43 protein-coding genes and 1 pseudogene are annotated in these 57,671 nt (G+C 46.0%); 13 read left to right on the forward strand and 31 right to left on the reverse strand.

What is annotated here, in order from left to right:
- Positions 1 to 234: 234 nt before the first annotated feature.
- Both ACTO17_RS10925 and ACTO17_RS10930 read right to left on the reverse strand, forming a co-directional pair.
- Positions 235 to 756: a P-loop NTPase family protein gene (locus ACTO17_RS10925; RefSeq protein WP_172538249.1), complete on the reverse strand. Its 522-nt coding sequence runs from the start codon at positions 754 to 756 to the stop codon at positions 235 to 237.
- A 194-nt stretch (positions 757 to 950) separates the two neighbouring features.
- Positions 951 to 2,543 (reverse strand): DEAD/DEAH box helicase, encoded by a 1,593-nt coding sequence (locus ACTO17_RS10930; RefSeq protein WP_482557955.1) that lies wholly within the window; start codon positions 2,541 to 2,543, stop codon positions 951 to 953.
- Between the two features lie 248 nt (positions 2,544 to 2,791).
- Here ACTO17_RS10930 and trhA point away from each other — a divergent pair, with 248 nt between their 5' ends.
- Entirely contained in the window at positions 2,792 to 3,457 is a 666-nt protein-coding gene (gene trhA / locus ACTO17_RS10935; RefSeq protein ID WP_482557956.1) for a PAQR family membrane homeostasis protein TrhA, read from the forward strand.
- 101 nt (positions 3,458 to 3,558) lie between these two features.
- On the opposite strand, the gene ACTO17_RS10940 is transcribed toward trhA, so the two are convergent.
- From ACTO17_RS10940 to ACTO17_RS10950, 3 genes are all read right to left on the reverse strand, one after another.
- A complete protein-coding gene (locus ACTO17_RS10940) occupies positions 3,559 to 3,831 on the reverse strand; it encodes a GIY-YIG nuclease family protein (protein WP_482557957.1) in 273 nt (90 codons plus the stop codon).
- A 381-nt stretch (positions 3,832 to 4,212) separates the two neighbouring features.
- Complete coding sequence (locus ACTO17_RS10945; protein ID WP_482557958.1) at positions 4,213 to 5,004, reverse strand: peptidoglycan DD-metalloendopeptidase family protein; 792 nt, start codon at positions 5,002 to 5,004, stop codon at positions 4,213 to 4,215.
- Between the two features lie 90 nt (positions 5,005 to 5,094).
- Positions 5,095 to 6,099, reverse strand: coding sequence for a SpoIID/LytB domain-containing protein (locus ACTO17_RS10950; protein ID WP_482557959.1), 1,005 nt, complete (start codon positions 6,097 to 6,099; stop codon positions 5,095 to 5,097).
- A gap of 159 nt (positions 6,100 to 6,258) precedes the next feature.
- Between ACTO17_RS10950 and ACTO17_RS10955 the strand changes: the two genes are divergently transcribed.
- Positions 6,259 to 7,611 carry a putative DNA modification/repair radical SAM protein gene (locus tag ACTO17_RS10955; RefSeq protein ID WP_482557960.1) on the forward strand — a complete coding sequence of 451 codons (1,353 nt, stop codon included), beginning with the start codon at positions 6,259 to 6,261 and terminating at the stop codon, positions 7,609 to 7,611.
- A 74-nt stretch (positions 7,612 to 7,685) separates the two neighbouring features.
- On the forward strand, positions 7,686 to 8,480 hold the full coding sequence (locus tag ACTO17_RS10960; RefSeq protein WP_482557961.1) for a TIGR03915 family putative DNA repair protein: 795 nt from the start codon (positions 7,686 to 7,688) through the stop codon (positions 8,478 to 8,480).
- Between the two features lie 51 nt (positions 8,481 to 8,531).
- On the opposite strand, the gene rsmA is transcribed toward ACTO17_RS10960, so the two are convergent.
- On the reverse strand, positions 8,532 to 9,398 hold the full coding sequence (rsmA, locus tag ACTO17_RS10965; protein WP_482557962.1) for a 16S rRNA (adenine(1518)-N(6)/adenine(1519)-N(6))-dimethyltransferase RsmA: 867 nt from the start codon (positions 9,396 to 9,398) through the stop codon (positions 8,532 to 8,534).
- Positions 9,399 to 10,040: 642 nt separating this feature from the next.
- Between rsmA and ACTO17_RS10970 the strand changes: the two genes are divergently transcribed.
- From ACTO17_RS10970 to ACTO17_RS10985, 4 genes and pseudogenes are all read left to right on the forward strand, one after another.
- Positions 10,041 to 10,901, forward strand: coding sequence for a LysR family transcriptional regulator (locus tag ACTO17_RS10970; protein WP_482557963.1), 861 nt, complete (start codon positions 10,041 to 10,043; stop codon positions 10,899 to 10,901).
- 128 nt (positions 10,902 to 11,029) lie between these two features.
- Positions 11,030 to 12,976, forward strand: coding sequence for an oxidoreductase (locus ACTO17_RS10975; RefSeq protein ID WP_482557964.1), 1,947 nt, complete (start codon positions 11,030 to 11,032; stop codon positions 12,974 to 12,976).
- Positions 12,977 to 12,996: 20 nt separating this feature from the next.
- Positions 12,997 to 14,217, forward strand: a complete 1,221-nt coding sequence (locus ACTO17_RS10980; RefSeq protein ID WP_482557965.1) for an L-lactate MFS transporter — start codon at positions 12,997 to 12,999, stop codon at positions 14,215 to 14,217.
- A 48-nt stretch (positions 14,218 to 14,265) separates the two neighbouring features.
- Positions 14,266 to 14,539: pseudogene (locus ACTO17_RS10985) on the forward strand (hypothetical protein); the annotation flags it as partial.
- Between the two features lie 150 nt (positions 14,540 to 14,689).
- Here ACTO17_RS10985 and ACTO17_RS10990 read toward each other — a convergent pair.
- The 3 genes from ACTO17_RS10990 to ACTO17_RS11000 form a co-directional block, all read right to left on the reverse strand.
- Entirely contained in the window at positions 14,690 to 15,433 is a 744-nt protein-coding gene (locus ACTO17_RS10990) for a hypothetical protein (protein ID WP_482557966.1), read from the reverse strand.
- Between the two features lie 51 nt (positions 15,434 to 15,484).
- On the reverse strand, positions 15,485 to 16,132 hold the full coding sequence (locus ACTO17_RS10995; RefSeq protein WP_482557967.1) for a YesL family protein: 648 nt from the start codon (positions 16,130 to 16,132) through the stop codon (positions 15,485 to 15,487).
- An 85-nt stretch (positions 16,133 to 16,217) separates the two neighbouring features.
- Positions 16,218 to 17,288 (reverse strand): LacI family DNA-binding transcriptional regulator, encoded by a 1,071-nt coding sequence (locus tag ACTO17_RS11000; RefSeq protein ID WP_482557968.1) that lies wholly within the window; start codon positions 17,286 to 17,288, stop codon positions 16,218 to 16,220.
- 397 nt (positions 17,289 to 17,685) lie between these two features.
- Here ACTO17_RS11000 and ACTO17_RS11005 point away from each other — a divergent pair, with 397 nt between their 5' ends.
- From ACTO17_RS11005 to ACTO17_RS11025, 5 genes are all read left to right on the forward strand, one after another.
- A complete protein-coding gene (locus tag ACTO17_RS11005; protein WP_482557969.1) occupies positions 17,686 to 18,636 on the forward strand; it encodes an ABC transporter permease in 951 nt (316 codons plus the stop codon).
- 15 nt (positions 18,637 to 18,651) lie between these two features.
- Positions 18,652 to 19,551, forward strand: coding sequence for a carbohydrate ABC transporter permease (locus ACTO17_RS11010; RefSeq protein ID WP_016286918.1), 900 nt, complete (start codon positions 18,652 to 18,654; stop codon positions 19,549 to 19,551).
- 26 nt (positions 19,552 to 19,577) lie between these two features.
- Positions 19,578 to 21,254, forward strand: a complete 1,677-nt coding sequence (locus ACTO17_RS11015) for an extracellular solute-binding protein (protein WP_482557970.1) — start codon at positions 19,578 to 19,580, stop codon at positions 21,252 to 21,254.
- Between the two features lie 89 nt (positions 21,255 to 21,343).
- Positions 21,344 to 22,834: a glycoside hydrolase family 32 protein gene (locus ACTO17_RS11020; protein ID WP_482557971.1), complete on the forward strand. Its 1,491-nt coding sequence runs from the start codon at positions 21,344 to 21,346 to the stop codon at positions 22,832 to 22,834.
- Between the two features lie 14 nt (positions 22,835 to 22,848).
- Positions 22,849 to 23,349, forward strand: coding sequence for an ABC-2 family transporter protein (locus ACTO17_RS11025; RefSeq protein WP_482557972.1), 501 nt, complete (start codon positions 22,849 to 22,851; stop codon positions 23,347 to 23,349).
- A gap of 227 nt (positions 23,350 to 23,576) precedes the next feature.
- On the opposite strand, the gene ACTO17_RS11030 is transcribed toward ACTO17_RS11025, so the two are convergent.
- The 19 genes from ACTO17_RS11030 to ACTO17_RS11120 form a co-directional block, all read right to left on the reverse strand.
- The gene (locus ACTO17_RS11030; protein WP_482557973.1) at positions 23,577 to 24,158 is read right to left on the reverse strand and encodes a hypothetical protein; all 582 of its coding nucleotides are present in this window, start codon (positions 24,156 to 24,158) and stop codon (positions 23,577 to 23,579) included.
- A 50-nt stretch (positions 24,159 to 24,208) separates the two neighbouring features.
- A complete protein-coding gene (locus ACTO17_RS11035; protein ID WP_172537492.1) occupies positions 24,209 to 25,195 on the reverse strand; it encodes an ABC transporter ATP-binding protein in 987 nt (328 codons plus the stop codon).
- 96 nt (positions 25,196 to 25,291) lie between these two features.
- Positions 25,292 to 25,666: a GntR family transcriptional regulator gene (locus ACTO17_RS11040; protein ID WP_172537491.1), complete on the reverse strand. Its 375-nt coding sequence runs from the start codon at positions 25,664 to 25,666 to the stop codon at positions 25,292 to 25,294.
- Between the two features lie 27 nt (positions 25,667 to 25,693).
- Positions 25,694 to 26,437 carry a hypothetical protein gene (locus tag ACTO17_RS11045; protein WP_482557974.1) on the reverse strand — a complete coding sequence of 248 codons (744 nt, stop codon included), beginning with the start codon at positions 26,435 to 26,437 and terminating at the stop codon, positions 25,694 to 25,696.
- A 77-nt stretch (positions 26,438 to 26,514) separates the two neighbouring features.
- Positions 26,515 to 27,390: an ABC transporter ATP-binding protein gene (locus ACTO17_RS11050; protein WP_482557975.1), complete on the reverse strand. Its 876-nt coding sequence runs from the start codon at positions 27,388 to 27,390 to the stop codon at positions 26,515 to 26,517.
- A gap of 389 nt (positions 27,391 to 27,779) precedes the next feature.
- The gene (locus tag ACTO17_RS11055) at positions 27,780 to 28,556 is read right to left on the reverse strand and encodes a TatD family hydrolase (RefSeq protein WP_482557976.1); all 777 of its coding nucleotides are present in this window, start codon (positions 28,554 to 28,556) and stop codon (positions 27,780 to 27,782) included.
- Positions 28,553 to 30,178 (reverse strand): tetratricopeptide repeat-containing diguanylate cyclase, encoded by a 1,626-nt coding sequence (locus ACTO17_RS11060; RefSeq protein WP_482557977.1) that lies wholly within the window; start codon positions 30,176 to 30,178, stop codon positions 28,553 to 28,555. Before ACTO17_RS11060 ends, ACTO17_RS11055 begins: the two co-directional genes overlap by 4 nt.
- A 52-nt stretch (positions 30,179 to 30,230) precedes the next feature.
- The gene (gene metG, locus ACTO17_RS11065) at positions 30,231 to 32,195 is read right to left on the reverse strand and encodes a methionine--tRNA ligase (RefSeq protein ID WP_482557978.1); all 1,965 of its coding nucleotides are present in this window, start codon (positions 32,193 to 32,195) and stop codon (positions 30,231 to 30,233) included.
- Between the two features lie 65 nt (positions 32,196 to 32,260).
- Positions 32,261 to 33,607 (reverse strand): MATE family efflux transporter, encoded by a 1,347-nt coding sequence (locus ACTO17_RS11070; protein WP_172537485.1) that lies wholly within the window; start codon positions 33,605 to 33,607, stop codon positions 32,261 to 32,263.
- 75 nt (positions 33,608 to 33,682) lie between these two features.
- Positions 33,683 to 34,036: a hypothetical protein gene (locus ACTO17_RS11075; protein WP_482557979.1), complete on the reverse strand. Its 354-nt coding sequence runs from the start codon at positions 34,034 to 34,036 to the stop codon at positions 33,683 to 33,685.
- 37 nt (positions 34,037 to 34,073) lie between these two features.
- Positions 34,074 to 36,602, reverse strand: a complete 2,529-nt coding sequence (locus ACTO17_RS11080) for a hypothetical protein (RefSeq protein WP_482557980.1) — start codon at positions 36,600 to 36,602, stop codon at positions 34,074 to 34,076.
- Positions 36,595 to 37,761, reverse strand: coding sequence for a class I SAM-dependent methyltransferase (locus ACTO17_RS11085; RefSeq protein ID WP_482557981.1), 1,167 nt, complete (start codon positions 37,759 to 37,761; stop codon positions 36,595 to 36,597). Before ACTO17_RS11085 ends, ACTO17_RS11080 begins: the two co-directional genes overlap by 8 nt.
- 279 nt (positions 37,762 to 38,040) lie before the next feature.
- Entirely contained in the window at positions 38,041 to 38,739 is a 699-nt protein-coding gene (locus ACTO17_RS11090; protein WP_482557982.1) for a hypothetical protein, read from the reverse strand.
- A 96-nt stretch (positions 38,740 to 38,835) separates the two neighbouring features.
- Positions 38,836 to 40,146 (reverse strand): patatin-like phospholipase family protein, encoded by a 1,311-nt coding sequence (locus ACTO17_RS11095; RefSeq protein ID WP_482557983.1) that lies wholly within the window; start codon positions 40,144 to 40,146, stop codon positions 38,836 to 38,838.
- Positions 40,147 to 40,426: 280 nt separating this feature from the next.
- Positions 40,427 to 41,974, reverse strand: coding sequence for an MFS transporter (locus ACTO17_RS11100; protein ID WP_482557984.1), 1,548 nt, complete (start codon positions 41,972 to 41,974; stop codon positions 40,427 to 40,429).
- 23 nt (positions 41,975 to 41,997) lie between these two features.
- On the reverse strand, positions 41,998 to 44,988 hold the full coding sequence (locus ACTO17_RS11105) for a glycoside hydrolase family 3 C-terminal domain-containing protein (protein WP_482557985.1): 2,991 nt from the start codon (positions 44,986 to 44,988) through the stop codon (positions 41,998 to 42,000).
- A gap of 36 nt (positions 44,989 to 45,024) precedes the next feature.
- Positions 45,025 to 46,974 (reverse strand): glycoside hydrolase family 2 protein, encoded by a 1,950-nt coding sequence (locus tag ACTO17_RS11110; protein WP_482557986.1) that lies wholly within the window; start codon positions 46,972 to 46,974, stop codon positions 45,025 to 45,027.
- A gap of 237 nt (positions 46,975 to 47,211) precedes the next feature.
- Positions 47,212 to 48,489 carry an ATP-binding protein gene (locus ACTO17_RS11115; RefSeq protein ID WP_482557987.1) on the reverse strand — a complete coding sequence of 426 codons (1,278 nt, stop codon included), beginning with the start codon at positions 48,487 to 48,489 and terminating at the stop codon, positions 47,212 to 47,214.
- Positions 48,489 to 49,196, reverse strand: a complete 708-nt coding sequence (locus ACTO17_RS11120; RefSeq protein ID WP_482557988.1) for a LytR/AlgR family response regulator transcription factor — start codon at positions 49,194 to 49,196, stop codon at positions 48,489 to 48,491. Before ACTO17_RS11120 ends, ACTO17_RS11115 begins: the two co-directional genes overlap by 1 nt.
- 272 nt (positions 49,197 to 49,468) lie before the next feature.
- Here ACTO17_RS11120 and ACTO17_RS11125 point away from each other — a divergent pair, with 272 nt between their 5' ends.
- Positions 49,469 to 50,311 carry a sirohydrochlorin cobaltochelatase gene (locus tag ACTO17_RS11125; RefSeq protein WP_482557989.1) on the forward strand — a complete coding sequence of 281 codons (843 nt, stop codon included), beginning with the start codon at positions 49,469 to 49,471 and terminating at the stop codon, positions 50,309 to 50,311.
- A gap of 106 nt (positions 50,312 to 50,417) precedes the next feature.
- On the opposite strand, the gene glgB is transcribed toward ACTO17_RS11125, so the two are convergent.
- The 3 genes from glgB to ACTO17_RS11140 form a co-directional block, all read right to left on the reverse strand.
- A complete protein-coding gene (glgB, locus tag ACTO17_RS11130) occupies positions 50,418 to 52,310 on the reverse strand; it encodes a 1,4-alpha-glucan branching protein GlgB (RefSeq protein ID WP_482557990.1) in 1,893 nt (630 codons plus the stop codon).
- Between the two features lie 26 nt (positions 52,311 to 52,336).
- Positions 52,337 to 56,149: a hypothetical protein gene (locus tag ACTO17_RS11135; RefSeq protein WP_482557991.1), complete on the reverse strand. Its 3,813-nt coding sequence runs from the start codon at positions 56,147 to 56,149 to the stop codon at positions 52,337 to 52,339.
- 144 nt (positions 56,150 to 56,293) lie between these two features.
- Positions 56,294 to 57,652 carry an AI-2E family transporter gene (locus tag ACTO17_RS11140; protein ID WP_482557992.1) on the reverse strand — a complete coding sequence of 453 codons (1,359 nt, stop codon included), beginning with the start codon at positions 57,650 to 57,652 and terminating at the stop codon, positions 56,294 to 56,296.
- Between the last annotated feature and the right edge of the window lie 19 nt (positions 57,653 to 57,671).

Raw genomic sequence — 57,671 nt, forward strand, 5'->3', positions numbered from 1 at the left:
ATCAGTTAGCTATTTTCATTATACAGTATAAACACCGAAAAAAGGAACCTTTTACCATTCAAAATGTAAAAGATTCCTTAAGTTAATGACATTGTGAAAAATCAATATTTTTGAAGATTTGGGGGTATGTTGGAGTAATCCGGCATACCCTTTTTTTGTGTAAGCGGTTGTGTGTGATAGTGGGTTTTTATTTCTGGTTTTCATTTATTTTAGAGAAACACACTCTGATCAGCATCACAGCTTTTCCAAATCAATGCTTATGTCGTACTCATCATCAATCAGCACATAATTTACACCATGCTTTTTTGCAAGTTCAAAAAATTGTGCGTTATCTTCTAAAACACTTTCAATCGTACACCATTCATCATCCAAACGGTTTTCTATAGCATTCGCATATTTTTTTATGCTCGCAAAGTTCTGTTTTATATAAGTTTCACTCATTACAAGGCAGTAATATTTGATATCCTTAAGGTATTCCTTTTCAAAATCCTTTGACCAGTCAAAAGGAATATAGCACCCTTCCATTATAAGATTCTGCTGGTTTTCTACGGCAGTTTTAATCATTTCACGAAGAATTGGCCACAAATAATCTGTAAGCTGGTCATCATCTTCCGGTGTAAGCTTCGTATAGCCGCTGCGAATCAAACCCATTTTCAAATGGTCGATTGAAAAATACGGATATTTATATGTTTCAAGCAGCTTTTGTGCAAGTGTTGTTTTTCCTGTGTGGGAAGCCCCGGTGATCAAAACAATCATTTTTATTTTTCCTTTCCTGCAAAATTCTGTTTGTCTGAATGAAGCATACCATATTCTGTTTAATAATCACACCTAAAAGACAGCATGCTCCATAAAAATATCCCGTCAAAACAGACGCTTCCATGTGCTCTGTTTTGACGGGACAATATGCTTCAAACTGGTTGTCTTACTGTGCGTTCTGCCAAACCATTCCTCTATTTCTGGTTTGCAGGCTCAATATTAATGCTCTTTCCTTTTATTTTGGAATTGCTCATGGCCCGCAGCACTTCTTTGCCGTATTCCCGGGGCACTTCCACAAAGGTGTATTTATCGTACATATCAATGGCGCCCACCAGATCTCCTGACATTCCGGATTCTCCGGCTATGGCTCCTAAGATATCTCCGGGCCGTACATGCTGCTTTTTACCGATGTTGATAAAGAGACGCACCATGCCTTCTTCTGCGCCTGTATCGCCGAATTCAAAGTTCTCCATGCCCTTCTGAGCATTTTCCTCTTCACCCAGAAGCGCCAGTTTTAAGAATGCCGCCGCAATATCCATAGCGGTGTAATCGGATTCGTTTACCTGCTTCTCAATCATATTTACCATGGAGGTCAGATCTTCTTCTTCAATGACTGTGCCGATATGATCCATGATTTTCTCCAGTCTTACCTGCACCACATCTTCCATACTGGGGATTTTCTGGGCAAGAATCTTGGTTTTGCAGTATCTCTGGATATCTTTTAATTTGTAAACCTCTTTGCCCTTGACAAAAGTAAAGGAACGGCCGGTTCGTCCTGCTCTTCCGGTTCGTCCGATCCGGTGCACATAATATTCGTCATCCTGTGGAAGATCGAAATTAAACACCGCTTCCACGTCATCCACGTCAATTCCTCTGGCCGCCACATCGGTAGCTACCAGAATCTCTGTTTTTCCATTGCGGAAATGGTTCATAACCCGATCCCGCTGCATCTGCTTCATATCTCCGTGAAGCCCTTCTGCAAAATATCCTCTGCCCTGCAGCGCGTTGGTAAGCTCGTCCACCATGCGCTTGGTATTACAGAAAACCAGGGAAAGTCTGGGATCGTACACATCCAGAAGGCGACTCAGCACTTCTACCTTGTCCTTGCGTTTTACGTCATAATAATACTGCTCAATATTCGGAACGGTCAGCTCCTTTTTGACCACCTTAATGGTGACGGCGTCCTTCTGATATTTCTTGGTAATCTCCAGAATCGGTTTGGGCATGGTAGCAGAAAACAATACGGTCTGCCGCTCTTTTGGAATATATTCCAGCACTGTTTCAATATCTTCCCGAAATCCCATATTCAGCATTTCGTCCGCTTCGTCCAGTACGATAGTCTCTACTTCCTCACACTTAATGGTTTTTCTCCTCAGGTGATCCATCACCCGTCCCGGCGTACCGATAATAATCTGGGCGCCGCCCTTTAAGGAGCGGATCTGCTTGACAATATCCTGCCCGCCGTATACAGGAAGCACCTTCACCCCATGCATATATTTTGCAAGGCAGCGGACTTCTTCTGCCACCTGGATGGCAAGCTCCCTGGTGGGACAGAGTACAATGGCCTGGGTTTTCTTATTATGGGGATCTACCTTCATCAGCAATGGTATTCCAAACGCCGCGGTTTTCCCGGTACCGGTCTGTGCCTGTCCAATGACATCTACTCCTTCCATTACTACAGGAATGGCCTTGCTCTGAATCGGAGTAGCTTCTTCGAACCCCATTTCGCGAATGGCACGCAATATCTGGGGGTATAAATCTAATTCATCAAATCTTACTGTTTCCATATATTTCCTTTCACTCTCTATTGCAAACCTGTTGCTAATCATATCAGAGAAACTACCGGTTGTCAAACTGTTTTGAAAAACTTCTGCATTTCTATTGACATTCACTCCGACAAGGTGTAGTATTTACTTGCACTCAATGTAGTTTTAATTACTATGTGTTCATATTTCAATTACTTTTACATATACTATTAACGGCTATGAATTAGAAACCTTACTGAACTCATTTAACTGAAGGAGGAGATATTACCATGAAATTCAAATTAAAAGATCCGGGAAGTTCCATTACACATTTTATCGGCATGCTGATGGCCCTTTTTTCCGCCACGCCGCTTTTGATCCGGGCTTCCACCAATCCTGATAAAATTCATGTGATTTCCCTGGCGGTTTTTATTACAAGTATGATTTTGCTTTACGGCGCAAGCGCCACTTATCATGCTTTGGACTTGTCCGAACAGACCAACCGGATTTTAAGAAAACTTGACCATATGATGATTTTCGTTCTGATTGCGGGCACTTATACCCCGGTATGCGTAATCGTCCTTGGAGGCCGCACCGGCTACAGCCTTCTGACCCTGGTCTGGGGAATTGCCCTTGCAGGAATCCTGGTAAAAGCCTTCTGGATTACCTGTCCCAAATGGTTTTCTTCCTTATTATATATCGCCATGGGCTGGGTATGCGTTCTGGCTTTTACACAGATTATCAATTCCCTTTCGCATCAGGCTTTCGGATGGCTTTTGGCCGGCGGCATAATCTATACGGTGGGCGGTATTATTTATGCTCTGAAACTGCCTATTTTCAATTCCAGACATAAGAATTTCGGCTCCCACGAAATTTTCCATCTGTTTGTGATGGGCGGCAGCGTATGTCATTTTATTATGATGTACTGTTTCGTGGCAAATATGCCTGTTTTGTAAAATCTGCTTGTACGACCGCTTCAATAACATGCAGCTGCATATGGTTGGAGCGGTTTTCTGCGTAAAAACTTCAGCCTCTGCCTGTCCCAATATGTTAAACATTAATTTCTCTTTTCTTTTTGATAGGCTTCTATCAGTTTTTCTTTTTCTTTCCGGGTCATTTTCTTGATTTGTGCTTCCCGCTGCATGGCTTCCTGTTTCGTATCATGCTTTTCCTGATATGCCAGCTCCACCGGCCTGCGTCCTCTGGTATACCTGGCGCCCCGGCCCGCATTGTGGTCTTTGACCCGTTTGTCCAAATGATTCGTCCATCCTGTATACAGCGTCCCGTCACTGCACCGGAGGATGTAAGTAATATTCTGTTTTTCTTTCATCAGCGGCTCCCTGTTATGTAAAGAGACTGCAAGCAGTCTCCTGTATGCAAAAGCAGCACGGTAAAACTGGTATTTTTCTAAATAGGAGATAAGACGAAACATTTCAAAAACTGGTAAAAGAGCCAGTGCTGCGTACGTTCTGTTGCTTATACTCTATGTTATGAAAAATACCGGAAACTGTGCCTGTTTTCTTCGGTATTGCAATAAACTTTTATTCTTATTTTCACACATACTACTGGTAAAGTTCAAGAAAAATTTTGAGATTTGCCGCCGATTTTCTGCTATATGGCTTTTCAAACACATGCTGTAACATGGCTTTTCAAACACACGCTGCAATTTGGCGTGTGTTTGAAAATGCCTGAGCCCTGCGGCAAACTTTTATTATTCCAGATATTCCATGGGATTCACCGGCTGATTATCTTTCAGCAATTGAAAATAGAGATTGGAGCCTTCCACAGAGTAATATTTGGTGGGTTCGCTGACATAGCCGAGAATCTCTCCGCTGTCCACATAATCGCCCTGGTTTTTGGGGACTTCTTTTAACTGTCCGTAGCGGGCGCTGTATCCGTCGCCCATATCCACCGTCATGGTAAGCCCTGTTTCCTCACTGGTTTCAATGGAAACCACTTCTCCGGAAGCCACTGCGTTCACAGGAGTGTTGACAGCCGCCTGGAGAATAACCGCCGGATTATATTTGTACTGATCCAGAGTTGCAAAATATACGGTCTGATCCATGTTGTAGTTTAAGATGACATTTCCCTGCAGAGGCCAGCTTAAATCCGCCGCTGCGTCAAAATGAAGCTCCGGCTGCACAGGAGCGCTGGTTTCTGCCACCACCTCCGGCTCATCCATAAAATCATCTTCCACCGGCTCAATCATACCGGATACTTCTTCTGTCTCTTCTTCCTCTTTTTTCTTGGCTTTCATCCGGGCTTTGGCTTCTGCTGCCGCCTGTTCTCTGGCTTTTTCCACAGCCGCCTGTTCTCTCGCCGCGTCCTCTTCTTTTGCCTGCTGCACCTGCTGCTGACGCTCTTTCGCCAGCTGTTCTTCCTGTTCCCGTTCCTGTCCTGCATAATACAGGCCCAACATGCCAAATGCTGCCACTACCATAATCACCGCAGCCACAAGATAGGATTTCCGATTGAAAAATGCTGCAAATTTTTTATTTCTCATCCTGTCACCTTCCATTTCTGTTTGTTTTTTCCTTCTTATTCTTGCCGGAAAAACAAGGATTATTCAGGATAAAAAATAAAATTCAAAGATTTACTTTTTTTCGATGGAAACATCTTTATAATAATACTGCAGGATTTCCTGATAAGTTTTCCCCTCTTTGGCCAGTTCATTGGCTCCGTACTGGCTGAGCCCCAGGCCGTGTCCCAGTCCCTTTGTGACAATGCGTATTTTATTTTCTACTTCTTTCAGGTAAAAGCAGGAGGAATTCAGATTCAGGCAGTTCCGGAATTCTTCTCCCGTCACAGTTTTCTCTCCGATCGTCACCTGGACTGCATAATCTGCGCCGTCCCGCTGAGTGACAGTTACGGCATCCATTACATTGTCTTTTGGAATCTCGGGACAAAGTTCTTTTATTTTATCTGCAAATTCTTCTTGTTCCAGGAAAACAACTTTCAGAAAATCCGGAGAGGGAATATCCATTCCGCTGTCTGTGCCGGCCAGATAGGGCTCGTCCTCCCGCAAAAAAGCTTCTTTTGCATTTCTGGTCTTTCCTGCGCTGACGGCGTGAAATGCCGGCTGAATAGGCGTTCCATTGTAAAGCAGAATTTCTCCCTTTGTAGCCTGTGCCGCTTCTTCCAATTGCTGATAATTCTGTTCGAACCCCTCCTGCCCCCACAATTCCAGCATTTCTTCTCTGGACATGGATTCGGGCAGTTTCTGGCCTTCTGTTTCCAATGCCAGAATCAGCGCCGTTCTGGCAATTACCGCCTGGGCTTTCACCGCCTCCCTCTGATAATCCAGGGGAATTTGTTTTGCCAGGATACCGGTAAGATATCCTTCCACATCCTGTTTTGCATCTGTTTTCTTAAGGCCGGGGCTTTCTTTCTCATCGGATGTTTTCTGCGGATCGGAGTTTTCTTCTTCATCGGATGTTTTCTGCGGGCCGGAGTTTTCCTTTGCTGGTTCCTTCAACGCTTCCTGGATTGTCCCGGTTCCTGTGCTTGTCTCCCCGCCCTGAAACACCAGAGTGACCACATAGGGCACTGTAATTACAAGAATGCAGACTGCCAGGCATGTTTTTATTTTTTCTTTCAATAAAGCACCCCCTTCTCAGACTATATGATTGGGGATGGGGAAGTATGCATTTATTTTTTTCAAACAAATGTTCTTATTTTTCTTGCATTTTTCTCAGCCTTGTGTTATGATAATTCCAGAACATGAGTTCGCACATGTATGTAAAGGGGACGTTCATTTATGAATTTACAGAAAAACATGAGTTTACTGGAGAAATTAACAATCCTGTCTGACGCCGCCAAGTACGATGTTGCCTGTACCTCAAGCGGCGTAGACCGGAAGGGAACCGGCAGGGGAATGGGGAATGCCATTGCTCCCGGCGTCTGCCACAGCTTTTCTGCCGATGGCAGATGCATCTCGCTTCTGAAGATTTTATTTACCAATGAATGCATCTTCAACTGCGCCTACTGCCTGAATAACTGCGGCACAGATGTGGCCCGGGCCTCTTTTACGCCGGAAGAAATCTGCACCCTTACCATGGAATTCTACCGCCGCAATTACATTGAGGGATTGTTTTTAAGCTCCGGCATCCTGATCAGCCCCAACTATACCATGGATCTGATTTACCAGACCATCTATCAGCTGCGCAATGTCCATCACTTCCAGGGATATATCCATGTGAAGTCCATTCCCGGCGCCGATCCGCTGCTGATAGAAAAGACCGGCTTCCTTGTTGATCGTATGAGCGTCAACCTGGAGCTTCCTACGGCTGACGGACTGCGCCGGCTTGCCCCCTGCAAGTCCCGCAATACCATCTTGAAGCCTATGCGTCAGATTCAGAACCGGATCACGGACAATAAGCAGGAGTTGACGGTTTACCGGGAAGCTCCGCGGTTTGTGCCTGCCGGACAGTCCACCCAGATGATTATCGGCGCTACTCCGGAGAATGATTTTCAGATTATGAGCGTTGCAGAGGGACTTTACCAGAAGTTTCAGCTTAAGCGTGTTTTCTATTCCGCCTTTGTCAATGTAAACGGCAACTCTATGCTGCCTGCCCTGCCCGGAGGCCCTCCGCTGCTGAGGGAACACCGGCTGTACCAGGCGGACTGGCTGCTGCGCTACTACCATTTCCAGGTTTCAGAACTGCTGTCGGAAGATCGCCCGGACTTTAATATTTTTCTGGACCCCAAGTGCGATTGGGCGCTGCGCCATTTAGAATATTTCCCGGTGGAAATTAATAAGGCTTCCTATCAGACGCTGCTGCGGGTGCCGGGCATTGGCTACAAGTCTGCGGAACGCATTGTGAAAGCAAGAAAAAGGAATCGTCTTAACTTTGATGATCTGAAGAAAATCGGCGTAGTTCTGAAACGCGCCCTGTATTTCATTACCTGCTCCGGCAAAATGATGTACAACACCAAGCTGGAGGAAAACTATATCTGTGAGAATTTAATGCGGGATAAGACTCAGCTTCCCAAAGACATCCGAGAAAGCGGCTATCAGCAGCTCAGCTTTTTTGACAAAGATATGCGCTCTGAGTTCCAACTGACAGACGCCCGGATACTTCCGCCGGGACAGCAGATTGTTACCGTTTAGCTTGAACGTTTTATATAACTTGAAAATGAACGGAAATAAATGCGTGAATAGAAAGAAAGGAATGGAGAACTGCCATGTATGTATTCATATGTGAGAACAGCATTGACGGAATTTTTACCGGCGTCTATGACGCCTGGGCCAGTAAATACGGACATGCAAATATTTCCCTTACCGCCTGTCCGCCAGACAACCACACTTTATTTGACGAATACATCACAGTCTCCACCGATTATGAGAAAAGTGAAAAAGTCGCACGCACATTGTTTCGCCGTCTGGGAGAGGAAACATATACGGAATTGTGCCAGGCGGCCGCTGCATTAGAGGAACCCGCCGGACGAAAGAAACATCTGGACAAAGCAGACGCTCTTTACCGCACTATTGTACTGGCATTATCCCTGAAAGACGGCAGCAAGGTACTGAATTATCTGGGAGAGCCTTACGTCAACCGGGTATTTCAGCTTTCCAGAAGCACCGGCAATGAAGCCCATCATCTGCTTGGCTTCCTGCGGTTCCAGGAATTGGAAAACGGCCTGCTTTTTGCCAGAATCCATCCTAAGAATCATGTACTTCCTTTTTTGGGAGAACACTTTTCCGACCGGCTTCCCCAGGAAAACTTCATGATTTATGACGCCTCCCACAGCCTGGCTGCTCTCCATCCCCAGGGGAAAGGATTCTTTCTGACAGATACCTGCAGCCTGAACGAAGATATGCTGAACCGGTTTTCCCCGGAAGAACTGGAATATCAGAAGCTCTGGTGCGGATTTTTCGACAGCATTGCCATTGAAGCCCGAATCAATCCCAGGCTCCAGAACCAGAATATTCTGAAACGCTTCCAGAAGGATGTAATAGAATTTCAGAAAAAGCGGTAATTAATCTCCGGGCGCCGGAATCAGGTCCGTCCATAACATTGATGAACTCTATTATAGATAATGGCCCAGAACATTGCTCAATTCTGCAAATTGTTCCAAGGTTAAAGCCTCTCCCCGTATCCCCGGATTCAGTCCCAGTTTCTCCAATGCGCCTGCAATCTGCTCCTTTGAGGCTGAGATTTCCGGCGAATTATTTAATCCGTTTACCAGGGTTTTGCGCCTCTGGTTAAAAGATGCGCGAATGATACAAAACATCAGCCTTTCGTTTTCTGTCTGTACTGCTGCTTTCTCATGCCTCACTAACCGGATCACCGCACTTCCCACTTTAGGTCTGGGCATAAAGCAGTTGGGCGGTACATTGGCAATGATTTCCGGTTTGGCATAGTACTGAACCGCCAGAGACAACGCTCCGTAATCCTTGCTTCCCGGCCCTGCCTGCATACGCTCCGCCACTTCCTTCTGAACCATTATAGTGATGCTGTCTACCGGCACATGGCTTTCAAACAATCCCATAATAATCGGCGTTGTAATATAATAGGGCAAATTAGCCACTACCTTAATGGGATTGCCGCCATTCTTTTTCTGAGCCAGACCATTGATATCCACTTTGAGGATATCTTCATTGATTACCTCCACATTCTCATAATCATGCAGAGTTTCCTCCAGAATGGGAATTAAGTTCCGGTCGATTTCCACTGCCGTTACTTCTCTGGCATTTTCGCAGAGATATTGGGTCATTGTGCCGATTCCCGGCCCGATTTCCAACACAAAATCCTCCCTGGTAATTCCGGCTGCGCCGATAATTTTCTCCAGGACTCTGGGATCTATCAGAAAATTCTGGCCAAATTTCTTCTGAAAATTAAAATGATACTTCTGCAATACCGCTATGGTATTCTGCGGTTTTCCTAAATCTGCCATGGTTCCTCCATCCTGTGTGATTCTTCGTATTGTGTTTTGTTTCAGCGGAGCTGATGAAATTGTTTATGCGAAGCCCTGTATCTTCTTTTGGGCTGAATGCATATGAAACTATATTCTAACCGATTATACATGGTTTTTCAGAAGATGGCAATCTGTTTTGTAATGCTTACTTGCAAAATGTTATGGGGGATTTCAAATGTGTATTAATCTACAGCGAACTTTTGTCTTTGGATACGGACAGAACTACCGGATTGCCGTTTGCTTAGCCAAAGGGCAATCCGGTAGTTCCTGTGTATCGAAATATAGATTGTTCGCTGTATTACTAGTGCATCGAAAATTAAATAACTGCTATATTCACGCAGGATATGCTTTCGAGAGTTTAGGAAAAAAACGCAGGCGTTGAAGTGTTTGCAAGTTTGTCGACAGTAATTGCGTAACCCACTGTAAAATACCTGTCCTCAACAAAATCTTGTAAACCCTATTCAAAGATGCTAAACTTAAAGCAATGTGAATTTAAAGAAAATGTCTGTTCAACGAAAATAAAAAGATATACCTGTATATTCCGGCTCGAATATGCCGGATTCGAAAAGCATTGGCTGAGTTTAAGAGGAAAACAGATGGCTAACTAAGGAGATGTATACCATGGATACAAAGGACATTCGGTGTTTTTGCCGTGTATATGAAGAACGGGGGATCAATCAGGCAGCAAAGCAGCTTTTTATCACTCCCCAAGGGCTTAGCAGGATTATTACAAAACTGGAAGCAGAATTACAAACGACTCTCTTTGAACGTTCCGTAAGGGGGCTTTGTCCGACTGCAAGCGGGTCATATTTGTATGAAAATTGCCGGGAGCTATTAAACAGGCTGGATGATATAGAAATTGGAATTCATCGGATTGAGCGAATGGACAAAGAACTTCAGCTTGGATTTTCGTGCGGGGTATTAAATGTATTCCCATTCCATACGTTGGAACGATTTAAAACAGAAAATGCTGATATACAGATTCAGTGGGAAGAATTGGAAAACCAGGAGGTTATTGATAAAATTTTTCAGGGGATCATTGATGCGGGGTTTGTAATTGGCAGTATTGGACGAAACGGATTATATGCAAGGGAAATGTATCAACGCGGAATGGACGCTTTGGTATATGAAGGACATCCACTATATGACAGGGAGCTTCTTTCAGTTAGTGATCTACGGGATGAGCCCTTGATCATGCTTAATGAAAAATTTTCCTGCTATCATAATTTTGTGGGGCGCTGCAAAGATTTTGGATTTATTCCCCTGATCCGCGTTAAGACAATGGAAGTCCAGCTAATCTATCGGTTTTGCAGGGAAAAAATGGGAATTGGGATTGATACAAATATCCATAAACATGATATAAGCATGGACGGCATACACCGGATTAAATTGCAGGATGCATTTTCATGGAAAATATCCATAGTGTGCAAGGAAGACCGCAAAAAAGAAGCATTGATAAGAAAGTTAATAGACATTTTTTAAATTGGAAACGCGTATCAATAATTTGTTGGCAGCTGTTATCTTTTTAATGATAGATAACAGCTTTTTTTCATGCTATTCTAATATTGTTAAGAAAATAACAAATATCCATCTGAAATAGGAGGAAAACCATGGAAAGAAAATTTCCACATTTATCAAGCCCTATTACGATCGGAAGAGTGACATTTCGAAATCGTATGTTTTCTGCGCCGATGGGCGGCACAGATATCACAAATGACGGCTGCATCGGACCAAAATCAACTGCGTTTTATGAATTAAGAGGAAAAGGCGGCGCGGCTGCTGTTACTGTCAGTGAATGTATGGTGCATCCAAAGACAGACGGCTCGCATGCGTACCACCTGGATACAGCAGTGTTAAATTCTCTTGCTGCAGCAACCTATACTGCGGATGCAATACGCCGCCATGGAGCTATGCCAAGCTTGGAATTATCGCATTCTGGCATGTATGCAGGAACTTATATGACAGATAAGACAAAACAGAAATCCATGAACCAGTGGGGTGCTAGTGATATTATCCGGCCAGATGGCATAGAAGTAAAGGCGCTCACAAAAGAAATGATTGCTGAAATTGTAGAATCCTATGGTACAGTAGCAGGCCTGGCGAAACGGGCTGGCTTTGAAATGATCATGGTACATGGCGGCCACGGCTGGCTGCTGAATCAGTTCTTTTCTCCGTATTTTAATAAGCGGACGGATGAGTATGGCGGAAGTCTTGAAAACCGCTGCCGTCTGGCAATAGAAGTACTGAAATCGGTAAGGGAGGCCGTTGGGCCTGGATTTCCAATCGAATTCCGTCTGAGCGGTTCCGAACTGTTCGAAGGGGGTTATGACCTTGCAGAGGGGTGTCGGATTGCACAACAGATAGAGCCTTATATCGATCTGCTTCACGTATCTGCCGGCACGTACCAGAGAGGATTTGGCGATACGCATCCTTCCATGTTTAAAGAACATGGTTGTAATGTATATCTGGCTGCAGAGATCAAAAAACATGTATCTATACCAGTTGCTACATTAGGAGGTTTAAATGACCCTCATCAGATGGAGGAAATCATTGCCAGTGGTAAAGCCGATATTGTATATATGGCCAGAGCGCTTCTGGCTGACCCATGCCTGCCAAGAAAAGTTGTAGAAAACCGTGAGGATGAAATTGTAAAATGCCTCCGCTGCTTTACCTGTATGGCAGAAAGGGCTGCTACCTCTACCAGAAGATGCACGGTGAATCCATTGATCGGACGTGAAATGGAAGGCTGGGATGTGATCCCGGCTCCGGAGAAGAAAAAAGTGCTTGTTGCTGGCGGCGGCCCGGGCGGATTGTATGCGGCATATACAGCAGCCCGAAAGGGGCATCAAGTTATTCTGTGCGAAAAAGAATCAGATGTGGGCGGTATATTAAAAAGTGAACAGGCTCTTCCTTTTAAACACGAAATGTATGAACTGTCTGGTACATACAAACTCTTAGCAGAAAAAGCAGGTGTAGAAATCCGTCTGAACACAGAGGTTACGAAAGAATACGCAGAAAAAGAAGATGTGGATGCATTGATCATAGCCGTTGGTTCCACGCCGCTGGTTCCACCGATTCCTGGTTTGAACGGGAACAATGTAGTACTCGTCAATAACTATTATCTGGAAAAAGAAAAGGTCAGTGACGAAGTAGTCGTATTTGGCGGCGGCCTTGCCGGGTGTGAATGCGCAATACATCTTGGCATGGAAGGTAAAAAAGTCTGCCTGGTAGAAATGCGTGATGAACTTGCTCCAGATGCAAATGTACGCCATCGTCCGCTTCTTTTAAAAGAAATAGAGAAATACGCAACTGTTTATACCGGGTACAAGGGCCTGGAAGTTACAGCGGATGGAATTCTTTGTGAAGACAAGAATGGCAGCAAGCAGCTTGTTCCTGGAAAATCAGTAATTTGCGCCCTGGGACAGCGTTCACGTACAGATGCGGTTACAGAATTACAGGATGCAGCGCCTTTTGTAAGAGTGATTGGTGATGCGGCAAAAGTATCAACGATTACAAATGCCGTCTATTGGGGCTACCATGCTGCTTTAGACATTTAAGAGAAAGCGGGAAAAAGGTTATGAATTTAGATAAGAAAAGATGGATCATACTAGCGGCAGCATGTCTGATCAATTTGTGTTTAGGTTCAATTTATGCATGGAGTGTATTTGCTTCTTCCATGGCAGAACATTTTAGCAATGCCCTTGGACAGAATGTAACATCTGGTGATCTTGCAATTGTATATACAATTGCAAATGCAGTAGGGCCTGTTACGATGATTTCCGGCGGAGCAGTCAATGACAGGCTGGGACCGAAAAAGGTGATTACACTGGGTGGTATCATGTTTGGCGGCGGCATGGTGATTTCTGGTTTTGCAACCAGCGTTTCATTTCTAATCGTCAGCTATGGTTTGATAGCCGGACTGGGACTTGGAATGGCCTATGGGGCAACCATCTCTACGAGTGTGAAATATTTTCCGGATAAACGTGGTCTGATAGGCGGCATTACGACTGCTGTATATGGAATGAGTTCCGTGATTCTGCCTCCTATTGTTACGATTATTGTAAATCGCTGGAATGCTGCGGTTGCGTTCAAAGCGGTTGGAGCGGTTTTTCTGGTTATTATTCTTATAAGCACACAGTTTTTGGAGCAGTGTCCCCAGAATTATGTCCCGGCAGGTTACAAACCGCCTGCAACGCAAAAGGGCACAGCAGATCTGAACTGGAAAGAGATGCTCAGGACGCCGGTATTTTATGTCATGCTGCTTCTGCTTACAAGCGGAGCTTTCAGTGGCATGATGGTTATTTCCCAGGCATCGGCAATGGCACAGGGAATGATTGGGATGACAGCCATTGCAGCGAGTGCGGCGGTATCAATCCTTGCCCTTTTTAATGCGTTGGGACGAATTGTGGCGGGATACATATCAGATAAAATCGGCCGGATCAATACGTTGATGACAGCATGTATTTTATGTATTGCCGGAATGCTGTGCCTGTATTTTTCTGCAAATGGACAGCAGATGTTATTCTATATTGGAATCTGTATTGTTGGTGTTAGTTTTGGTTCTTTTATGGGAGTGTATCCGGGTTTTACAGCATACCAGTTCGGTGCGCGTAATAACAGTGTAAATTATGGAATTATGTTCATTGGTTTTGCACTTGCGGGATATTTTGGACCACAGATTATGCGCAGCGTTTATAATTCAACCGGAATTTACCAAAATGCTTTTTTGATTGCCTGTGGGCTGAATATAGCAGGGATCATTCTGGCCATTTTTTACCGAATTATCAGAAAGAAGTAAATCGGTTTATGGAACAATTAAAGTTTCAAAAGTGCAAGCCAACAAAATTATGTTGAAATAGACACGGTTCATTCTTCGGGAGAATCCAAGAAGACGCTCTTGACCTTCTTTTTCCCGAAAGAAAAACTCTTCCTGGCATCCCTGATGAACTGCTGTACAAAGGGTGCTGTACGCCTTGTTTTCGACCCTCTGAAACAGGAAAACACCTTATGATGCCGCATGGAAGTCATAAGGCGAAAATACCTTGAAAACGCTTCAACTTAAGCGTATTTCACCCGACGAGGTGAATCTGATGCCTAAGCTGATCCGTTTCAATCGCTAACTAACTGATAAAAATCTGCTGCCAGACTGGAAGTAAACGTTTCACATTTTTGGAATATGGCTGGTGGAATTTAGTCCTGCACTGGAATTTACTTTTTCAATTCAGCGCAGGACTTTCCAGATACTTATCAGCCGGGCATATTCCAGACAGCTATTGTTCATTTCCTGTGTATAAATAGTTGATATATTTTACAGCATTGCCGGTTCGGGGAGAATTGCCGACCACGCCAAGATATATGTCATCGTGAAACCCTGCCTGCTTCAATAACCCCTTTTGTGAAACAATAAGGCCCATTGGGTATTCTTCCGTTACTGCCTGATAAGGCAGGGAGCTGTCTGCAAGTAAATCTTCGGAATTGTCTTCCAAAATGGATGTGTTGGCAACGAGGTATGGTTTTAGCGCGTCAAAGGTATCTGGAGATAAATCCCGAAGTAAATGCTCCAGATTGCACAGGTATCCGTTTTGCGAGAATGCGTCAAATGACTCCTTGTCCATCAAAACTACATCGAGCTGTTCGCTGTCGATAGCAGCAAGGATTTTTATGCGGGAGGCATAAGTGTATTCATGATGCGGATTGTTTGGGTCGCTAGTCAGGTATAGCCCGGTGTATAACTGCACCTTTTTTTGGGAAATATTTTCATCCATAAACCCCAGAAAATCTTCGCTTAGCTGAAGATTCAGCGGTTCGCTGGAAGATATATTAATAAGGCCGGCATAGAGCACAGTATCTTTCCTGGTAAAGCGCCCATAAGCGGTATAGCCGATGATATATAGGAAGATGAAACAGACTATCATTGGGAATTTGTAATAATCCCAGATGTACTGTAGCTTCTGTTTTCCGTGGAGCCGCTTCCATTGTTCCTTTTTTGCGGTTATAGTTTTATTCGGTTTCATAAGCAAATTTCCGTGGGCTTAAAAAGTTCCCAGCATCCTTTCGTTTGGAAGTTACTGCGGTTCAGAGGCAGATTCTTGGTTAGATTCTGTTTTTTCCTGACAAAGCAGCAGGATATTGGACAGCAGGCATGAGCAGAGCAATGCGCACAGGCCTTCCCCAAAAATGATAGCCGGGGTAAAAAAGCGTACTACAACCAGCAGCATTGCAAAATAAATGGCAGCCATTGATATGGTGCAGAACAAAAACCGGATGCCCACAAACAGCGCATTTTTAAACATTGCGCTAATTGTATTTTCAAATCTTGCCATAAGAGGGAAAATATACATGAGGACAATGGCATAGGCAGCCGCGGCAATAATAAGGAACGCAGTACAAAGGGTCCAGAAAGCATTTTCGTACCGCATGTGGTATACGACATACCCGTCCACGCCAAGGATAATTCCCATACATAGAAGAATCATCCAGACGATGGTGCTCTGCTTTAAATTTACCCGGAAAGAATGGAAGAAAGCTTTCGTGATGTTGCCCTCATCATTCTTGGCTATCTTCAATGTGACATAAAAAAGCGCGGTGGTTGACGCCCCGATTGTTACAATGGGGATGCAGCAAATAAACCATAGGATATTCAGATAAACACTGTAAACGACTTTGTTGATAAGCTGCATAAGCGGTCCGTCCAGATTGAATAAATTTCTCATAGTGGTTCCTCCTTGTTTGTGTAAGCTGCCTCCCCTGGGCGCCTATGTGGTATATGGCAGGTACGGCATGGTTTACTGCTTCTGATTAATTTTCTGTAGATTCCCTGTAAATCAGGTTAGTTTCCGTGTGCACGGTACAATAATTCAAAGAAGGCTCATTGATACGGGACATCAGCAGGTTTATGGCGTAGTATCCCATGATTTGGCTATGTATATGGATAGAAGTAAGCGCAGGCGTAACAATTTTTGCATCCGGCGAATCATCAAATCCGCACAAATAGACATCCTGCGGAACGGAATACCCCAGTTTCTTCAGTACCTGCATAGCATCAATCGCCACAAAGTCATTGGCGCACAGAAATACGTCTGGCATGTGCCTTAATTTTTGCAGACATTCTGTCAGATAATCCTGATAAGCTGCGGGGTCCGGGTCAAGGCCTTCCGGCGGATTCCCTGTGATGCAGTACGCATCGGGGCAGGAAAGCCCTGACAGGTACAAGGCCTGCCGATAAGCAGTGTAGCGTTCAAAAAAGGACTGGCAATGCAGATGTTTGCCAATGAATCCGATATTTGTCTTTCCGCGCCGTATCATTTCCTGAATGAACAGATAGATGTTGGACTGATTATCCATGAGTAGGATATCTGCTTCTAAAGGCTCTTTGAAACAAGGCGCTGGAGCGTCTATCAGTAAAACGGGGAGACCCAGATTGCAAATCATTTTGTCGTAGTTATAATCAAACATCTCAATGCAGATAATACCGGCGGTCCGCTCTATGGAAAAGGACGCAGGAAGCGTCAGGGAATTGATTTCTTCCGAAAGAATCCGATGCATGGTAAGCGTGTATCCCAGCCCTGAAAGCTCTTTCTGGAATTTATCCAGCATAACTGTTGCAAAATGGGAGTTTCCCAGTAAATTCGTGATAAATAAGGCAATCTCGGCATTTTCTTTCGGCGCTGAAAGGGCAAGTACCGGCATGCCTGAATCGACTACTTTTACATATGAAAATTGCTTATAACCCATCTCTGCTGCTTTCTTTAATACTTTTTCCCGGGTTGCATCTGCCAGTATTCCGGTATTGTTGATGGCCTTGGAAACAGTATTGCGGGAAATGCCCAGTTCTTCTGCGATATCCTGAATAGTAACTCGTGTCTTCATATATGCCTCCTTGTCATTAATCCTATAATAAAAGCTGACGTACCTAAATGCTGTTATGGTTTATTTTACATTCTGTGATGCTAATTACTATTATAATGTGCAAATGATTATGTGTCAAATGTAAAAATTAAAAAAATGAAATAATTTATGGGTTAAGTTTTGCTTAATGGTATTTTTCCAAGGCGTTTTGTACATAAAAGTAAAAAAACACAAAAAATACTTGGGCAAATGAACCATCAAGTGTTGACTAAATGTAAAATTGATGGTATAAATGTAATATACAAATCTCAACACAAAATTTTACAAATGCACAAATTTTAACGTATGGAAGGGGGATAGTAAGCAATAGGAGTAGGCAAATGCAAAAATGGAGGGATTTGGAAGAAAGGAGGAAATTATGAGAACAACTACAAAAACTGTTCCAAGTGGAAAACAGGGCAACACAGGCGCCGGATTGCATAACGCGCTGTTATACATTAAGCAGCACTGGCAGCTTTATCTGATTTTCTTAATGCCGGCATTATTGCTGACACTGATTTTTAAGTATGCGCCTATGAGCGGTATCCTGATCGCATTTCAGGATTATAATCCCTTTAAAGGGGTCTTTGGCAGCGAGTGGGTAGGGCTAAAGCATTTCACAAGGTTTTTGTCTTCGCCTGATTTTATGGGTTATTTGGCAAATACATTAAAGCTGAGTGTATACAGCCTGTTGTGGGGATTCCCGGTTCCGATTATTTTGGCGCTTTTGCTGAACAGGATCCAGAGCACGGGTATTAAGAAAAAAATACAGCTGATACTTTATCTGCCGAACTTTGTATCGGTCATCGTACTTTGTGGTATCGTGCGTATCTTCCTCTCTGTGATCGGCCCGGTAAACCTTTTGTTGGGAAGTGACATCAACTTTATGACAATGCCGGAGGCATTCCGCTCTATCTATATTATCAGCGGTATCTGGCAAGGGGCAGGGTGGGCTTCTATTATGTACACCGCTTCTTTATCCAATGCCAGCCAAGAGCTGAGGGAAGCCGCAGTCATGGACGGAGCAAATATCCTGCAGCAAATCCGGGTAGTAGAGTGGCCTGCAATCAAGGATATGGTAGTGCTCCAGTTTATCCTGCAGGCAGGCAATATCATGAGTATCGGATTTGAGAAGGCATATGCGCTGCAGACAGACCTGAACCTTCCGGCTTCTGAAATCATTGCTACCTATGTATACCGAAAGGGCTTGATTGATGGGGATTACAGCTTTTCAACGGCGGTGGGCCTTTTCAATACTGTGATTAACGTGATTCTTCTGCTTGTTGTGAATAAAATTGTAGCAAAGATGAATGACGGACAGGGATTATAAGGAGGTGCATACGGGATGAAGAAGAAAAGCGTATTTTCAAGATATTCAACGCAGGATAAGCTTCTGCTGATAATTGGGTATGTGCTGCTTGGGTTATTTGTAATTGCAATTGTGGTACCGCTAATCTACATTGTCGTGGCGTCCTTCATGGATCCTATTACGCTGCAGAACAAAGGGATTACATTTGATTTTAATAAATGGACGACGACAGCTTATGAACGTGTTATGACAAATGCCCAGATTTGGATTGGATTTAAAAATGCGATTATCTATTCTATATTGTTTACAGTCGTGTCCGTAGCAGTTACCTTGCTGGCGGCTTATCCGTTGTCCAGGGCAGATTTTAAGGGAAAAGGATTTTTCAATATTATCTTCATGATTACGATGTTCTTTGGCGGCGGCCTGATTCCTACATATTTGGTCGTAAGTAACTTGGGGCTTGTGGATAGTATGTGGGCGGTAATACTTCCCGGGGCGTTCAGTGTCTGGAATATGACGATTGCAAGGACGTATTACAGGGGAATTCCCCAGGAGCTTCGTGAGGCGGCAGATGTAGACGGCGCAAGCGAGCTGACATTCTTTTTTAAGATTCTGCTTCCGGTATGTACGCCTGTGATTGCAGTGCTTACCTTATGGCAGTTCGTTGGCATGTGGAACAGCTACTTTGACGCAATGATTTACTTGAATGATTCTGCAAGGCAGCCGCTGCAGCTTGTGCTCCGTTCTATCCTGATTCAGAACCAGCCGGAATCAGGCATGATTGCAGATATGCAGAGTACGGCGGCACGTGCGCAGTTAGCAGAACTCCTGAAATATGCAACCATTATTATCTCCAGTTTACCGCTTCTGATTATGTATCCGTTCTTCCAAAAATATTTTGACAGCGGTATCATGGCTGGCGCCGTAAAAGGCTAAGCAGGAACGTAAGAAGGAGGCACAGTATGAGATTTAGATATGGAAAGCGAATCATAGCGGCGGCATTAGCGGCCTGTATGGCAGGTTCCCTTGCCGGCTGCGGTGGAAAGAAGGAAATCAATGACGGCACATTCCGTCCGGTAGACGAGGCGGAGCTTCAGTTCCCGCTGAAGGAGAAAAAAACGCTGACTGGCATGATTAGTTATCCTGCCAATACAGAGTCTGACCCGAATAACAGGACAATCTTTAAGCGGCTTGAGGAACAGACAAATGTTGAGATTGACTGGACGGCTATTCAGGCGGACCAATGGGCGGATAAGATTTCTCTGAACATGTCTGACCCGAATAAATTGACGGATTTTATTTTTACCGCTGGATTTACAGACAGTAATCTGCTAAGATATGGTGAGTACGGCGCAATCATCCCGCTGGAGAAGTATATTGACGCCTATATGCCCAACTTGAAAGCTATTTTTGACAAATATCCAGAATACCGGGTTATGAGTACGGATGTAAATGGGCATATTTGGTCGCTGCCCTGGATTGAACAGCTTGGTTCTGGAAAAAAGGCAATCCAGACGATTGATAATATGAGCTTTATCAACAAGAAGTGGCTGGATTTCCTGAATCTGGAAATACCGGAGACGGTTGATGAATTTGAAGAAGTTCTGATTCAGTTCCGGGACCATGCATCTGAGCTTCAGGAAGAGTTTGGGATTGACGGGAGCATTATCCCAATGTCCTGTATTGTAAACGACGGCGGCCAAGATCCTGCAATCCTGATAAATGGCTTTGGGGAAGGGTATGGTGATGCAGATAAGGGCAGGCATATTGCAGTTACTGACGACCAAAAGGTAATCTGCAGTGCAACGCAGGAAGGATATAAGGCAGGAATTGAGTGGCTGAATAAGCTGTACGAGGAGAAGCTGATTGATCCGGAAGCATTTACGCAGGAGTGGTCTACCTATGTATCCAAGGGGAAATCCGGACGTTACGGGGTCTGCTTTAGCTGGGATGTAGGGAATATTGACAACTTAAAAGACTGGGTTCCCCTTCCGGTGCTGACGGCAGATACAAGGAACCTGACCCCGCAAAATGGTTCTTATACCAGCGGATATGACCGCGGGCGCTGCGTCGTTACTTCAGTCGCTGAGAACCCGGCGCTGGTATGCGCATGGCTTGACCAGATGTACGCGCCGATGCAGTCCCCTCAGAATAACTGGGGAACCTATGGGGAAGATGATGATTTTGATATCTTTGAAATGGGCAAGAATGACAAGGGTGAGGATATGCTAAAGCATGCGCCTTTGGGAGATGCTTCCCCAGTAGAAGTAAGGGAGGCAGAAGCGGTAGGCGGACCCCTTGCTGTGCTGGATGAATATTATGACGTATATGTAACTTGCCCAGATGATGCGAAGTACCGCCTTGACTGGATAGAAGAGTACTATACGCCGGATATGCACACCGAAAATGTATATCCCAATATTTTCATGAGCCGTGATGATACGGAGAAGCTTTCGAACCTGCAGGCAGATATTTCAAAAGCCATCAATGCGAAGAAAGCAGACTGGATTATGAACGGGTTTACAGATGCAGATTGGGAAGATTATCTGGAGGATCTAGAGGCATATGGCTTAAGTGAATATCTGGAACTGTTCCAAGTCTATCTGGATAAGTACAACGCAGAAACGGCGGAAAATTAAACGGTTCAGTAACATGCCAGGCCGTATTTTCAGCAATATGGATGAAAATACGGCCTGTGTATATTTATTTTGGAAAGGAGATATGAATTATGACAAGTCAGACATTACGTGAAGCGCGAAAATACGAAGAGGCTTTCGGAAAATTAATAAAAGAAGATGAACGTCCGGATTTCCATCTATCTCCACGTACAGGCTGGATGAATGACCCAAATGGGTTTTCCTATTATAAAGGGCAGTACCATATGTTTTATCAGTATTATCCCTACGAATCCAAATGGGGGCCGATGCATTGGGGCCATGCGGTGAGCGATGATTTGCTGCACTGGGAATACCGCCCGGCGGCATTGGCGCCAGACGAGGCTTATGACAGGGACGGATGCTTTTCCGGGAGCGCCATAGAACTTCCGGATGGAAGGCATCTGCTGATGTATACAGGCGTGGTAAAGGAGCATCTGGGAAATGACGATTATCAGGAAGTGCAGACACAGTGCATTGCGGTAGGCGATGGGACAGATTATGAAAAATATGGGCAGAACCCTGTGCTGGATGAAAAAGATTTGCCAGAAGGCGCAAGCAGAGTTGACTTCCGCGACCCGAAAATGTGGAAAAAATCAGACGGAACTTATGCCTGTGTGGTAGGGAACCGTCCTGCGGATGGAAGCGGGCAGATCCTTTTGTATACCAGCGCAGATGGCTTTCACTGGGAGTTTCAGAGTGTCTTAGCGTCCAACAACAACCGATTTGGGAAGATGTGGGAATGTCCAGATATCTTTGAATTGGATGGAACATGGGTGCTGCTTACCAGCCCGCAGGATATGCTCCCGGAAGGGTTTGAATACCATAATGGAAATGGGACGCTCTGCCTGCTGGGTGATTTTGAGGAAGAAGCGGGCGCCTTTCATGAAACACATAATCAGTCCATTGACTATGGCATTGATTTTTACGCGCCTCAGACCGTGCTGACGCCGGATGGGCGGAGGGTCATGATTGGATGGATGCAGAACTGGGATTCCTGCAGTATCCGTTCACCGGAAGCGCCTTGGCTTGGGCAGATGAGCCTGCCAAGGGAATTGTCCATCAAGGACGGAAGGCTCTATCAGAAGCCAATCCGGGAATTGGATAAGATGCGGCGCAATAAAGTGGCTTATATGGGCGTGGAAGTTTCAGGCATTGTTAAGCTTGACGGAATCAAAGGGAGAAGAGTTGATATGGAGCTTACGCTCCGGCCCGGCGATACGCAAAACCTATACCATAAGTTTGCTGTCCGGTTTGCCCAGAATGACAAATATTATACTGCTTTGAGTTTCCGTCCCAAGGAGTCTATCCTGAAAGTAGACAGGAAGTTTTCCGGTTCCAGAAGGGCAATCATCCACCAGCGCCGCAGCCTGGTAAATTCTGTGGATGGGGAACTGAAGCTGAGGATGATCTTAGACCGATATAGCGTAGAAATTTTTGTAAATGACGGTGAACAGGTGATGACAGCGACTATGTACACGGATCAGGAGGCAGAGGGCATTTCGTTTTTTGCAGATGGGATTGTGAATATTGATGTAGTGAAATACGATTTGGCAATAGATTAGCAGGATGTGTTTTTATGAAAGCTTATTTATTTGTTACAAAAATTCGGATACAGTCGGCTCTGGCTTACCGGTTCAATGTTATCTCCACCATACTAATCCAGTGTTTGCTCATGTTTGCTATGGCATGTTTTTGGAATGCTGCTTATGGAGGGATGGGATCTGTGTCGGGAGTCAGGGAGCAGGACATGCTCACCTATACCATGGTATCCGTCATTATGGGGAACCTGCTGACCATGGGCGTGGAAGGGCGGATTGAGAGCAGCGTCAGGTCTGGCAGCGTGGCGCTTGATATGTTAAAGCCTGTGAATATCTATGGCATCTATCTGGCAGAGGATTTGGGTGATATGGCTGTCGCCCTGTTTCAGATTATTGATGATCCATGCTTTGGCGGCATCCGTAATTTCAACCGGATGCCCGCTGCGGGGTGCATCAGACAATGCCTCTTTAACTCCACCCTCAAAATATTTGCTGATACAAAGCCGTACAGTATTAATGCTGACGCCAAGTCCTTCTGAGATGTCTTTATTCTCCGTAAATGCGTTTTTTTAACAAGACTATTATAACACACATTTTAACTATCAGATACTTATTTTATATATTATACCAGGTATCAAAACACTGAGCGTTTGTTATAGGATTCATCTAATCTTATGCTGTTTACTCTGCGTAAGACGATTCGGTTTTTCCCAGTGTCAAAATATTTAATATCTGCTGCGGGATTAGAGCGTGTTTGAAAAATGCTCTAGCCCAGCAGATGCACCATAATAATCCCTGCTGCGAATGGAACTGGAAACAGGTTCAATGACCGTTCTCCCAATACCAGTAAAAGCAGAAAGGAAAGAAAATACCAGATGCCGCAGCTCAGCGTACTTAATGTGATAAATGTGATAGCTTCCATCGGAATTCCCCGGTGCATCCATCCCCTGCACAGATATGCCAACCATTGAATTCCAAGGGTCATCCCCAGCGCTGCTCCGGCAGGAAGCGCCTTGGCCAGAAGATATCTTTTCCTGTCTACTGGAAAATATTTAATTTTCTGGTACACCGGCCGCCAGTGTTCTCCTTCTCTTCTGGTGAAGCGCGCCATGGTAAAGAACATACATCCCATGACAACTGCGGCCGCCAACTCTGCCATATACACCGGCTCTTCATAATCTCCGCACAGAGCCAGAATGAAATAAATGCTGTTTCCCAAAAACAGAAGCATCCCTCGGGTGCCCATGGTTCCTTCCCCGGTAAATCTCTGATTGATATTTAAAAAGGGGGAACGCACAAAACCTCCCAGGCCATTTGGATGATCAAACTGTATAATTTTTTTCCACATATTGCCTCCTCTTTGATAAGTCAATTTTTTGCCGTGTTCCTTTTGGTAAGTCAATGTCTTATCATATAATACATCCACTTTGATAAGTCAACTTCTTCCTGCACCGTGTTTTCCATTATGTTCCGCAGATTCGGTGAAAGATTTTCCAGATCTGCCAGGGCCTCAAACCCCACTCTGCTGACCTGAATTCCCACAATTCCAGGCTCTCTGCTCAGTTTCAGCTGATTCCCGGTCTCAGGGGCGCCTTTCAGCAGGCAGTAGCGGGATTTCAGGGATTCTATGGAATCGGAATAAAGAAGTTTCCCCTGCTCTAACAGCGCCACGCCGTCTGCAATCTGTTCCAAATCTGTGGTAAGGTGGGAAGAGAACAAGACCCCGATTTGTTCCTCCTCCACCGCTTCCTGCAAAAGCTCCAGAAACTCTTTTCGAAATACAGGGTCCAGATTCCCGGTGGGTTCGTCTAAAAGAAGCGTTTTCGGGTGATGGGACAAGGCAAAGGCAAACTGAAATTTCAGCCGTTCCCCTTTCGACAGCATACCTGGCCAAGCTGATTTTTTCAGCCGGAATACAGAAAGCCATTTCTGAAAAGAATCTTGGCTGAAATCAGGATAAAAGCTGCCGAAAGCCATTCCATTATCCCACAAGCTTCTGGTTTCAAAAAACATCGGTTCATCCATCATCAGACCAATCTGCGCTCTGGCAGGAATTGGCTCGCGATCCATGTCATATCCTGCAATCCATATTTTTCCGCCGCTTTTTTTTGTATGGCCCGACAATAATTTCATCACCGTTGTCTTTCCTGCGCCGTTTCTGCCAATCAGCCCGAAAATGCTCCCTGCCGGCACTTCCAGGGATATGCCATGCAGCCGAAAATTGCGGTAGCTCCTGGAAAGCCCTTCTGCTTTTATGCAGCTTTCCCCTGTTTTTTCTTCTTTCCTGTTTACTCCATTCCGGCAGGAAGAAAATTCTTCTGCCTTTGTGCAGTTTTTATCTGTTAATTCCTCTTTCCTGTCTAATCCAACCTGATATTTTTCCATCGTCCTTTCCTCCCGCCATCTTCTTAATCCCGCAAAACTGTAACATCCGCTGTTCTTTTCAGCGGCACCTCGTTCATATCCTTCAGAGATACCTGCCTACAGCTCTTCAAACAGCACCTCGATATAATCCTGCATATCTTCTTTTGACAGCCCCGCCATCTTCCACTCTGCTGCCAGTTTTCCCAGTTCTTCTTCCAACATCTGCATCTTTTTTTCTTTCAGCATGTTGGTATTCTGCCTGGAAACGTAGAATCCTTTGCCCTTTACGGAATAGATCAGTCCTTCTTTTTCCAGTTCCTCGTATGCCCGTTTTGTGGTAATTACGCTGATCTGCAAATCCTTTGCCAGAGAACGTATGGAAGGCAGCATTTCCCCTTCCTGAATCTCTTTGGCTATCACCGCATCCTTAATCTGCCGGATGATCTGCTCATAGATCGCAAGATTACTGGTATTTGAAATTAAAATTTTCATCTGCGCCCTCTTTCTAACCCTGTTCTTTTATATTTCATCATAGTACACGTCTGCACAGCCGAATTTCCAGTAGAGATATCCCACGGTAAATATATTTATGCCATAATCTATCACCGCAATGATCCAGTCCAAAATGCTCCAGAAACCTTCAAACACAAGAAAATTCAAAAAGCAGCATACCAGTACCAGAATAATAACGGCATTTGACAACTGATAAATCTTTTTTCCAGTCTGCTGACTTTCTTTCACCGGTTTAATTGCAGCAATGGTATAAATACTCATGGCTCCGCTGAAGGGAATGGCTTTTAAAAAAAGATTTTTCCAAAACAGAGGAGCCTTCAGATTCATGCAGGCAAGAAACAAAGTCATCACCCCCAGAATCATCAGAAATATCCACATCATCCGCCGTATCTGCATAGCCGCAAATTCTTTTCTGGTGACAGGAAGCAGATACAAAAGCTTGTTATTTTCCAAAGTCACCAACATTGCAAATCCCATTGCCACCCACATCAGAGCGGCTGCCAGGATGAAAGGCTCCGGTTCTTCTCTGCCTCTGACCTCATTCAGCCCCCAGATAATTCCTGCCAGAACCAAAACAAACCCCATTCTTCCCCTGGCCGTATAGAGTGAAGCCCGTATCTCTACCAACATTTCCTGCCCGGTACTCAGGAATTTTGCCGGAGAAAAATTCTTCCACCCTGCGCACCGCCCGGCCTCGTTTCGTCTGTTGTTTTCTGTATTACTTACACTGTCTATTCTATTTTCTCTCATTTACAAAGTCCTCTCCTTTTGCTGCCGGAGTACTATCAACACATCTCTGTTTTATGAAGTGTTTTTTCCACAAAGTTTCAAAATTTTCCATCCAGATACTCCATTAACTGGGCCAGCGCAGGCCGGGACTGGCTGACCTCCGCAGGCAATTCCCCGCCTTCTGTCCGGCACAGCCCTTCTTCGTAATATTCCATCCTCCGCCTGCCAATCAGATGTTTCTTCAGACAGTCCAACTGCTCTTTGCTTCCTCTTACAATCCGGTACTGTTCCTCTATCTCCGGCATGGTGAGGGAAAATACCTGCCGCCCCTGAGACACCATGGTAACTGCGTCTGCATATTGTTCCAGTTCTTCTGTCAAATGGGTGGCGAATAAAATACTGCAGGAATCATCCAGAATATCGTAAAGCATATTCATCCATTCTCTCCGAAACACCGGGTCCAGTCCTGCTTCCGGCTCATCCATCAGAATCAGCCTGGGATGGTGGGCCAGGGCGAAAGCAAGCTGAAACTTCATATAATTCCCCTTGGACATTTTTCTGATATTCTGCCGGATATCCACTTCAAATTTCCGGCAGTAAGACAAAAAAGCTTCCCGGGAATAATTCTCATAGTATTTCCCATATACCTTTGCCGCATATTTTGCAGAAAGATCCAACCGGAAATACTCATCGTCAAAGATCATGCCCATCTTCTGCCGGCAGCGTCCCGGCTCCTGCTTCATACTGATTCCTTCTATCCGGACATCTCCCTGACTGATACGGGAAAGCCCGCAGAGCATGTGAAACAGCGTTGTCTTGCCTGCTCCGTTTCTGCCTATAACTCCCATAAAAGTTCCAGGCTCCAGTGTTAGATTTACTTCCCGCAGCCAAAACGTGTCGCCCCGTTCCGCTCCCCCATGTTCTATCTGCAGCAACGGCTGCAGGCTATTGAATTCCGTTTCTTTCCGTCCCATCTGTGCTCACCTGCCCTTTCCGGAATTTTTCATATCCCTGTATATATTCCGATTCTTTTTCACTATCCCCATCTGCGCTCACCTGTCCCTTCCATAATTTCTTTTTAACGCACAATAGACCTGTGTATATACTGTATATATTAATATATACAGTATATACACAGGTCTGTCAAGTGTTTTTCAAAAAATACTATGAAAGCCCTTGGCTTCCATAGCATGGATGGCCATGCGGCCTGTCGTACGACAAGCTAAGCAAGATGGAAGTTTATTATGAACATTTTCAAACACATACAGTACCACAACGAACAATCTATATTTCGATACACAGGAACTACCGGAGCCAAATATAATACGTTCGTTGCAGTACTAAGAGGCTGCCGGCAAAGCTGCTACTTCACCTTCCGGAACAACCTTCTGGCATTTTCTCTGGTGACTGCCTCCACTTCCTCGTGAGAAATTCCTCTGAGTTCTGCAATTTCCCGGGCCACATAGAGCAGGTTCAGAGAAGAGTTCCGCTTTCCCCGCTCCGGTTCTGGCGACAGGTAAGGGCAGTCTGTCTCCAAAAGAATCTGCTCTAACGGAAGCTTTGCAGCCACTTCTTTTAATTTTTTGGCATTTTTAAAGGTCACCACGCCGCCGATTCCAATGTAATATCCCATTCTGACATATTCTTCTGCCATTTCCAGGGAATAAGAAAAACAATGGATCACGCCGGGAATCTCCTCCCCATGGATGCCCTGCACCAGTTTTAACGTGTCCTCCGCCGCGTCTCTGGAATGTATAATCACCGGAAGGCCCTCTTCTCTGGCAAGCTCCATCTGCCTGCAGAACCAGTAACGCTGGCTGCGTTTTACCTCTTCGTCTTTATCCCAGTAATAATCCAGTCCGATTTCTCCTATGGCGGCTATTTTCGGCAGCCTGCTTGTCTGCTGCATCCATTCATAGACTTCCTCATTCAAATCACTGATATTACTGGGATGAATTCCTACGGCCCCGTAAATGAAATCATACGCATTTGCCAGAGCAACGGTCTTTTGGGTTCCTTTTAAATCAGAACCCACATTTACAATCGTCTCTATTCCCTGCTCCTGCATGGAGGACAGCAGTTTTTCTCTGTCACTGTCAAACCTTTCGTCGTCATAATGGGCATGGCTTTCAAAAATCATACTATCACGCTTTCTGCATTCTCTTCATTTCTATGTATCAGGCAGATACTGTTTTTCTTTTTCTTTTTTACGCAGTACAATGCTTTGTCTGCTGCACAGAGATAATCCCACATACGATGCTGATGTTCCGGAATACCGCTGCGGATTCCCTGGGAAATTGTCAGATATTCGGATTCCTGAGATTCTTTATGCTCCAGTTTCAAATCCAGAACCTTCTGCCGAAGCTCTTTTGACAGACTTAAAATCTCTTCGTCGGTCTTTCCGTAATAAATAACAATGAATTCATCTCCGCCGTACCGGGCGCAGAAAATATTTTGATCCCGCTGCATCAGTCCGCCCAATATTTTCCCAATCTCTTTCAGGCAGTCGTCTCCTGCCTGATGCCCATAGGTATCATTATATTGTTTAAAATAATCCACATCAAAAATTTCCACGGAAAGCATATCCTGTCTTTCTCTGGCTTTGTCAAAAATCTTTCCGGTATAATCATTCAGCTTGTAACGGTTGGCAAGGCCTGTTAAGGCATCTTTTTCAGAACGCTCCTGAAGAATCTGTTTCTCCTTCAGCAGCTCTTTTTCTTTTTTCCTGGCCCGTTCCAGGCTGAACCGAAGCTCTGTGGCCCGATGAAAAACGCTTACGCCTTCTTCTTTCAAGATTTCACTCTCTTCATAAAGCCTGGCGCATACCTCCAGATAATTTTCCCGCTCCTGCACGGCGCGGTAATATACCGCCTGACGGCGCAAAAGCTCAATTTTCAGATTTGTAATTCCGGATTCCTCCGCCATCCGATCCAGCTTTGGAAATACTTTCTCAAGTTCCTGGTATTTTTTGATTTCCAGAAGAAAATCCAGAAAATCAAAAACATCCTCATGGCTGTCTATCAGCGTTTGAAATCCTTTCAGGTTTTGGACAATATTCTCAATATACTGATCCCGCTCCTGCCAGCGGCCCTGCTCATGACGTATTTTGGCAGACAGTCCCCGGGTCATAAAATAATTAAACTCTGCTTCTTTGCCTGCCTGGTGGATTTTCTCTTCGTATTCCTCGGCCTCTTTCAGATTTTTCCGAAAAAGACTGCACCTTCCCAGGGAAGCATAGGCAGTAGCCAGATTTATTTTTCCAAAGAAATCATCCCTGTAATTCCAGAAAGTCTGCGATGCCTTTTTCAGATAATGAACCGCTGCATCGTATTCTCCGAAGGACATATACAGCCTTCCCACGTTGCTGTTTACAAGGGCTGTTTCATAAGGATATTCATATTTTTTCCCATAAGCAAGGGCTGTAATATACTGATCCAGTGCAACTGTGGCATTTCCCCTGTTTACAGCGTCAATTCCCATGGCATTGTGGGAACGCACCAACAGTCTCCACTGGGATGCTTCCCGCTGATTCACAATTCCCTCGGTTAAGCTGTTAATCATGTTCTGATAATCATTCAGGCAGAAATACCCTTCTGCCTGATAATAACAGGCAAAGCCCAGAAGATAGGAATCCCTGCTGTCTCTTCCTATCTTGATGAGCTTTTTACAATTCTCCATATACGCTCCGCCTTTTCTGCAACGGCACTCTGCAATCTCTTTTACCAGTTCTCGGATCTCTCCGCCATAACCTGTAAAATCCATTCTTTTCCTCCATTTATAATTTTGCCTGCAAATCATTTGGCTTACGGATATATCAGCAGATTTCCGCTCCGGAAGGCATATCCTTCTCCGGCGCTACCAGTGCCAGTTCACCGTTTTCATTCTCTGCGCACAGAAGCATTCCCTCAGACAATACTCCCGCCAGTTTTGCAGGCTTCAGATTTACCAGTACCATTACTTTTTTGCCCACCATTTCTTCCGGTGTGTAATATTTCCGGATACCGGACACAATCTGTTTCACCTGGCTTCCAATCTGCACCTGAGAACAGAGCAGCTTCTTGGATTTGGCAACCGCTTCACAGGCGATGATTTTACCTACCTGAAACTGCATTTTCATAAAATCATCATACTCGATTTCTGCTTTCGGCTCCAGATCAATGCCCGCCTCCTCCGGCTCCTTCTCTTCCTCCTGGTCCGGATACAGTTCCTCCACTTTTGCAAATACATCTTCTAATTTCATCCGTTCGAACAGAATTTCCGGCTGAGACGTTACTTTTGTTCCGCTTCCGTAATGGCCGAAGCTGTCCAGTTCATCAAAGGGCACCTCAAATGCATTTAACTGAGAGAGGATTTTCTCAGAGGTTTCCGGCATAAAGCTCTTTAACAGGCTTGCTCCTATGGCAATGCTTTCCACCAGGTTATACAAAACCGTTGCCAACCGGGGTTTGGATGCCTCCTCTTTGGCCAGAATCCAGGGCGTAGTCTCGTCGATATATTTATTGCAGCGTTTAAACATGTTAAATATTTCTGTCAGAGCGTCGGCTACCCGAAGCTCGTCCATCTTAGCGGTTACCGTTTTCACTGTGCCGGTTACCACACGTTTCAAGTCCTCGTCCACATCCTCCGTCACATTTTCATTGGTCACCACACCGTCAAAATACTTGTTGCTCATGGAAATGGTTCGGTTCACCAGATTTCCCAGGGTATTGGCCAAATCGGAATTGCGCCGCTCTGTCACCAGCTCCCAGGAAATCACGCCGTCATTGTCAAAAGGCATTTCATGGAGCAGGTAATAACGGATGGCGTCTACGCCAAACACCTTCGTCATATCATCTGCATAGAGCACATTTCCCTTGGATTTGCTCATCTTGCCGTCTCCCTGAAGCAGCCAGGGATGTCCGAAAATCTGTTTCGGCAGCGGCAGGTCCAGAGCCATCAGAAAAATCGGCCAGTAAATGGTATGAAACCGGATAATGTCTTTTCCAATCAAATGCAGCTCCGCCGGCCAGTTTTTCCGGAACAATTCACTGGAATCCCCTTCTGCGCTGTAGCCTATCTTGGTAATATAGTTGCTGAGCGCGTCCAGCCATACATAGATCACATGCTTCGGATCAAAATCCACCGGAATTCCCCAGCTGAAGGAAGTTCGGGATACACACAAATCCTGAAGCCCCGGCAGAAGGAAATTGTTCATCATTTCATTCTTGCGGGACACCGGCTGAATAAATTCCGGATGGGTATTGATATGCTCAATCAGACGGTCTGCATAGTTGCTCATTTTAAAGAAATAAGCCTCCTCTTTGGCCGGCTGAACCTCTCCGCCGCAGTCCGGGCACTTGCCGTCTGCCAACTGGGATTCTGTCCAGAAGGATTCGCAGGGAGTACAGTACAGCCCCTCATAGGCTCCCTTGTAAATATCTCCTTTGTCGTACAGCTTCTTGAATATTTTTGCCACCTGTTCTTCGTGATCTTTATCTGTAGTCCGGACAAAACTGTCATAAGAGGAATTCATCAAATCCCAAATGTCTTTCACAGTTCCGGCAACCTTGTCCACATACTCCTTGGGGGTGATTCCGGCTTCCTCTGCCTTGATCTGAATCTTCTGTCCATGCTCATCCGTTCCGGTCTGAAAATAGACGTCATACCCCTGCTGACGTTTAAACCGGGCAATGCTGTCTGCCAGTACTATCTCATAGGTATTTCCAATATGCGGTTTCCCTGAGGTGTAGGCAATTGCCGTGGTCATATAAAATTTACTTTTACTGCATTTTGTACACATATTCAATGCCTCCTTATTAACAAAGACTACCATAGAAACGCCGGAAAGTCAAAAAAAATGAGCTTTTACCGTTCAAATCCATGCATCCAGTCTGCTTTTAAAAAATAAATCAGGAAAATAATGGAGCTGAGGCTCCAGGTCAGCGGATAAGCCCAGAATACCGTGCGGATGACTGGCACAATTTTCACTGCTATTGTAATATAGCTGATCCGGATCACACACCAGCACACCAGCATTACCACCATAGGCACCATGGATTTCCCGGCTCCCCGGAAGATTCCCGCCAGACAGTGGGAAAAGGCCAGCAGAAAATAAAACAGCGTCACCGTTCTTGCCTGAGTGGTTCCATACAAAACCACCTCCGGATTGGTGTCAAAGGCGCGAACCAGGGAGGGAATAAAAATATAAACGAAGATTCCCACCAGTTCCGCCGTGATTATGGAGCAGATAATTCCGAATCTGGCGCCCTTTTTTACCCGCTCATATTTCTTTGCCCCCAGGTTCTGTCCGATAAAAGTAGTCATGGCAAGGGTAAAACAGGTAATGGGCAGAAAACCGAAGCCTTCGATTTTGGAATATGCTCCGCAGCCTGCAACGGCAGTCATGCCAAACACATTAATGTTGGACTGAACCACCACATTGGCCAGCGCAATAATGGAATTCTGAATGCCTGCCGGAAGGCCGTTGGAAATAATCTGGCTCATCATGCTTCGGTCAAACCGGATTTTCTTCAGTTCAAGTCTGTATTCCTCTTTCGTCCGCATCAGCCGCGCCAGACATAAGAATGCGCTGACAAACTGGGAAATAATGGTTGCAAAAGCCGCCGCCCCTACTCCCATTCCCAGTACGGCAATAAACAGCAAGTCCAAAATCACATTGGTCACAGAAGAAATAATCAGATAGTAAAGCGGATGCTTGCTGTCTCCCACTGACTGCAGGATTCCTACAAACACATTATACATAACAAATCCCATGGAACCTGCAAAATAAATTCTGAAATACAATACAGAATTAGGGAACACCGAATCCGGCGTCCCCATCCACTGCAATATCTGCGGGGTTATCATGACCCCTGCCAGGGTCAGGAATACTCCTGACGCCAGTCCCAGCGCCACAAGCGTATGTACCGCCCTGGAAATCTCATCGGAACTCCTGGCGCCGTAATAGCGGGCAATCACCACTCCGGCGCCCATGGCAATTCCGCTGAAAAATCCCACCAGCAGAAAAATCAGATTGCCGGAAGAACTGACCGCTGCCAAAGCGTCGCTGCCCACAAAATTTCCTACAATCAGAGAATCTGCCGTATTATAAAGCTGCTGAAATAAATTACCCAGAAAAATCGGCACGGCAAAGGCGATAATCTTTTTCCATATGCTTCCCTCTGTCAGCAGCGTAGATTCACTATTTGGCATAAGCAATCTCCTTTCATGGGTCCTGTTTTATTTGCCCCTCTGTCAGCAGCGGCAGATTCACTGTCCTGTAGATCGTTATACCAGCTGAATCTTGCAGGAGCCCCGCATTTTCAGCGGACATTCATAGGAGCTTTCCGTTCCGTTATTCGCTATGTAGGAAATGGGGCATTTGCGGCAGTCCCCCACGGTAAATTCCCCTAATACTTCAAATTCCAGAACCGCTTTCTTTTTCCCTTCGGGAGAGTATTTCTGATTAATGTTTTTCCAGCTCAAAATCTGGCTGCAGCCTGCGCATTTGTCCATTCCCATGGACACCGTCCTGCCGCATGTGGGACAGGAATAATACATCTGATTCATGGAGCCCTTCTGCTCCACTACCTCTGCCGGAAATTGTCTGATTAATTGCGCTTTAATGTCATCACTGTGCATAATGCTCCTCCTTTTTTCTGTGCTGTTTCTATATGTTCTATTCGATATACCCCAAAAATATGTTGCCTGCCTCCTCAAACATGGTGTTGCTGTCCTGACGGCCCATTTTGCGCACCACATTTACATCCGGCTGATACAGCAGAATGTTATGCTCATCATATCCCACAATCAGCAGCGCTTCATTGTTTACCATGGCAAATACCGGCGTATTTAAATTGAGGTAATACAATACCTGCTCCACGCTGCATCCGGTAAGATCAAGGACTTTTCTGCCGTTCAGCGCCTCGGTTAAGATTTGCTTTGGGGTTTCCCCCTGGGCAATCAAATCGTCCACATCAATGTTGATTTCCTCTGTCCGCAGCAGATACGTCAGGCAGCGGGAAGCTGAGCTTTCGCTGACTCCTGCAAGATCCACCTCTCCGGCTCCAATCATTGGCTGAACGCTCTTCCTTCCTCTGCGCCAGATGTATTTTTGTTCCTGGCCTACCACAACCCCCATATTCTGATCCGCCAGAACAATGGCTTCTGTCAGTGAAGTGGTGGATAAGAGGATTCTTCCTCCGCTGTAAATGTAGTAGCTTTCCTGCGCCTTTCCTGTATCCAGCTTTACATTCCGCTTCTCGGTCAATGCAATTTCCTTCGGTATCGTTACCTGCAGCCGCTTTGGCGATTCCGCGGCCCCCTCCCCCAGAGCAATCTGAACCTGGCATTGTTTTTTCTCCGACTGGGATGTTTCTATTGTAATTTTTCTGGCGGATTCCAACTGCTGATTTTTAATGGTGTCCTGCTCTACGCTGACATTGCCGGCCTCTGTCCGGATTTCCCGATCCAGGAAAATTGTATCCCGCTCCACGTAGGCCCTGGTCACATAAAATCCTTCCTTCTGGTAGTCCTTTACCACCTGGGAATCCTTGTCTACAATGGTTACCCGGTACATGGGAAACCTGGTGTTTCCCGCAGCGTCAGTGACCACGTCCCCTGCCCTGGCCATGCCGTAGACAAAATCACTTTCCACAAATCCCACGGGCCTTAAGTATTCTCCGCTGCTGCCCTCAATCGTCCTGGTTTCCTCCCCTTCCAGATCCATGATTTTCAACGTTTCTGTTCTGTCTGTATCCTCTCCTTCCTGCCATGCTATATATCTTCCATTCTCGGACACCGCGAAGCTTCCCGGCTTCAGCCCCTCAATCACCTGCCGGGTCTCCCTGGCATCCAGATCAATCCGGTACAGTACATCCTGTGCCAGAAGATAGAAAATATTCCCGTCGCTTACATAAAACAATTTTCCCCATTCCGCTTTCAGCATCTCACTGGATTTGTCAAAGGGGATAAACAATATTTCTTCAATGGTATTGCCTACGCTGTCATAATGAAACACATTGATTCCCGTCTGGCCTTCGTGATTTCCCCGGTTCATGTAACCATACACCACAAAGTCCATACTTCCTGTCTCGTCTATTTTCATAATCCGTATCTGATGTCCGGAATGATTCTCCCGCTCGGAAATTCCTTCAGGACTGCGGAAACTGTATATCTGGGACAGATGGTTATTATCGCTGTTATAACTCCACAGTTCCCCTTCCTGTACAAACGCTATGATGTTGCCTTTTTCATTTGCCGAATACTCCACATCTGCAGAGCGAATCCCAAGCATCAGCCGGTTCTTGTTCACGGTTCCGTTTTCTCCCCGGAAAATCTGGTTCATGGTCCGCTCATAATTCAAAAGATACATCCGGCCAATTGCCTGATCGTACCGAACCCGGTAATACTCCTCCACGTTATAGTATTCCACCTCGCCGTTGTCCCCGGTGGAGGTCAGCACATACTGAAGCACAATTGCATTGTAGGAATCTCCCATTTCCTTGATGGAGGGCACCGGCGGTTCCAGACGCTCTCCCTCAAAATCCGCCCAGTTTACCTGGCGCAGACTGGAATGAATGGTCACCTTCTGCAGCGTTGTATTGTCTCCCATCTGATCCGGCTCTAAATAAGTGGCAAGGCTGTCAGAATTCTCTTTTTCAAAGGTCTGCTCATGGAACCTGCTGACAAAATCCAGGGATTCCGCCACATAATATTTCTGCTCCCTGGCAATTCTGGTATAATAAAAGGCCTGTTTTCCGGAATATTTTACGGTAAGCGCCAGCACATATTCCGTCTCTTCCTCCAGAATATTCTGAAACTGCAGGGTAAAGCGCACTTCTCCGTGTTTCCGTGAAAAATTTTCTTCTTTCCCATTTTCAATCAGACGCTCCATGTTCATGGTGCGCACTTCATAATCTACTTCTTCAATTTCATTCTCATACGTCTTTATCACAACCGGAAGGGACAAATCCTCTTCCAAGGGGGTAATGGTATCGCGCATACCCGTTCCGTCCATCTCGGAAGAATAGCCGTACAGCCCATTGATTCTGGTTTCTCCCTGCTGCAGATACACAACGGGAAGAGTGGCCGGAGCCATCTCTGAGGTCATATCTGTACTGTTTTTATAGCTGAACAATCCGGTGGCTGCCACTGTAATTGCAAAAACTGCCAGAAGCACCACCGTCTTTATGAAACTTTTACGCATTCTGATCGTATTCCTTTCCGGATTTCTCCTCCTGCAGCACCGCCAATGTGGGATTTACATGCAGAAATTCCATAAGCTCCCGAATCTGCCCATTCTCCTTTGCCCTGCCTGATTTCACCGCGCGGATCAGGATATTCTTGGGCGTGTGCTCCATATCTATAAATTCCAGGATTTGCACCTGATACCCCTTGCTTTCCAATATCCCGGCTCTGAGCGCGTCCGTGAAAAGAGCCGCCATACGCTCCTTAATTAATCCGTAGCCCAGCGCCGGCCCCAGCAGTTCATTTTTGATCTGCCCATTCAGTTCATGCTGACAGCAGGGCGCTGATAAAATCACTTTCGCGCCCCAGCGGATGGCTTTATCCAGCGCATAATCCGTGGCCGTATCACAGGCATGCAGAGTCACCACCATATCCACCTGTTCTGCGCCCTCATATCCCGCAATATCCCCCACATGAAATTCCAGTCTGTCGTATCCGTATTTTTCCGACAGCCTGCTGCATTCTGCTATCACGTCCTCTTTCAGATCCAGTCCGATGATATGTACCTGATATCCCCTCAATTCCTTCAGGTAATGGTACATGGCAAACGTCAGATAGGATTTCCCGCACCCAAAATCCAAGATGGTCACTTCCCGATCCTTAGGAAGCTGAGGCAGGATATCTTCAATAAATTCCAGAAACCGATTAATCTGGCGGAATTTGTCGTATCTGGCATTGATAATTTTCCCTTCCCGGGACTGAACGCCCAGATCAATCAGAAATTCCACCCTGCAGGAAGGATCTAAAATATAGTGCTTCTTTCTATTATGGGACAAATCAACTTCTTTTACACAGCCGGCGCAGGGTTTTTCCTTGATGGTGACCCTGCCCTTTTTGCTGATTCGCAAAACGGCCTGTCCCAGTCCGGAGAAAAGCTCCATCTGCCGGTATTCTTCCATTCGGTTCACAATCTCTGCCGCAGCTTCCTCTCTGGCATAATTTTTGTGGAATACTTTTTTCTCCTGGTACTCGCTTGCCTGAAATGACAGGGCATTTTTCACCAGTACCGGACGTATGGTAAGCTTAGCGGCGCTTTCCGGATGCCGGGGATTGCTGATGATGATTCGCTGAAGCTGTTGGTTTAAGTATTTATCTAATAGCTGGCGTAAATCTTTCATAAACTGGCCTTTCTAATTGCAATAACTGGCGTAACTCTTTCATAAGCCGGCCTTTCTGGCTGCAATAACTGCCGAAACGTCGGATTTCCCGAATATGATGCTTTCTCCATTCCCGGGCATAACTTCCCAATCATTCTATCACAAAATATCTGAGAAGTCACTCGGTTTCATCCAGAAATCTAAAATTCAAAAACCCTCTGCAGAACCTTTTTCTTCCAGTTCTGCAGAGAGTTATATATCTGCCGTTTTCCTGCCGCATTTTCATGCGCGCAGATTTTCTTACCACCAGCGGCGGCAGCGTTTATGGCGGCATCTTCTCCGATACATTTCATTAAACAAAAGCACTTCTATGAGATTCTGCAGGCCGTTGCCATGGGGCGGTCTTCCCGGAGGGGGAGGCGGCGGACCCCAGCCCGGCCCCGGCGGCGGGGGAGGCGGGCCCCAGCCTGGTTTTGGCGGCGGACCCCAGCCCGGCCCCGGCGGCCTTCTCTGTTCAACCAGATTTCCTGCCAGGGGAATCTCTTCCGCATTCAGCATATCTTCTTCCATTGCAGATTCCGCCTGCTTTTCTTCATTTTCCTGGTAATATCCGGCCGCATACTGCTCTGGTTTATACTGCTGAGGTTCATATTGCTCCGCTTCATAAGGACTGGCCTCAAATCCCTGGACGCTCTGCATATTCATCTGTTCGCCGGCGGCTCCGTCATAGATCCGGTTGACAATCTGCCGGAGCATCAGTTTATCGGGATATTCGTCAAACATCAGGCTGCCTTCATATTCCATTTTGTCGCATTCTTCTTCTACCAATGCCTGAATGGATTTCACTTCTTTGGGATATAAATCTTTTAATTTCTGCATATCCCGCTCGTATTCCAGTTCCTCCAGATATACGTTCTGCATGGGATATGCCATATAAAAGGGCATTTTATTTCTGTTTTGATCCGGCATCCGGTAAAACATTTCCTGTTTATAATCCACTGCTTTACTCCCATTTTTTCTATCTCTATACTATATGCCCTGATTTTGGTAATGCTACACCCTTTCGGGGCTTCTTCCATTGTCAACGGCATCCGCTTACAGGACTTCTTCCACCGTCAGCAGAAACAGCGCCGCCGTCAGTTCATAAGGCTGCCGTGCCAGTAAATTCAGCTGCTCTTTTAAATCAATTTCTCCTTCCTGATATCCGTAATACATACAGGCCGCCATGTAATCGCTTCCGCCCCGCTGCTTCAGCTCCGCAAGCCCCAGTATCAAATCTCTTCCTTTTCTTCCGTGAAACAGAAAAATATCCGGATAATGCTCTTTTCCCTTCAGTTTTCCAACAATTTCCCGGATAAAATCTCCGATCCGCCAGGGATGAGTCCCGGACAGACCGAACATATTCCCGCAGAGTTCCGCCGCCCCGAGAAAATAATCTTCTTTTGTATAAGCGCCCGGCTTCTTTCTGATATGTTCTTCTATATTACCGCAAAGTTTTTTACTGTCCCCGGGCTTGATAAACCGGTTGAAAATTCCCTCTGTCAGATATGATTCCGCTCTGGCCACACGGCTGGCAAAAACCTGTATCACTTCTGAATATTCTGAAAAGCCCTCCGGATAAAAGGTATAATTCTTCCCTTTCATTTTCCCAAAGGTTTTCAGCGCATCCCAATACCCAAGTTCAATATTATCTTCAATCACCTTCCGGTCAAAATTCAGAATCGTTCCCAGGGAACGGCTGGGAATAATACAGGTGACACAGGGCTTGTTTAAATAGACCGGATGGCTGGGGGAAGTGTGCAAATCCACGGCAATCACCTCATCCGCTCCCATTTTCAGCGCCAGATCGATGGGAAGATTATCGTAATAGCAGCCGTCCAGATACGTTTCTCCGTCGATTTTGTGCATGGGAAAAATCGGGAAGATGGATGCGGACGCCATAATGAAATCCTTTAATTTTCCCTGAGGAATCTCATTTTTGCTTAACTCCAGGGCTTTCATGGAGGATACCTGCACGGTTACCAGGCCGTAATCCGTCCGGGAGGCCCTGACCTTCTCCTCGTCCACCATCCGGTCAATGAATTCCAGAAAAGGTGAAATATCCGCCCCTTTGTTTTTCACATATTTTTTCAGAAAAGGCCCGATGGCCTCTCTCTGGTTGTACATTCCCTCAATAGTTGTGGTGAGATTCAGCCCCTCTGTCATCACGTTCTCCGGCCGTATGGTTTTCCACAGCTCGCATGCCTTATCATAATCACCGGAAACCATCAATGCGCCGTTGATGGCTCCTATGGAAGTTCCTGTCACAATATCATATTCTATGCCAAGTTCCCTCAATGCTCTCCATACGCCCAGTTCATAGGCTCCTTTCGTACCTCCGCCGCAAAGCGCAATCGCTCGTTTCATGCAATTTCCTCCTTTTACAATCCCTGATATACCTGCCTTGGGCAATTCTTTTCTAAATTTCCGTTCTGTGTATTTATTATATCTTTGAACAAATATCATTGCAAGAGTGGCGTGAAGCCGGATATGGCAAATCTAAAATAGGGGTACACTTTTTATGTTTTTCTCTGTCTTTTCCAAAAAGAAAGCTGCCGCAGGAAGAAGCGGTTTTTCTTCCTGCGGCAGCATATCCCATTATTTTTATACATTAGTATGGATGGCCATGCCAATATTATCTGTACTGTTACTGCAGGTATTCTTCCGGCACCTGCTCCAGCGTTTTCCATTTTTCCATGGCTTCAGACAGCTTCATGCCTTTTCCAATGGCATCTTTTCTCACCGCGTTCACCGCCTGAATTTCCTTCATCCTGGCTCCGGTGAGGGTATAGCCTTTCATGGCGATTAAAGTTGCAATCCAGGCCAGCATGGGAATGACGCAGAACAGCACCAGAACCACCGTATGCATTCCGTCTGCATAGGGCGTATTGCCGTCCGGCAGGGTACTGATTCCAATCATTGCCACAGCAATGCCCACAATTGTGGAGCCCAGGGAGCTTACAAGCTTATCCACCAGGGAAAACAGTGTTCCCATAATGCCCGGAATATAACGGCCCGAGCGGTAAGTCTCGTAATCGGAGCAGTCCGCCACCATGGGAATGGGCATATCCGCCGTTGCATAGTAAGCCCCGTATCCAATGCCGAAAAAAAGCACAAACAGCACGGTGTAAATATTCAGCGGCATCAGGCTCAGCCGGAACACCTCTGCTCCCGGACGCCAGAGCAGCAGCAGCACCAGAACTCCCACATACATGGCCAAAGCAATGGTTGTGTAACGTACCAGAGACGCTTTCTGCCCCAATTTCTGGGAAGTCCGCACCGTCAATAAGAAGAACGGCGCGGAAAAAACATAGCCCACAATCATCATAGGCAGGTAAAGGCCTCCGTAATTGCCCATCATGGCTCCGTACAGCATGCACAGAACCGTCATATTAGTTGCAATGGAAAATGCCAGTTTACAGCCTGCTCCGGCCACCATCAGCCTTTGCAGTTCTTTGTTGGCTTTTAAAATGGCAATATACTCACTGAGCTGCACCTTTTCCTGGGTTCCGCCCACACCGAAAAATTCCGGCCGGTCTTTCTCCCAAATTCCGATAACTGCAAGCAGCGTCAGCACTGCCGATACCCCAATGGCCAGAGGTATCATAAAATTAAAAAATGACGCGCTGTTGTATCCTCCCAGTTTCTCACTTAACACCGGCGCCAGAAATTGCACCAGTCCCATGCCAATCAGGCTTGCCACCGTATTAAATACGGTAAACAAGGGCCGCTGATTGGGGTCATTGGTCAAACAGGTCTGGCCGGAACGGGTGCATGCGGTCTGAAAGGTATAGCCGATCACATACAGTGCATAAAACAGCACAAAACACGTATAGCGCAGCCATGCCATATCCTGGGAAATCACCCGGGTGCCAAAGTACAGCAGCAGGGAGGAGAGAATCATAATTCCATTTCCCAGTACCATATAGGGGCGGAATTTCCCGAATTTTGTAGAAGTCCGGTCAATCAACGCTCCGATAATGGGATCTGTCACTGCGTCAAAGAGACGCATCACGGTTACCATTGTGGTGGCAAACATCAGGAGCAGTCCTAAAACCCCGTTGGCATAATAAGCGATAAAATTCATGGTGAGGATATAATATACATTGGTAGCCCCGTTATTCATGGGGAATAATACCAGTTGATACAGCTTTGCACGGTTTGCGGTACGCAAAGCCCCAGACTCCTGTTTCATAGGAACCACCCTTTCCTTTGTTCTTACTTTTTGGCTTTGTAATCCTGATAATTCTTATATATTTCTGTCTGTTTAAACTCCCGTCTTTTCCCAATCCAAAGGGCCATTGACCAGAGGAACAGCACCCAGAAGGCAATGGCTGCCGTCCGGAAGGAGGAGACGATGGCAATATCCTTGATCTTCACTTTCGTCTCCGGCCCCACTCCGTTCATGCCTGCGGAATTGGCGATGGAATAGAGATTCTGATGGCATGCATCTCTCATGGCTGTTACCATTACAGGATCTTTCTTATATTTGGGAAGCTGATTGGTCACATGGGGAAGCATTGCGTCAAAGGTAGACACGCCGCCTGCCATCACGCCGTCTGCGCCGTTCACATAGGTAGTCAGCACATTATCTGTAATAATCAGGCCCTTCTTGCCCCATTCTTCACGGAGAATATTATTCATAAGTCCCCGGTTTCCGCCGGACCAGATTGCGCCCCAGCGGGTGTAAGCCACCATCAGGCCGGCGTCTGATTCTTCCACCGGAGCCTGGAATGCTTTCAGGTAAATCTCTCTTGCAGCCTGCTCGCTGAGCCATACTCCAAGGCCGATTCGATCCTGCTCGCAGTCATTGAGGGCAAAATGCTTCATAACCACAAAAATGCCTTTTTCCGCCATAGCGCGTATTTCTTCTTTGGACATCTCCCCGGACAGGAATGCATCCTCTGAATAATATTCAAAATTTCGGCCGCCGTAAGGAGTCCTGTGAATATTATTTCCCGGGCCGTAGAGACATGCAATGTCCGCTGCCAGACAGTTATTTCCGATAACTCTTCCAATATCATACATGATTTCCAGATTAAAAGTAGCTGCCATCACATCCTCGGAGGTAAACGCCGTTGCGGTGAGGGATGTGTTTCCTCCGCTGTCTCCTGCCTGGAATAAAGACGCTGTCAATCCCTGAGGGCCGTTCTCGTCCCGGGTGGCGGGTGCTTCTATGGATTTTATCGGCATAGTCCAGTGGAAGGAATCTCCGATCAGGGAAACCATCTCGTCAAAGGACATCTGATCCAGCAATTTCTCCCACTTGGGATCGTCATAGTCCAGACCTATCATATCATACAGCTTCAAACCGTTTCTTGCGTTCAGAACCGGCATGTCCACAGACTCATGCTCTGAAGCGTCATACTGAACATCCTGCAGCTTTGCCATGAGTTTTTCTGTCAGCGCCAGCTTCAGCGGCTCTGTGGGGAAGGTGCCTTCCCAGTCATTTCTGGACAGATAGGTGATTTTGGCCCCGTCCAAATCCTCACTGAGATTGATATCGGAATCGGACAGCTGATTGGAAATCGCCGTGCCGTTTGCAGCAACCCCATAGGTTTCTGCGTCGAATTTGTCATTTTTCCACTGATACGTCAGCTTTTTGTCTCCTGCATCGTCCATACGCCCGTCTGTGCGTTCCGCTGTAAAATCTTTTGCGGCAAGAATGTTGTTTACTGCATTATGGGCATTTTTAGCAGCGGTCAGGTAATAGTCTCCTTCATCTAAAATATACGTGCCTGCGCCGTATGCGTCATAAGAGGCAAATTCCCTGCGATCCACAAGTATGGTAAGGGTCTCGGACGCGCCCGGCTCCAATACCTGGGTCTTTCCGAACCCGCACAATGCAACGGAGGATTTCTCCACGCGGTTCTCTTTGTCATATTCTGTATAAGGAGACTGAACATAAATCTGAACCGTCTCTTTTCCGGAATAGGTATCTCCGGTGTTGGTAACCGTCACGGACACTTCAAACTGATCGGTTTCCTTATTGTATGTCACATCCATATCGCTGTATGCAAAATCTGTATAGCTTAAACCGTATCCAAAGGGATATGCCACATTGTCGGAATACACAAAATCTCCTGCATTTCCGCTGCCTGTCACATAATCCTCATACCGGGTTTCGTAATATTTATACCCCACATAAATTCCTTCCTGGTAAGTCATGTAAGATTTTGCATTTTCCGGCACCAGTCCCTCCTCATATCCTTCATAGATAATGGGTGTAAAATTAGCCATTGCCGGAGCTGAGAAATTATTATAGCAGTATGTATCCACCAGTCTCCCGGAGGGAGTGACACGTCCGGCCAGAAGCTCTCCTACCGCGTCGATTCCCGAAATTCCCACATCTCCGATCCAAAGGCAGGCGTCCACGTCATAGTCATTATTTTTCAGAAAATCCACCTGCAGCGGGTTGGCAGAGTTAATTAATACTACAATTTTTTCAATGGTTCCGTCCTTTTTCATGGCGGAAATGTTTTCCATCATCACCTTTTCATTTTCATCCAGGGCAAGGTAATTCACCTCTTTATAATCCAGATCCGCTCCTTCTCCGCCTACGCGGGATAAGGTGACAATCGCTGCGTCTTTGTATTCTGCCGCAGAATTTTTGGCAGCGTCTGTGTATTTATCCCAGGGACATTCTGATACCTTTACCCCTTCTGTTGCAATCATGCCCCCTGTTTTCCGGGTATATTCTGCCGCATCATTCAGATAAAAATCCCAGAGCGTCTTGTTCACTTCAAAACCTGAGTCCTCCAATGCCCCTTTTAACGTATTGGCCGTGGAAGCGTCAATATTTCCGGAACCGGTGCCGCCATATACCAGATTCACCGATGAAGTAGAAAAACAGCTGATTTTGCTGCCTTCCTCCAGAGGCAGGGCATTATTTTCATTCATCAAAAGAGCCGCCCCTTCCGCTTCCACCTGTTGGCAGAGATTCAATCCGTAATGAACCATCTCTTCTTTGGAATCAAAATCTGACTCAAAATAAACTGCGTCGTCATCTCTGTGTTCCAGATGATTGAACGTTCCTCCCACAAAGATAGAAAAGGAGTTGTCAAATATGCTGGTTACAATAGTGGCCGCCATCAGAACCACTGCAAAGGGCAGACTGAACCAGGTCAGGAATTTCCATGGCCTGGCAGCCTTGCGGCGGGCCCGTTTAAACTCTTTTTTTCTCTTTTTCATTTCTTTCTTCTCTTCCATAGTCTCCTCCATTCCGTACACTTCTGCCTTTTTCCCCTATACCCAGTTTTTGCTCTTGCTCTTTTTTACCTTATACTCCGGCCGGGGAGTGTCTGTCCGGTAAATAACCGCCTCATCCTTCAGGTCTCCGGAGCGCGCCTCCAGATGATTTTCCTGTTCTAACTTCACCTGAAAATGAAACGCATACCTGCCCTTTTTCACACCGATTTTTTTTCCGTTCTGATACAGTGACACTTCCTGCTGATTGGAGTAAACGGTCACATCCGCAATTTCCTCCGTCCGGTACTCATACCGTTTTCCGCAGAGATGGACAAAGGGCTCTTCGCTCCACCATGCCTTGTAAATATAAAAGCTGTCCTTTTTGATTTTCCGGTCAAAGGTTACAAGCCCTTTGTGATTCATGCCTGGTTCTCCGCCCTGATCCCTGGCGTCTGCCGCAAAATCAAACATATTCCAGACATAGGTAGACCAGAGGAAGGGATGCCTTGCAAAACAGTTCAGCATATATTCATGATATTTTGCCTGATATTCCTCTGTCTGATCCCCGCGTTTGGGCTTCCCGCTGTGGAGATTGGGCATTCCTTCCGCCCCGTATTCCGAATATCCCAGACACCGATTGGGATATTTCCAATGGTAGAATTTTAAAAACAAATCGTTTAAAAACAATCCGGGCACATACCATCCCAAATACAGGTTCCATGCCACCAAATCAGAAATTTTGGAAACCGGATGGAACGGATGGCACATGGCATAGCAGGCCAGTGTGGTGGGCCGTCCCGGGTCCAGTCTTTTCACATAGTTCTGAAGTTTCCTGTGATGATTCAGCATATCCCTTCTGTGTTTTCCGGAAATGGTAATCTCATTGGACAGCCCCCAGGTCACAATACTGGGATGGTTGTAATTCTGAGTGATCAATTCCTTCATCTGGAAAAAGGTATTTTTCTTTCCTCCCGGCATATGGGCGGAAATATAGGGAATTTCTGCCCAAACCACCATACCGTACCGATCGCAGAGATCATAAAAATACTGGCTGTGCTGATAATGGGCCAAACGGATGGTATTGGCGCCCACTTCCCGAATCAATTCCATATCCTGTTCCATCTGTTCTCTGGAAATGGCGTTTCCGATTCCTTTCCAGTCCTGATGCCTGGAAACACCCCGCAGAGGATAGGACACGCCGTTTAAGAAAAATCCCCGTTTGGGATCAACAGAAAATGTCCGGATGCCGCAGGCCGATGTAATCTGATCCAACAGCTCCTCTCCCCGTTTCAGGGACGCAGTGACCTGATACAGATAGGGATCTTTGACGCCGTTCCAAAGATGGGGCTGCTCCACCTTAAATACTGCCTTCGTTCCCTTTGACTGGGCCACGACAGTTCCCTCTGCATCTTTTAAGGTAAGCTCCACTGTCAGATTGTCTTTCTCATCAGAGCCATTGCCCGGCTGCGGTGCTGCTACATAGGTCTGAACTGTTACAAAGCCATCCGTTCCTTTCACATCCGTGCTGATTTTAATTCCAGGCCCGCCGTAATAGTCCAGTTCAAAATGGTTTTCTGATACGATTAGAAATTCCACCTCCCGGTAGATTCCGCCGTAAAATGTGAAATCCGCCACCTGGGGATAGACCCTCTCATTTTTGCTGTTATCCACCTCCACCCGGAGCAGATTGTTTTCTTTCAGTTTCTTTGTGACGTCTGCCCGGAATGTGGAATATCCGTTATGGTGGCTGCAGACTTTTTTTCCGTTCAGCAGCACATGGGCGCTGGCATTGACTCCGTGAAACTGCAGGTACACCCGTTCCCCTTTCTGAAACTCCGGCTTTGGAATTTCCTTTTCATAGACGCAGGTTCCCCGGAAATAATCATCTCCGCCGTCCTGTCCGTCCCGGGCATTCCAGGTGTGGGGAAGATTTACCTGCTGTTTTGTCCCCTCCGGCCCGGTAAAGGTCCAGTTTTCCATCAGCCTGATGATTTTTCTTTCTGCCATAATTGCTCTTTCCTCCTTCCAAAACAACATAAGCAAGCCCACTGTAATTTTATCTGTCCAAAAATTTCCCCGGACAATAAAAAAGGAACTTTGCAATAAAATGATTATAGCAAAATTCCTTTTTTTATTTCCAGTGCTATGTCCCAAGCGGTAGTTTATACGTCCTATACGGCAAACTGCACCCGGGTTCTCTGTTTATCCTGTCTGATTTGTGCATTTCTGACAAAATTTTCTATTTCAGGAAATGGGAATAATCATGGTGACAAAGAAACACCCGTCAGCTTCCTCAATGTTCAGCGCCCCGTCATATTTTTTCAGATTATGCCGGATGCTTTTCAGGCCGAATCCATGATAATCCCTGTCTTTTTTAGTGGTTACCAAATCTCCCTCTTCATACGCCAGAGGCGTTTCCAGGGGATTGATCAGCTGAATGGTCAAAAATTTCTTCCGTCGGTAAATCATCAGGTCAATCTGTCTCTTTTCCCGCTCTTTTAACTGCCCTGCCGCCTCTATGGCATTGTCAATGGCATTTCCCAGGATGGTATACAAATCTACAGTATCCATAAAATCCAGGCAGCTTCCATCTGCCACGCAGGAGAGGGTGATGCCCTGTTCCCGGCAAAACAGGCTTTTCTCTGTCAAAATAATGTCCAGTGTCTCGTTTCCTGTTTTAACGATCGCCTCATAAATGGAAACAGATTCTTCCATCTCATCCAGATGCCGGTCTGCCTGCTCTTTGGGCATTTCCCGCAGGGCGCGGATTTGATGCTTCAGATCATGGGTTTTCTGGTTAATTAATGCAATCGTCTCTTTGGAAAGCTGATATTGCTCCCGCTCCTTTTCCCGCAGCAAATTCATCATCTCGATTTCTTTGCGCATTTCACCTTTCTTGAACAATTCATTCTGCAGATAAAGCGTTATTGCAAGCAATAGCTGCGCCATATAGAGAATCAGCCACCGCAAATCCTCCATTCCGATTTCCAGGGAGTCAAACATTACGGCAAGCGCCTGCAGCACAATAAAATCTGAAACCGCAAGGGCAAGCTGCCGGGGGCCGATTTTCTTCTCTCCGCCGTCCGGCATGTTTTTTCCGATTGTCAATGCGGACAGAAGATCCCCTGCCAGATATATGAAAATCCCCATAACCCAGTCATGCCATGGCTTTCCTGTCTGAGCCGTACCATACAGCCACCTGAAAATGCTCCAGACTTCGCTTAAGATCTGCCAGGTCAGAAACGCCCAGATTCCGTAATAGACAGAAGCATTCCAGGTCAGCCGGATTCCCTGGTGGAGCAGCCCCGCCAGAAATAAAAATCCCAGCACTTTCACAAACAAATCCAGCTTTGACAGACTTCCTGGCCAGATTCCGGCTGCAAATCCGCAGAGAACCAGGAATAATACAATTCCCGCCCCCGTACGCTTTCTGTTTTCCACTCTGCGCTGAAGGGTATAGACATACACAAAAGCGCTTGGCAAAAATGCCAGTGCGCTGATCCACCGGCTTACTAAATCCATCAGCGTATCCCTCCCACATATTCCGCAAGAGACTGCAGGAACGCGGCCCGGCTGCGCCTGCTGATTTCCAGTTCATATCCGCCCACTACCACGGTATTCTTTTTTACCTCGGAAACATGCTTTAAGTTCACAATGTACCAACGGTTGCATTTTGCAAAAGAAGCTGCAGGCAGTGATTCCTCCAGACTTTGAATGGTTCCCCGCAGGGAATATTCCCCCTCTGAAGTGTAATAGTGGAGAATTCGGTTCTGAACTTCCACATAATAAATCTGCGAGATATTCAGTTTCTTGATGCCGTCCGGACAGGAAAGCAGGATTTCCCTGGATTCCCTTTTGCCCAGGCGGCGGAAACATCTTGACAGCCTCATGGCAAACTGGTAATAGCTCACCGGCTTTGTCACAAAATCCAATGCTTCCACTTCATAGCCCCGGATGGCATAACCGGCAAGGTTGGTAATAAACATCAGGGCCACTTCGCCGTCTGTCTCCCGGATTTTGGCCGCTGTATCTATTCCGTTGATTCCGGGCATTTCGATATCCAACAGAATCAAATCGTAGACCGGCTGGTAATTTGTCAGCAATTCTGTTCCGGCTGAAAAGACTGATACCTTAAACTGCATATTTTTTTCGTTCTGATATTGTTCCAGATATTTCTGAAGCTGTCTGGAACAGGCTTTTTCGTCCTCTACAATTGCTATGTGATACATGTTTTATCCTATCTGAATCATGAAAAGAAGTTACTGAAAGCTGCAGTTTTGTCCGTTTCTAAAATATAAAAGCCTGCACGAATGCCAGGATATCATTATTTTAGAAAACTTCTTTTAATAGTTTACCATGGATTTTCAAAGGTCACAATATATATTGTTCCGGTGTTATAATTTTATTTTCCAGTGTACATCAGTATTATTTCTGATATAATAAGGGTAGAAAAGCAATCGAGAATAAGAGCAATTTATTTTTTACTGGAAAGGACATACATATGAATCAAAAACAGGCTATTCTTCTGGTCAGCTTCGGCACCAGTTATCTTGACAGCAAGGAAAAAACCATTGACAGAATATTTGAAAAAATCAGAGAAGCATTTCCTGATTACAGGGTTTATCAGGCATGGAGCAGCAAAATTATTATTAAAATCTTAAGGGAAAGAAACCATATCGTTATCCCAACCATTGAGGAAGCCATGGCTGAGATTCTCTCTGACGGCATAAAACGGCTGATTGTGCAGCCCACCCACTTTATCAACGGCATTGAAAATGAAGTGATGGAAGAGCTTGTTCTGCAGCACGGAACAGAAGATATGGATATCAGTTTCGGAAATCCGCTGCTTACCAGTACAAAAGATCAGAAAGCAGTGCTTCAGGCAGTAATCCGGGAATTCTCCCATCTTCCCCAGGATGAGGCCCTGGTGTATATGGGACACGGAACCACCCACCATGCCAACGCTGTGTATGCCGCCCTGGATTATATGCTGAAAGATATGGGCTGTCCCAATTTCTTTATGGGCACGGTGGAGGCTTACCCTGACCTGGACGCCCTAATCCGCCAGGTGTCAAGAACCAATGCCCAGAAAGTCCATCTTGCCCCCTTTATGCTGGTAGCCGGAGATCACGCCAATCACGATATGGCCGGAAAGCAGGAGGATTCCTGGAAGTCCCAGTTTGAGGCCGCCGGGTATGAAGTGGAATGCCATTTGAAGGGGCTTGGGGAATCTGAAGAAATTCAGGATATTTATCTGGAGCATTTGCGAAATGCCATGGAAATACTGAAAATACCAATGAACCAGCGTGCCGCTCTTTACACCGGACTTACAAAAGGCAATTAATCCTGTTTGCCTGAGGCACTGAAAAAGAACCCTATGGGAATCAAGATTCCTGATTGCCATGGGGTTCTTCTCACTTTATCATCATACGATTATCATACGAAATCTTTTAGTATACAAAAACAGCCACGCCAAATGCCGGCAGCGGATAAGCAAAAGAGAAGGGCCTGTTATCGCATTCCTGCTTTTCTGCTTTATATACCAACGGACGCTTTACGCCTTCGCCTCCGTACTTCTTATCATCACTGTTCAGAATCAGTTTATACTGCTTTTTCAGCGGTACGCCAACCCGGTAATCCTCCCGTTCCACCGGAGTAAAGTTGCAGACAAACAGAAGATTGTTTTTTCCGTTCCGGCTTTTTCTTACAAAGCTGAAAATACTGCGGAAATTGTCATCTGCATTGATCCATTCAAAATTCTCGAAACTGGTATCCGCCTCATACATGGCAGGATATTTCGTATAAATATGGAGCAGTTCTTTTACAAAGGTCTGAAGCTGAAGATGCTCCGGCTCTGCCAGCAGGAACCAGTCCAGTTCCCTTTCTTCACTCCACTCCCGAAGCTGTCCGAATTCCTGTCCCATAAACAGAAGCTTTTTCCCGGGATACCCCATCATAAAGCCGTAGCCCGCCTTTAAGTTAGAGAACTTATCCTTGCCTTCTCCCGGCATTTTATTGATCATGGAACATTTCAAATGTACCACCTCGTCATGAGATAACACCAGAATATAATTTTCACTGTGGTTATAACTCATGGCAAAGGTCATCTTGTTATGATTGTCTTTCCGGAAATAAGGATCTAACTTCATGTAATCCAGGAAATCATGCATCCATCCCATATTCCATTTATAGCTGAAATTCAGTCCGTCATCTTCCACCGTACCGGTTACCCTGGGCCATGCGGTAGACTCTTCTGCAATCATAACAGTTCCCGGATTTCTGCCCAGAATCAGGGTATTAATATGTTTGAAAAATTCAATTGCTTCCAGATTCTTATTGTCGCCGTATTTATTGGCTACCCACTGCCCGTCCTGTTTGCCGTAATCCAGATAGAGCATGGAAGCCACGGCATCCACCCGAAGGCCGTCTACATGGTAATGCTCCACCCACATCAATGCGCTGCCGATAAGGAAATTTTTCACTTCATTTTTGGCATAGTCAAAAATCTTGGTGCCCCAGTCCGGATGCTCCCCTTTCCTGGTATCAGCATATTCATACAGGCAGGTTCCGTCAAACTCTGCAAGGCCATGGGCGTCTCTTGGGAAATGAGCCGGTACCCAGTCTAAAATAACGCCGATGCCGTGTTTATGCAGGTAATCTACCAGATAGGCAAAATCTGCAGGCGTTCCATACCGGGAAGTAGGCGCATAATATCCTGTCACCTGATACCCCCAGGAGCCGTCGAAAGGATATTCTGAAATTCCCATCAGCTCCACATGGGTGTATCCCATTTCTTTCACATATTCTGCCAGTTTGACTGCAAACTCCCGGTAAGTATAAAATCCTTCATCCTCTCTGCCCGGATGACGCATCCAGGAACCGGGATGCACCTCATAGATTGCCATTGGCTGAGTATGGACATCTTTGCAGGCTTTGCGTTTTTCCATCCACTTGGTATCTGTCCACTTAAATGCGTTAATGTCTGCCACTGCCGAAGCATTGCCCGGACGCAGCTCAGCATAATTTGCAAATGGATCTGCCTTATAAAGTTTATTTCCCTCAGGAGTCTCAATGTAGAATTTGTACAAATCCCCTTCTTTCACTCCCGGAATAAACAGTTCAAAGATCCCCATGGGCTCTAAGCGTTTCATTTCATTTTCATTTTCTTTCCATTCATTGAAATCTCCAATAACAGAAACTTTAGCGGCATTAGGCGCCCAAACCGCAAAATACACGCCTTTTTTACCCTTCTCTGTAATGGGATGCGCACCTAATTTCTTGTAGATGTCATAATGTGTTGCCTGTCCAAAATAGTACATGTCTAAATCTGAAAAACGTTCCATAGCTACCACTCCTGTTTTTTCTTATTTTATTCTTCAAAATCTTTTTCTCGCAGATATAAATACCCTTCCGGGCTGAATTTTTTTCCTCCGAATAACTTCTTAAATCCACCTCTTTCCGCACTGCTGATAGCCATATCCACAATTTCTTTCACCTCTGTCAACGTCGTGGCCTCATCCAGCTTTTGTATGTTGCTGATACGGTTATAAAGTGCTAATATTCCCATATCATCAATTTCACATTCCTGCTCAAAAGCATATGCTTTCGCAAACTCCACCAGTTCGTCACTGGTAAAAACAGGTATCTTAATCCGTTCTGTAAATTTTTTTGCAAAATTTGCATCCAGGCTTAAAGCCTTTTCAATCCCTTTTCTGGTATCCTCCAGAATAAACAGAAGTCCGTCCGTATCCTGATCCATCAAAAGGGCCAGTCTGGTGGCTGTTTCCTGAGAAATCTCTCCTGCCCGCTCAATGATGAGATAACCTCCTGCTATTTTCTTAATTAATTGACTTAAATCCTTCTGGTTCAGGGATTCTCCTGTAATCTTTCCTACTTTTCCCTCGGGATGGCCGCCGCTCTTTTGAACGGCCTTGATAATATCGGTGGCCAACACGGTTTTCCCGCTGCCCCGGCCGCCCATAATCAGGATATTTCCGGTACCGGAACTGCCGCCTTTTCCTTTTCTATGTAAAACCCCCTCCAAGACCTGGCAAAGCTGCTGCTCCATCCCTGTAACCGGCACAAAATAAGAGAAAATCTCTTTCTGCTCTTCACTCAGTTTCCGGGTGGGCTCTTCTTCCGGCGCAATTCCTATCTCAGATACAAACAGCGTTTCCTCCGGTTCCAGTGTCACTTCGGGAATGGGAAGCTCTTCCGGTATCGGCTCCGGTTCTGGAACATACTCTTCTTTCCGCTCCAGTTCTACTTTAGGAAGCTGATTTTTTTCTTCCCTGGAAGCTTTTGCCGCCCGAAATGCAGATTCCAGATAGCTTTCGGCATCTTTTTTACTGGGAGGAGCCTCCGGCTCCTCAGAAACCGCTGTTGGCGTCTCTGGCTGTTTGGGCACTCCCGGCTGCATGGGCGATCCTGACTGCACAGGCATTTCCGGCTGCATTCCTGGTTGCACAGGCACCCTCGGCTGCGTCTCTGGCTGTCTGGGTACTCCTGACTGTACGGGTATTCCTGGCTGCACAGGCATTCCTGGTTGCGTTCCTGGCTGCACAGGCATTCCTGGTTGCACAGGCATTCCTGGCTGTACAGGCATTCCTGGTTGCGTTCCTGGCTGCATAGGCATTTCTGGCAACGCTTCGGGCTGTTTGGGCATTCCTGCCGGCGGATTCACTGCTTTTGACATATCCGGCGGATTCGGCGCTCCCGGCTGTTTGGGCACTGCCGGTAAAGCAGCCGGCTCCCGGATTACATGTTCCGGTAACACTTCCGGTTCTTTCATTACATGTTCCGGTAACACTTCCGGTTCTTTCATTACATGTTCCGGTACAACCTCTGCCACTCCCGCTGAATTACCCTGGGACAGTTTCTGTTTCTGTGAAAAACCTTTTATCGGATAGCCTGCTCTGGCCAGGGCGCTTTCCGGCGGATATCCTTCTTCCAGAAAACTTTCCGGTGTATAACTGTTTCTTCCTGCAGCCCCTTTCGGCAAATCACTACTCCTGTCTGCCGTTTCTTTCGGCAGATCACTATTGCTGTCCGCCGTTTCCTTCGGCAGATTTCCCTGGTTCTGGGCCTGCTCCTCGAAAGAGATTTCCGGTTCCCCTGGCTGCACTCCAATTGAAGCCTCTCCATTGGCTGCCAATGTCTGCTGTTCTGGTTCTTCCGGCGGAACCATATCAGATTTCATCTCTTTAGAATAGCCTGCCGGCTCCATTCCTGGCTCCGGGATATATCCTGCCGGCTCCATTTCCGGCTCTGGCTCCGAAATATAATTCTCCGGCGGCAGTTCTGGCTCTGGAATATGGCTCTCCGGCTCCATTCCCGTTTCTGAAACATAGCCCACCGGCGGCAGTTCTGCTGCTGATTCCCGAAGATAATCCCCCGGCGGTACGCCCGGTTTTGCCTCCTGCGGATACTCTTCCGGTACATATCCCTGGGGCTCCATTTCCGGCCCTGTTTCCGTCTGATAATATCCTTCCGGCATTATTCCCAATTCTGCACTCTGCACAGCTCCTTCCGGAAGATATCCCTCGGCCTCCATTCCCGGCCCTGCTTCTGTCTGATAATATCCTTCCGGCTCCATTCCTGGTTCTGCAGTCTGTGTATATCCTTCCGGCAGCATTCCTGGTTCTGTCTGATAGTATCCTTCCGAAATCATCCCCGGCTCTGCATTCTGCACATACCCTTCTGATACATATCCTTCCGGCAGCATTCCCCCTTCTGCCTGATAATATCCTTCCGACATTGTTCCAGGCTCCGCAGTCTGCACATACCCTTCCGGTACATATCCCTCAGGCAGCATTCCCGCTTCCGTCTGGTAATATCCTTCCGGCATCGTTCCCGGTTCTGCTCCATATTCCTCCTGCATCAGTTCTGGTTCCGCCTCATCATAGTATTCTTCCTCAGGCAGGAACCCTGCGTCCTGCAGATACCGTTCCGCCAAAAGCTCCTGAGGAGAAACCCCTGCGTTCAGCTTGGGAATAATCTGATTCAGGCGTTCCATTAACTCTTCCGCTTCCTGCAGCGCCCTGGCTTTCGCCGATTCCAGCTTCCTCTGCTGGGCAACTGCCATGGCCACTTCTGCCGCCCGTCTGGTTTTCTCCCATTCTGACAAAACGTCCTCTATCCTGGGCTGCCCGCTGTTTGGAGTCTCCCACCATTCTCCGCCTGAAGCAGTCGGCTGCATCTGACCGTCCCAGTCCTCTGCCAGTAATTCCCTGAAATCCGTCTGCAGAGAACCGTCAATCTCTTCATCCGTCTCGATATGCCCGTATCTTTCTTCTTCGTATTCAATCCCTGCTTCCTCTTCCTGCTGAGGCATCTGCAGATAAGGAATTTCCTCTACAATTTTCTTAATGTTATCCATGGTATCGGAGACTGTTTCCCTGGTACTGGCCTCCATAATCTGCTGCATGCCCTTTGCCAGTTCTTCCTGCAGGTTCATGGTATTAAACCGGCCGGTACTGGCAGCAATATCCGGTATCTCCACGGTCTCATGGATAATTTCTTCTGATTCTATCGTATCTTCCGGCTGCGCTTCGAAGAACTCCCCTCTGCGCATCTTAATCTCCCTGTATTTCTCTTCCTGGTATTTATTCAGGGGCTGATACAGCATCTTAAGCTCCAATGCCCGCTCCACATACTTTCCTTCCCCAATCCACAGCACCAGTTCATCGCATACTTCCACGCAGCGCTCACTGCTGCCTGAACGGTGATAGAGACAGGCCAGTTCAAAAGCCCATTCTTCCGTATATTCCCGCTCCTTGAATTCCTCTAAAATGGCAATCAGCTCTTCAATGGGCAGGCCCTCCAACCGGGCAAGCTGATAGCGAAGCACATATTTCAGATTATCGTATGGAGCGACCTCCAGAAATTCCTCATAATATTCCTTTGCCTCCTCCAGATTCCCCATTTTCATGGAAACCAGCGCAAGGCGGTATATTATGTTCCTTCCCACCGTCGCCCGTTCATATGCCATCAGAAGGATCTCACGGCTGTTCTCATACTGTTTGTTTCTGTCGTATATTTCCCCAACCATACAAAGGGTGGCTGCACTCTTTACTTTTCTCCAATTAATCGTATCTGCAATTTCTGCCGCAGTACTATAATCTTTCTCTTCCACCAGATTTTTCAATTGTTCCAGCTTCAGTTTATATTCATATTTATCCAAACGTTTCACCTCAAAATGATATAAAAGGTATAAAACTCCTAATTATCAACCTGTACCCTATAGTCTACCATAATTCACCCTGAAATGTCAAAATAATATCGCAGGTATCATCCATTTCAGATAATACCTGCGAAACTTAAACCGCTACTTTTTATTTTCTTTTTCCGCTTCTTTTGGAGCTTCCTTTTTCCCCTGGTCTTTTTTCGCCGTTTTCTGTATTTTTACCGGCTGCTCCGGAAAACACACCAGAGTGTTGGTTTCCACATCCAGCTTCTGGGCTTTAATATAACTTCGGGTATCTCTGGGCAGCCGCTTCCGCTTTAAAATGTAATCCAATATTTTCTTGATAATATAAAATACAACCGCAAAAACCGGAACGCCGATAATCATGCCCGGAATACCGAAAATTCCGCCGAAGGTCAGTATGGCAAATACCACCCAGAATGAGGACAATCCGGTGGAATCTCCCAGAATTTTCGGCCCGATGATATTTCCGTCCACCTGCTGCAATACCAGAATAAAAATAACAAAATACAGGCCCTTAATAGGATCTGCCAGCATAATCAAAACTGTGCTGGGCACAGCCCCAAGATAGGGACCGAAAAAGGGAATCACATTGGTTACCCCTACAATTACGCTTACCAGAACACTGTAAGGCATCTTCATAATATACAGGCAGACAAAACAAAGAATCCCGATAATCAGAGAATCCAGTATCTTGCCGGAAATAAATCCGCCGAAAATCTCATTGCTTTTGTGCACGGTATGAATCACTGCATTGGCTTTCTTCCCGGGCAGCAGCGCATAAACGATTTTTTTGCCCTGGCCGATAAAGGATTCCTTGCTCATCAGCACATAGACAGAAATAATAATGCCGATAATCACGTTAAACAACAATTTAACAACTGTGATTACCCCGGTAGTAAGGCCCGTCAGAACATTTTTGGTCTGGGGCAGGAAATCTGTCTGCGCCCATTCCTCAAAAAACTCTGTGCCCTTGATCAGCGCAGTTTCCAGGTAACCGGAAATATTGCTGTCGGAGCTTACATAATCACTGAGCCAGTCCATAAAGCTGTTTACCTGCTTCGGAAGCGTGCCAATCAGCCCATTGATGCTTCTGTACAGCTCCGGAATTACCATCTGCAGCAAAATGCCGATAATAATCAGCACAAACAGCAGCGCGCCCGCCACGCTGACGCCCCTGACCAACCGCTTTGCCTTCCTTTTATTCTTGATCTTCTCCTGCATCACCGGAAGCAGATGACGCTCTTCAAAATTCACAATGGGCGTAACCAGATATGCCAGAACAAATCCAATGGTAATCGGCTGCAGAATCACCGCCAGCTGATCCATCACCTGCGCTACCCCGTGAAAACGGTAGACAAAGAAGAAAAATGAAATACTGGCTGCAATCACCAAAAAGGAAGTCAGCCCTATCGCCAGATAGGGTCTGATATTCCAGTTATTTGTTTCATTGCCTTGTTTTTTTTCCTGTTCATCCAAAATAAAACTTCCTCTTTTC

The sequence above is a fragment of the Petralouisia sp. genome (genome assembly GCF_056822245.1).

Coding starts and splice junctions, on each gene's coding strand:
- ACTO17_RS10925 (WP_172538249.1), bottom strand. CDS start 756: ATGATTGTTTTGATCACCGGGGCTTCCCACACAGGAAAAACAACACTT.
- ACTO17_RS10930 (WP_482557955.1), bottom strand. CDS start 2,543: ATGGAAACAGTAAGATTTGATGAATTAGATTTATACCCCCAGATATTG.
- trhA (WP_482557956.1), top strand. CDS start 2,792: ATGAAATTCAAATTAAAAGATCCGGGAAGTTCCATTACACATTTTATC.
- ACTO17_RS10940 (WP_482557957.1), bottom strand. CDS start 3,831: ATGAAAGAAAAACAGAATATTACTTACATCCTCCGGTGCAGTGACGGG.
- ACTO17_RS10945 (WP_482557958.1), bottom strand. CDS start 5,004: ATGAGAAATAAAAAATTTGCAGCATTTTTCAATCGGAAATCCTATCTT.
- ACTO17_RS10955 (WP_482557960.1), top strand. CDS start 6,259: ATGAATTTACAGAAAAACATGAGTTTACTGGAGAAATTAACAATCCTG.
- ACTO17_RS10960 (WP_482557961.1), top strand. CDS start 7,686: ATGTATGTATTCATATGTGAGAACAGCATTGACGGAATTTTTACCGGC.
- rsmA (WP_482557962.1), bottom strand. CDS start 9,398: ATGGCAGATTTAGGAAAACCGCAGAATACCATAGCGGTATTGCAGAAG.
- ACTO17_RS10970 (WP_482557963.1), top strand. CDS start 10,041: ATGGATACAAAGGACATTCGGTGTTTTTGCCGTGTATATGAAGAACGG.
- ACTO17_RS10975 (WP_482557964.1), top strand. CDS start 11,030: ATGGAAAGAAAATTTCCACATTTATCAAGCCCTATTACGATCGGAAGA.
- ACTO17_RS10980 (WP_482557965.1), top strand. CDS start 12,997: ATGAATTTAGATAAGAAAAGATGGATCATACTAGCGGCAGCATGTCTG.
- ACTO17_RS10990 (WP_482557966.1), bottom strand. CDS start 15,433: ATGAAACCGAATAAAACTATAACCGCAAAAAAGGAACAATGGAAGCGG.
- ACTO17_RS10995 (WP_482557967.1), bottom strand. CDS start 16,132: ATGAGAAATTTATTCAATCTGGACGGACCGCTTATGCAGCTTATCAAC.
- ACTO17_RS11000 (WP_482557968.1), bottom strand. CDS start 17,288: ATGAAGACACGAGTTACTATTCAGGATATCGCAGAAGAACTGGGCATT.
- ACTO17_RS11005 (WP_482557969.1), top strand. CDS start 17,686: ATGAGAACAACTACAAAAACTGTTCCAAGTGGAAAACAGGGCAACACA.
- ACTO17_RS11010 (WP_016286918.1), top strand. CDS start 18,652: ATGAAGAAGAAAAGCGTATTTTCAAGATATTCAACGCAGGATAAGCTT.
- ACTO17_RS11015 (WP_482557970.1), top strand. CDS start 19,578: ATGAGATTTAGATATGGAAAGCGAATCATAGCGGCGGCATTAGCGGCC.
- ACTO17_RS11020 (WP_482557971.1), top strand. CDS start 21,344: ATGACAAGTCAGACATTACGTGAAGCGCGAAAATACGAAGAGGCTTTC.
- ACTO17_RS11025 (WP_482557972.1), top strand. CDS start 22,849: ATGAAAGCTTATTTATTTGTTACAAAAATTCGGATACAGTCGGCTCTG.
- ACTO17_RS11030 (WP_482557973.1), bottom strand. CDS start 24,158: ATGTGGAAAAAAATTATACAGTTTGATCATCCAAATGGCCTGGGAGGT.
- ACTO17_RS11035 (WP_172537492.1), bottom strand. CDS start 25,195: ATGGAAAAATATCAGGTTGGATTAGACAGGAAAGAGGAATTAACAGAT.
- ACTO17_RS11040 (WP_172537491.1), bottom strand. CDS start 25,666: ATGAAAATTTTAATTTCAAATACCAGTAATCTTGCGATCTATGAGCAG.
- ACTO17_RS11045 (WP_482557974.1), bottom strand. CDS start 26,437: ATGAGAGAAAATAGAATAGACAGTGTAAGTAATACAGAAAACAACAGA.
- ACTO17_RS11050 (WP_482557975.1), bottom strand. CDS start 27,390: ATGGGACGGAAAGAAACGGAATTCAATAGCCTGCAGCCGTTGCTGCAG.
- ACTO17_RS11055 (WP_482557976.1), bottom strand. CDS start 28,556: ATGATTTTTGAAAGCCATGCCCATTATGACGACGAAAGGTTTGACAGT.
- ACTO17_RS11060 (WP_482557977.1), bottom strand. CDS start 30,178: ATGGATTTTACAGGTTATGGCGGAGAGATCCGAGAACTGGTAAAAGAG.
- metG (WP_482557978.1), bottom strand. CDS start 32,195: ATGTGTACAAAATGCAGTAAAAGTAAATTTTATATGACCACGGCAATT.
- ACTO17_RS11070 (WP_172537485.1), bottom strand. CDS start 33,607: ATGCCAAATAGTGAATCTACGCTGCTGACAGAGGGAAGCATATGGAAA.
- ACTO17_RS11075 (WP_482557979.1), bottom strand. CDS start 34,036: ATGCACAGTGATGACATTAAAGCGCAATTAATCAGACAATTTCCGGCA.
- ACTO17_RS11080 (WP_482557980.1), bottom strand. CDS start 36,602: ATGCGTAAAAGTTTCATAAAGACGGTGGTGCTTCTGGCAGTTTTTGCA.
- ACTO17_RS11085 (WP_482557981.1), bottom strand. CDS start 37,761: ATGAAAGATTTACGCCAGCTATTAGATAAATACTTAAACCAACAGCTT.
- ACTO17_RS11095 (WP_482557983.1), bottom strand. CDS start 40,146: ATGAAACGAGCGATTGCGCTTTGCGGCGGAGGTACGAAAGGAGCCTAT.
- ACTO17_RS11100 (WP_482557984.1), bottom strand. CDS start 41,974: ATGAAACAGGAGTCTGGGGCTTTGCGTACCGCAAACCGTGCAAAGCTG.
- ACTO17_RS11105 (WP_482557985.1), bottom strand. CDS start 44,988: ATGGAAGAGAAGAAAGAAATGAAAAAGAGAAAAAAAGAGTTTAAACGG.
- ACTO17_RS11110 (WP_482557986.1), bottom strand. CDS start 46,974: ATGGCAGAAAGAAAAATCATCAGGCTGATGGAAAACTGGACCTTTACC.
- ACTO17_RS11115 (WP_482557987.1), bottom strand. CDS start 48,489: ATGGATTTAGTAAGCCGGTGGATCAGCGCACTGGCATTTTTGCCAAGC.
- ACTO17_RS11120 (WP_482557988.1), bottom strand. CDS start 49,196: ATGTATCACATAGCAATTGTAGAGGACGAAAAAGCCTGTTCCAGACAG.
- ACTO17_RS11125 (WP_482557989.1), top strand. CDS start 49,469: ATGAATCAAAAACAGGCTATTCTTCTGGTCAGCTTCGGCACCAGTTAT.
- glgB (WP_482557990.1), bottom strand. CDS start 52,310: ATGGAACGTTTTTCAGATTTAGACATGTACTATTTTGGACAGGCAACA.